Raw genomic sequence first — 56251 nt, forward strand, 5'->3', positions numbered from 1 at the left:
TTCATCGAGCCGAACAGCGCGCCGTCCTGGAAGAGGACGCCGAAGAGCTTCCGGATCTCGTAGAGCTTGTGCTCGGAGCAGGTGACGATGTCGACACCGTTGATCACGCACCGGCCGCGGTCGGGCTTGAGCAGCCCGATCATGGACTTGAGGAACACCGACTTGCCGGTTCCCGACGGTCCGAGCATCGCCGAAACCTCGCCCGGAGGGAGCGTCAACGTGACGTCCCGCCAGATCGTCTGACGTCCGAAGGACTTGGTCAGACCTTCGATGACCACCTCGGCACCCATGACACCTCCTTGTGCGGTACCGGGCCGGCGCCCACGACGGCGCCGGCGGGACTCAACGTTGTGGCGTGAAAACGCACCGCTGCCGCTTGATCCCGTTGATGAACGTGCTCGTCAGGTATTCGGGTTCACCGTCGGCCCGGATGTCGGGCAGGCGCGTCAACAGCTCCGAGAAGATCGCCTTGAGCTGTGTCTTCGCCAGGTGGTTACCGAGGCAGTAGTGCGGGCCGCGCCCGCCGAAGGCGACGTGGTTGCGGTTGTCCCTGGCCAGGTCGAACGCCCCCGGGTTCGGAAACACCCGGTCGTCCCGGTTACCGGAGCTGTAGAACATCACGACCTTGTCCCCGGGCTCGATGACCTGACCTGACAGCTCGAACCGCTCGAGAGCGGTGCGACGGAAGGTCATCACCGGGGTCGCCCAGCGGACGAACTCGTCGACCGCGGCATCGATCCGCTCGTCGAAGTCCGCGGCGAGGTACGCACGCTGGTCCGGGAATCGGGTGAGGGCTCGAAGCGTCTGGGTGGTGGTCTGCTTCGTCGTGTCGTTGCCGGCGACGCACAACAGCACGAAGAACGAGCGGATCTCGTCGTCGGTGAGGGCGACACCATCGACTTCCGCCTGGACCAGTGCCGTCATCAGGTCGTCCGCGGGCTTCGCCCGCCTGGCGTCGATGACGTCCTGGCAGACGCCGTGCAGTGTCACGATCCCGTTGAGCATGGCGGTGGCGGCGTCCATTTCGCCGGTGACGTCCTCGTCGTCCCAGGAGACCATGAGATTCGCCGCGTCGGTGACCGCCTCGCGCTGGTCCTCCGGGATGCCGATCATCTCGGAGATCGTCCACATCGGAAGCCGGGCGGACACCGCGGACACGAACTCGACCTCGCCCAGCGGGGCGATGGCATCGACGATCTTGCGTGCCTGCTCCGCGATCTGGTCCTGGATCAGCGCGATCCTTTTGGGGGTGAAGGTGGAGCTGATCACGCGCCGGACCTTTCCGTGGCGCGGCGAATCCATCGTGAGGATGGACGTCGCCATCTCGAGGATCTCGTCCGGCACGTCCTCGAAGGTCACGCCGCCGGAACCCGATGAGAAGACATCGGCATTCCGGCTGACCGTGACGATGTCTTCGTTGCGGACCACGGCCCAGTAGCCGGTCTCCCCCTCGTTCACCTCGCCCATCAACGGGCTGGTGATCGGCCGCTGCCACGAGACCGGCCGTTCGTCACGCAGCCGGGCGAACACTGCCTCCCGTTCGTCGGCGGACTTCGCCCAGAAGGCCATGTCCGACAGATCGATCGTGTCGTAATCGCGTTTCGTCGCGGTCATCGATGCCCTCCGCAGATCAGGCGACGACGAGGTCGTCACGGTTGTCGGCCTTGAGCATCGCCACGTAAACCGGGTAAAGGTCCTTCGCGATCGGCGCCAGCTTCAACAGCTGTGCCGCGGATCCACCGACCTTGAGTTTCCCCTTGGCCATCGCCAGTGGCAGGCTGACTTTGCCCTGCCAGTAGCGGTTCGCGGTGTCGGACGACATGGACAGCACGGCGTCGGCGTCGATTTTCGCGTCGTCGCCGGTCAGCACTCGCCGCTCGCCGAGCTCGACGGTGACGACCGAGTCGGGGTCCGTGAAGTTCATCCGCAGCGACATGCCGGTCGCAGCGAGCTTCGGCCCGATGCTGTCGTCGGTGAACGCCTTCTCGAAAATGCCACCGATGTACTTGTTGACTTCTTCCACAGAGGTGAATCCGGGCATGACGAGTACTCCTTCAAGACAGATCTGTTGGACGAACCGAAGGGGTGACGGCAGTGGCCTCAGATCTCCGGTGCGGGGATCAGGCCCGAGACGACCGCGCCACCGATTCCACCGTCGGCGCCGATGTTGACGCCGTTGAGCCATCCCGCGTCCCTGGATGCCAGGAAGACCACCGCCGGCGCGATGTCCGCCGGCGTCGCGTGGCGGCCCACCAGATCCCGGACGCCGTCGAGGTTTTCCTTGCCCATCGTGGCTTCGAAGTCGGTCAGGATCGGTGTCTCGACCGGGCCGGGGCTGACCGCGTTGATCCGGAGCTGCCTCTCGGCGAGCGCCAGCCCCATCGTCATCACGTAGACGGTCGCGACTTCCTTCGAGAAGTTGTACGCGTTCCCGGCGATCGGGTTGCGGTCGAGCCACTCCAAGCCCGCGGCGAAGTCATCGGTGGCGAGGAAGTCCCGGATCGAGTCGACCCGCTGTGGCCAGCCGAACCCGGCCATCGACGCGACCACGACGATCGCGCCACCGGGGTTCAGACGGTCGAAGAACTGCTCGGTCAAGTGCCGGAGCCCCAGGAAGTTCACCTTCATCACCAGCCCCGCCGGTGCCGTACCGGGAACTCCGGCGACGTTGCACAGGACGTCCCAGCCGGATCCGAGCTCGCCGACCGCCCGGTCGATACTTGCCGGATCAGCGAGATCGCACTCGATGAACCGGTCGACGGGTTCAGCCGGAGCCTTGAGGTCCAAAGCCGTCACGGAGGCACCACCGGCGAGCAACTGTCGGGCCACCTCTTCGCCGATTCCCGATGCCGCCCCGGTCACCACGCAGCGCAAGCCCCGCACATCCATCACACAATCCGTTCTCTCGGCGGCTTTCGGGCGCGCCGACGACACGGACGTGCACCGGCGCACCTCTGACGGACTCGGTTCACCAACGAAGATCAGCTGTCCACGTTGGACCGTTCGTCCGCTTGACCTGGCGACTCCGTGACCGGTGTCACCAACGCGACGAACTTTAACATAAAATAGATTCTAGGCAAGGTTGCGACGCTGCACCCTTCCTTCGAGACGCCGGGATGCAGCCCGCAAGCCAGCGACGCCGAGGACCACGAACCCGCCGAACACCAGGCAGAACTCACAATCTCCACTGCTCAAACAGCTATCAAGAGTGTCACCCGTATGGGTGACACTCTTGCACGGAAGATCCGTAGGGGACCCGGCGATCGCCGGACATCCGCGACCATCGAGCACTGATCAGGCGCTCCAACATAATCTGGATTATGTTGGCAGGTCGGATGAGCTATCCTGACCGAACGGTCAAGTGGAAGCGGCGGGGGACACCTTGCAGACAGGAGCGGCAGTGCCGACGTTGGTCACGCGTCAGCAGTACTTCGAGGGCGCCATCGAGATCCTTTCTTCGCAGGGCGCCGGCGGATTGCAGGTCACGAAGCTGTGCAAGGTCGTCGGAGCTTCCACGGGATCGTTCTACAACTACTTTCGCAACTGGAAGGATTTTGTCGACCAGTTCCTGAAGAACTGGCGGCAAGAGCTCACCAAGCAGCTCATCGAGGCTGCCGAACTGGTCGACGAGCCGGCCGAACGGTTCCGGAAGCTGACGATGATCGCCATGACGGTTCCCCACGAGGCCGAAGCTGCGATCCGCGCGTGGAGCAAGTTCGATTCCGCCGTCGAAGCTGTCCAGCGCGAAGTCGACGAACTACGGCTCGGCCTCATCCGGCGAGCCGTGCTGAACGCCTCGCCCGGGGACCCGGAGGCCGATCGGCTCGCGACGTTGGGATACGCCATCGTGGTCGGCGTCCAGCAGTTGCAGGCACCGATCGACCTCGAGGACCTCAAGTGGTCTCTCGAACGCTACGTCGAGATTGTGCTGGCTCGGTCCGGAATTTCCTCCGAGGGATGAACGGGAGGGCACGATCAGCTGGTCACGACGACAGGACGCCCGCACCCCACCGGTCCGGATGGGCGGATTCCATGACCTCCGGTGTGAGTGCGCGAGCGAATTCGCCGGGCGTCCACCCGCTGGTGTGCTCGACAGTGGACACCGCCCGTGGGTGCGACCAGACCGACAGCACCGTGCCGTCGAACGACAGCACCTGGCCTCGGATGTCGCGCGCACCCTCGCCGGCGAGATAGACGACGATCGGCGCGACCGACTCCGGCGGCGGGAACTCGAGCTGATGCGCGACTGCGCCGTCGAACACGGCGGTCATGTCTGTGCGAGCTACTGGCGCAAGCACGTTGGACCGCACGCCGAACCTCGCCAGCTCGAGATCTATCACTCGGTTGAGCCCCACGATGCCCGCCTTCGCCGCCGCGTAGTTCCCCTGCCCGAACATGCCGAACAAGCCTGCACCCGAGGAGATGTTGACGATGCGACCGCCGGTCGAGCGCATGACCTTGGCCGCAGCGGACACGCACGACCAGGTTCCCCGCAGGTGGACGGCGACGACTTCGTCGAACGCTTCCGGGGTCATCTTGAGCAGCGAGTGGTCCCGCGTCAGCCCGGCGTTGTTGACGAGCAACCCGATCGAGCCGAACTCCCCTACGCACGTCTCGATCAAGTCCTGGCAGAAGCTGTGATCGGCGACCGAGCCGACCGCGGTCACAGCGGTGCCGCCCGCCTTCCTGATCGCGTCCGCCGTCTCCTGCACCGGGCCGGGCCGAGTCCCGTTCACCACCACCCGGGCGCCGGCTTCCGCGAGCGCCAGGGCGAAGGCCCGGCCCAGCCCCCGCGAGGAACCAGTGACGACTGCCGGCAGCCCGTCGAGGTCGATGTTCATCCTGTTCCCTTCATCCGAACGCCGGCCGGCCTCATTCAGCGAGGCGAACACGGGTACCGCTGTCCGGTGCCGTACCGATCAATCCGGGAGCACCGCCTGCCGGATACAGGCTGCCTGGCCCAGCCCGGCGAGCCGAAGGCTTCGGTTCCGGTCTCGCTCGTCCACAGCGGCCTTGACGTAGCCGATCCCCGCGCGGGGAGTACGCGCAACCTGCTCCGCGTACTCGGAGGCGGCCGCGAGCACTTCCGGCCCAGGATGGTCGCTCAGAGCGAGTCCCCAAGCGACCGCTTCGGCTCCACTGAACTCCCTGCCACTGAGGATCAGGTCGAGTGCGCGTTCGCGGCCTACCAGTCGTGGCAACGCGAACGTCGCCCCCCATGTCCGGAATCAGCCCGTAGCGTACCTCGCGAAGAGCGAGCCGGGCGTCGGTCGCGACGATGCGCAGATCGCACGCAAGCGCGAGCTGGCAACCCGCTCCGAATGCCACTCCGGTGACGGCGGCGATGACCAGGAACGGCGCATCGGCCATCCACCGGAAAGCCTCCTGGGCGACCGCGATGTCCGCCATCATCGGATCGGGGTCCCCGGGAGGATGGGCGGCGAGCCGCCGGATGAAGCCGTCCGGCCGGCGCATCTCGTCCAGATCGATGCCGGAACTGAAGGAGCCGCCTTCCCCGGACACGACGACGCACCGCACCTCCGGATCCGAGGAAAGCTCCCGACCGGCGGCCGCGAGCTCGGCCCACATGAGCGGTGTCTGCGCGTTGTGCCGCGCAGGCCGGCTCAAGCGAAGCTGCCGGACGGGGCCGGCCCCGTCGACGCGGATCTGCGGCATGACGTACCCCTCTCCGAGCTCGCGGCGAACCCTCTTACTTCTTCTTGATCCGGCGATACGCTTCGTTGATCCGCGCGACGATGTCCGGGTGCCAGATCACCTCGCGGTACGCCAGCGTCTCATAAGTCAGCGCGCTGACCGGATCCAGCGCGGGCGACGTACGCGCCATCTCCTTGTTGTTCACCGCCGACTTCACCGTCGTCTCGGCAATCGAGGAGGCGAGTGCGGTCGCGACATCGATGACCTCACCGGCCGGCGCCAACCGGTCGATCAGGCCGATCCGCAGTGCCTCGGCGGCATCGATGCGATCGCCCGAGAAGGTCAGCAGCTTCGCCTGGCTCAACCCCACGATCCGCCACAGCGGCGAAAAATACGGCGTGAGGCCGAACTTGATCTGCGGGTACCCGAAGATGGCGTTCTCGCTGCCGATCCGGATGTCGGTGAACACCGCGACGTCACAGCCACCACCCAGAGCGGGACCGCCGACAGCGGCGATCGTCGGCTTGCGGTAGTCGAGCAGGGTTCCGTAGGCACGCAAGCAAGCTTCGGAATAGATCGCGCGGGTCTCGTCCGTGAAACCGGACTGCAGATCCAGGTCCAGTCCGGCGCAGAAGACGTCCTCACCGCCGGTGAGTACGACCGCGGCGACTTCGTCGTCGTACACCCAGGCATCCAGCTGGTCGCTCAGATCGGTCATCAACTCGACACTGAGTGCGTTGCGTCGCTCGAGTCGCGTGAACGTGATCGTGCCGACGCCGTTCTTGACGGTCGCCGCGATGTTTTCGTACTCGGTCATCCACCCTGTCCTTTTCGAGAAGCTGCGTTTCTACGAATTGATGTCGTCGAGCTCGGCGAGCCGATGCTTCTGGATCTTCCCCGTCACGCTTCGCGGAATTTCCCGCACGACATGCCATTGCGTGGGAATCTTCTGCCGGGCGAGCTTGGCGTGTTCGAGGTGTGCGATGAGGTACTCCGGACCGTTCCAGGTCACATCGGATTTGAGGACCAGCCAGGCCCCGACGGCCTCGCCCAGGCGTGCATCGGGGTAGGCGGTGATGGCGACCGAGTCGATGTCCGGGTGCGAGGCGATCGCGATCTCGATGTCCATCGTCGAGAACTTCTCACCACCGCGGTTGATGATGTCCTTGCTGCGCCCGGTCATCTGCACCCAGCCCGACGTGTCCACCCGGCCCACGTCACCGGGGTAGAACCACCCCTCGTCGTCGAACTGCTGCGTGTTGAGATCGGGGTCGGTGTAGCCGGAAAGCAGCTGCGGTCCTCGGATGCGCAGCTCACCGGAGGTCCCCGGCGGCAGAACTCTTCGCTCGTCGTCGACGGCCTGGATTTCCATCCCGGACAAGACCCGGCCGTCCCAATCCCGGCGCCGGGCCAACGGGTCACCGGCTGCCGCGATGGCGCAGACCCCGGCCGTCTCCGTCATGCCGTAGGCCCGGACCACCGAAATCCCCACGCCGGCCGCGCGGTCGACGAGCGCTCCGGGGATCGCCGCCCCCGCGCACGCATAGGTCGAAAGACGATGGCCGGCCGAGAGACCGCGCTCGTACCGCTCGACAAGATCGGCGACGAACAACGTGGCGCCCATCATCAGGTTCACCCGCTCCTGCTCGATGAGCGTGACCGCCTCGTCGGGCTGCCAGCCGCGCATGATCACCGACCGCCCACCCAGGAACGCCGGGAAGATCACGCCGGCGATGAAGCCTCCGAGGTGCGACAGCGGTGTCGCGGCAAGCGTGACCGTGTGCTCGCCGGCCTCGAGCGCGTCCCGGAAGTTGCGCATGTGGGCGAACAGCGCCTGGCTGGACAGCAGCGCCCCCTTGGGCGCGGAAGTCGTCCCCGAGGTGTAGAGCAGCAGCGCCGGCTCGTCCGCGGGAAGCGGCTCGGGCAGTTCGACGTCCTCGGGCCGGGCTGCCGTGACCTGGTCCCAGCCATCCCGGTTCCCGCCCACGACGTATTTCGCCCGCGGCTCTTGGCCGAGCTCGCCGAGCAGGGCGTCGATCTCTTCGGCCGGGCGGCGGCTGCTGACCTCGGCCGCCACCGCGATCGCCGCGGGCCGGCAGTCGGCCAGGATGCGGCGCAGCTCGTGCTCGCGGTAGATCGGCACAATCGGCACGTCGATCGCGCCGATCCGGAACGCCGCCACCTGCAGGACCAACGCCTCCAGGCAGTTGGACAGCTGGACGAGCACGCGGTCCCCCGGCCGTATCCCACGCCGGATCAGGTCGGCCGCGACGGCCGCGGTCCATCCCTCGAACTCGCGGTAGGTGACTCGACGCCCTTCGAAGCAGAACAGCTCTTTGTCCGGGTACCGGGCCGCCTGCGACGGCAGCAGGTCGCCGATCCGGTCATCGGTCCACAGACCGTTCGCGCGATACCCGGCATACCGGTTTTCCACAGCCGATTCTGCTGCCGTCTTCATCGACGTGCTCCCTTCGATCCGGCCGGTCCTGCCTGTCACCGCGGCCGTGTACTGCGACGAAGCTTACCTAGTTAATATTCACTAGGGAAGTGGCGCGCTGCCGTGATCTCCTGTCCCGGACGAGCGAGAACGCGGCAGCGACCCACGATCAGGGCCGCAGCCGCTCGGCGGCCCTGCTGTTTCCCGACCGCAAGGCGGCCAGTCCCGAGGCAAGGCGCCGGGTGAACAGGCCGCGCTGAATCAGGTCCGCGGTCACGCGCAGCTCGTAGGCGGTGGCACCGATGTGGTCCATGTTGCTCGCGCGCAGCGCGACCTCCTTGAGGACCGTCGTCAGTTCCGCACCGGCCTCGGCGATGTGCCGAGCCAGCCGGAGACCGCTCTCTCGGACCGTCCCGACCGGAACCACCTCGTCGACCAGGCCGACCCGGCAAGCCTCCTGGGCGTCGATCGGGTCACCGGTGAAAAGCATCCGGCGAGCCCGCTGTGCGCCCACCTTGCGCAGCATGCCGTGGTAGAAACCATTCATCGCATACTTGACCTGCGTGGACCCGAATGTCGCGTTCTCCGATGCGACGGTGATGTCGCACATGTTCGCCAAGTCCATCCCGTATCCCGGCGCCACGCCCGCCACCGCCGCCACCGTCGGCTTCCGGTAGTCGTACACCGTGGTCATCAGCTTGCACGCCAGGTCGTTGAACCGGATGAGATCGTCCCCTTCGACCTGTTCGAGGACGTCGAGCGCCCAGCCGGCGCAGAAGTAGTCCTCATTGCCGACGAGCAGGACCGCGGCGACGTCGTCGTCCTCAGTCCACCCCTCCAGCGCCGCGATGATCTCGCGGTGCAACTCCCAACCGAGCGCGTTGCGTTTCTGGGGGTGGTTCAGCTGAATCACCCCGACACCGGCGTCGACGGACGTGACCAGGTATTGGTAGACACCCATGCGGACGTGTCCTTTCTGGTTTGTTACGGCGACTTCAACTCACGTCCGCGTTCAGTACCGCGTGGACGAGTGCGTCGAGCTCCCCGGTGATCCCAGGACGGTTGTGCAGCCCGCCGACGCGAACGACGTCGTTCACGATCCCTCTGGCCGCGTGGACGAGGATCAGACTCGTACTCTCGGCAAGTTCCGGGCGGGATCGCCGAAGCGCGGCAGCCCATTCTGCGATGTCCGCCGTGAGCTCCGTTCTGATGCGACGGGCGTCCTCCGGCGGCAGGTTGACCACTTCGGTGACATAAACGCCGAAGAGTTGACGTTGCCGGACACCGAGATCGATGTAGCTGTGCACCAGGTCCGCCAGCGCGGCTCGCCCGCGGCTCCGGCCCAGTCCCCGGGCAGCCCTGCTGAACGCCTCCACGAGCAAGTCGGACTTCGTCGCGAAATGGTGATAGACGCTGGGACCGGCCAAACCGACCGCCGCCCCGATCTCGTCGAGCTTGACCGCGGCGTATCCCCGGTTGTGAAACAGCGCGATGGCCGTCTCCAGCAGCTCCTCACTGCGCGAACGGGCATAATCGTCCGGCGCGGCAACCGGCTCTGCGGCATCAATGGGCGCCGGTAGCTCCACCGTGGCCGCGGCGAGTGCGGCGGCCGCGAGAACACCCTGGTAGAACGCCGGCGAAACGCGCAACCCACTGACGGCGGGGCTCGCCAGCACCCCGAGCACCGCGACCACGAACAGCCGGACCTGCTTGTCGTCGGCATCAGGACGCTCGAGCGCCATCCTGGACGACAGCCGGGCAACCAGTCTTTCGAACCGGGTGTCCACGGCCACGCGCTCGGTCTCGTCCAGGTGACGGACCTCGCGCTGCAGCAGCGCCCACAGATCGCGCCGTTGAAGCGCGGCGCCGACCAGCCCGGACAGCAGCTCGGCGAACTCCGGTCCTGAGTTCTCCCACGCCGCCTCGACCACGTCGAGGCCTGCACCGACAGCGGCAGCCAGCAGTGCCTTCTTGTTCCGGAAATGCCGATAGAGGGCGGGAGCGGTCAAGCCGACCTCGCTTGCCACGTCGGCCAGCGAGACGTGATGGAACCCGTACCGGTGGAACCACCGCGCGGCGGTCTCCGCCAGCTGGCGGCGGCGTTGCGCGGCGTCCGGACGCAGTGCGGCGCCGGAATGCCCCTTCCGCACAGTCGTCTTGGCCACTCGAGCGCCTTTCTGTCCTCTTAGGTCCCTCGCCATCGCCGACGCTTGCCTAGTGAATATTAACTAGGCTACGGTCGCCGTCAAGCCCGCCTGGAGTGCAGACCGGAAGGAAGCGCCACTGATGACCTACTCCTCGCCGATCCCGGAAGCGTTCATCTACGACGCGATCCGAACGCCCCGCGGCCGGGGCAAGAGCACCGGGTCGCTGCACACGATCAAGCCGGTGTCCCTCGTGGTCGGACTGATCGACGAGTTGCGCGCCCGGCATCCCGGCCTCGACCCGGCCGCGATCGACGACCTCGTCCTCGGCATCGTCTCGCCCCTGGGTGACCAGGGATCGGTGCTGCCGCGGACCGCGGCCATGGCCGCCGGGCTCCCGGACAACGTCGCGGGGGTCCAGGTGAACCGGTTCTGCGGTTCCGGCCTCGAGGCGGTCAACACCGCCGCGCAGAAAGTCCGGTCCGGCTGGGACCGCCTGATCATCGCCGGCGGCGTGGAATCGATGTCACGGCTGCCCCTCGGCTCCGACGGCGGCGCCTGGATGAACGACCCCGAGACCAACTTCGCGACCTCGTTCGTCCCCCAGGGGATCAGCGCCGACCTCATCGCCACGATCGAGGGATTCACCCGCGAAACGGTGGACAGCTACGCCGAGAGGTCCCAGCGGCTCGCCGCGAGTGCCTGGTCCGGAGGCTACTTCGCCAAGTCCATCGTCCCGGTGCACGACCGCAACGGGGTTCCGGTGCTCGATCAGGACGAGCACATGCGCCCGGCGACAACGGCCGAATCGCTGGCCGGGCTCAAGCCGTCGTTCGCCAAGCTCGGCGCCCAGGGCGGGTTCGACGCCGTGGCGCTCCAGCGGTACCACTGGGTGGAGCGAATCGACCACGTCCACCACGCCGGCAACTCTTCGGGCATCGTCGACGGTGCCGCGCTGGTGCTGATCGGCGACGAGCGCTCCGGGACCGAACACGGCCTCACGCCTCGCGGCCGGGTCGTCGCCACCGCCACGTCCGGCGCCGATTCGACGATCATGCTGACCGGCCCGATCCCCGCGACCCGCAAGCTGCTCGCGCACACCGGTCTCACCGTGGCCGACATCGACCTCTTCGAGATCAACGAGGCCTTCGCCGCGGTGCCCCTGAAGTACGCCAAAGACCTCGGGATTCCGCTGGAAAAGGTCAACGTCAACGGTGGCGCCATCGCCATGGGCCACCCGCTGGGCGCGACGGGCGCCATGCTCACCGGCACGGCGCTCGACGAACTCGAGCGCCGTCAGGCACGGCGGGCGGTAGTCACGCTGTGCATCGGCGGCGGCATGGGTGTCGCGACCCTCATCGAACGCCTCTGAAGCACGCCCACCCCGAACCCCGAGGAGACATCCGATGACGAGCTACGAACACCCGATGTTCCATTGGCACAAGGACACCGACCGAGTCGTCACCGTCACCATGGACGATCCGGAACAGTCCGCCAACACGATGAACGAGCGGTTCCGCCGGGAACTTCCGGCGCTGGTGGACCACCTCCACGACGAGCGCGACACCATCGCCGGCGTGATCATCACCTCCGCGAAGAAGACGTTCTTCGCCGGTGGCGACCTCGGCATGATGATGCGAGCCACCGAGGACCAGGCGGACGAGATCACCCGGTGGCTGAACGACGTCAAGGCCGCCCTTCGGCGCTTGGAAACCCTCGGCCGCCCGGTCGTCGCCGCGATCAACGGTGCCGCCCTCGGCGGCGGCTACGAGATCGCGCTGGCTTGTCACCACCGCATCGTCCTCGATACGCCCCCGGCAACCGTCGGCCTCCCCGAGGTGACACTTGGGCTGCTGCCCGGTGGTGGCGGTACCACTCGCACGGTTCGCCTGTTCGGCCTGCAGAAGGCCCTGCAGGAGATCTTGCTGACGGGCCGGAAGTTCCGCCCCGCGGCCGCGCTGGAAAACGGGCTGGTCGATGCAGTCGCCGAAGACACGACCCAGCTGGTCTCCGCCGCGCGGGAGTGGATCGCGGCGAATCCGGAGCCCGTCCAGCCCTGGGACCGGCCCGGCCACCGGATCCCCGGCGGTACTCCGGCGAGCCCCGGCCTGGCCGCGGTGCTGCCGTCCTTGCCCGCCGTGCTGCGCAAGCAGAACAACGGTTCTCCCGCTCCCGCGCCGCACAGTGTTCTCGCGGCGGCCGTCGAGGGCTCACAGGTGGATTTCGACAACGCGCTCACCATCGAGTCGCGTTACTGCGCCGGCCTGATCTGCGGGCAGATTTCGGCGAACATCATCAAGTCGATGTTTTTCGACATGCAGGCGATCAACCGGGGCGCCAGTCGTCCGGACGGCTACCCCCCGCACCGGGCGAAGAAACTGGTCGTTCTCGGAGCAGGCATGATGGGCGCGGGCATCGCCTACGTGGCCGCCAAGTCCGGTATCCAGGTGGTCCTCAAGGACGTGACACTCGAAGCCGCCGAGCGCGGCAAGGGCTACAGCGGAAAGATCCTGGACAAGGCCGTTCACCGCGGCAGCACCAGTCCCGAACAGCGCGAAGAGATCCTGGCCCGGATCACGCCCACCACCGACCCGGCTGACGCCGCGGGCGCCGACATTCTGATCGAGGCGGTGTTCGAGGACCCGGAACTGAAGAAGAAAGTCATCGCCGAGACGGTCGAGTACCTCTCACCGGATGCACTCCTCGGTTCCAACACGTCGACGCTGCCGATCACCAGCCTCGCCGAAGGAGTCGCCCGCCCCGAAGACTTCATCGGCCTGCACTTCTTTTCCCCGGTGGACAAGATGGCTCTGCTCGAGATCGTCGTCGGGGAGAAGACCAGCGACGCCACCCTGGCCAAGGCGATCGACATCGGCCGCCAGATCGCCAAGACGCCCATCGTGGTCAACGACAGCCGCGGCTTCTTCACCAGCCGTGTGATCCTCGAGTTCGTCAACGAGGCGATCGCCATGGTGGGCGAAGGCGTGCCGGCCGCCTCGATCGAGCAGGCCGCCACGCAAGCCGGCTACCCGATCGGCGCTCTCGCGCTCGTCGACGAATTGTCGTTGACGCTCATGCGCAAGATCCGTGAGGAAACCATCGCGGGCTACCGCGCAGCCGGCATCGAGAAGCCGGCACACCCGGCGGCCGCGGTCATCGACCGGATGATCGACTCGTTCGACCGCAAGGGACGCACCGCCGGCGCCGGCTTCTACGACTACGCAGACGGGCGCAAACAGGGCCTTTGGAGCGAGCTGAAGACCTGCTTCGGCGGGACCAACACCGAAGTCCCGTTGGCCGACATGCAGGAGCGGATGCTGTTCGCGGAGGCTTTGGACACGGTCCGGTGCCTCGACGAAAACGTCCTCCGATCCGTCGCCGACGCCAACATCGGGTCGATCCTCGGCATCGGCTTCCCCGCCTGGACCGGCGGGGTCATCCAGTACATCAACCAGTACGACGGCGGCCTGCCCGGATTCGTCGCCCGCGCCCGCGAACTCGCCGGGCGCTACGGCGAGCGGTTCACGCCGCCGGAATCCCTGGTGCGCAAGGCCGAGAACGGAGAGGACTACCAGTGACCACGCAGGAGGATCTGCGCCCGCTGGCCGGGCGCACCATCGTGATGTCGGGCGGCAGCCGCGGAATCGGGCTGGCCATCGCCACCCGGGCGGCTCGTGACGGAGCCAACGTGGTGCTGCTGGCCAAGACCGACACACCCGACCCGCGGCTGCCGGGCACGGTCCACACGGCGGTCGCGGAAATCGAGGCCGCGGGCGGGAAAGGGCTCGCGGTGGTCGGTGACGTGCGCCGCGAGGACGACGTGACGAGGGCCGTGGAGGAGGCCGTTGCCACGTTCGGCGGCATCGACATCGTCGTGAACAACGCGTCGGCCATCACCCTCTCCCCCATCGGCAAGCTGCCGCTCAAGCGCTACGACCTGATGCTCGAGATCAACGCGCGCGGCACGTTCGCCCTCACCAGCGCGGCTTTGCCGCACTTGTACGAATCGGCCAACCCGCACGTGCTGACGCTCTCCCCGCCGCTCAACCCCGATCCGCTCTGGCTGCGCCGCCACGCCCCGTACACCATCAGCAAGTACGCCATGTCCATGCTGACGCTGGGCCTTTCAGGCCAGGAGCACCCGCGACCGCTCGCGGCGAACTGCCTGTGGCCGCGGACCACGATCGCGACCGCCGCCGTGCAGAACATCGTCGGAGGCGACGCGGCGATGGCGGTGTCGCGACGGCCGGAGATCATGGCGGACGCCGCACACGCGATCCTGTCCCGGAAGGCCGAAAGCTGCACCGGGAACTGCTTCATCGACGATGACGTGCTCCGCGCCGAAGGCGTGACCGACTTCGGCGCCTACCGGTACGGCGACGCCGCCGAGTCCGACCTCAAGCCCGACCTGTTCCTGCCCGGCGGTGAACTGTGAGCAGCCATTCGCGAGAGGTGTACGACGCCGACCACGAACTTTTCCGCCAAACCGTCCAGTCGTTCCTCAAGTCCGAGGTCGCGCCGTACGACGACGAGTGGGAGAAGCGCGGCCTCGTCGATCGATCCCTGTTCCGCAAGGCCGGCGAGGCCGGGCTGCTGATGTTCGCCACGCCGGAGGCCTACGGCGGTGCGGGTATCGACGACTGGCGCTTCAGCGCGATCGTGGACGAAGAATTCGGCCGCGCCGGCTACGCGTCCGCCGGCCTCTCCCTCGCACTGCAGAACGACGTCGTCGGCCCGTACATGCTGGACCTGACCGACGACGACCAGAAGGAGCGCTGGCTCCCGGGAATGACCTCGGGTGAGCTCGTCGGCGCCATCGCCATGACCGAACCGGGTACCGGCAGCGACCTGGCCGGAATCGCGACGCGCGCGGTCCGCGATGGCGACCACTACGTGCTCAACGGCTCGAAGACCTTCATCTCCAACGGACAGAACGCCGACCTCGTCGTGGTGGCGGCCCGCACGTCGGACGACAAACACCGCGGTCTCACCCTCCTCGTCGTCGAGCGTGGCATGCCGGGCTTCGAGCGGGGCCGGAACCTGGAGAAGCTGGGCCTGCACGGTCAGGACACCAGTGAGCTGCACTTCACGAACGTGCGCGTGCCGGTGGCCAACCGCCTCGGCGACGAAGGCCGGGGATTCTTCCAGCTCGTGCGCAACCTGCCCCAGGAACGGCTGTCCTTGGCGGTCACCGCGGTGTCGGCCGCGGAGGGCGTGCTCGCCCGGACCATGGAGTACGTGAAGGAACGGCAGGCGTTCGGACAGCCGATCGGCACCTTCCAGCACAGCCGCTTCCTGCTGGCCGAGCTGCACACCGAGGTGGACATCGCCCGGGTGTTCATCGACCACTGCGTGGGGCTGCACGCACGTGGTGAGCTGACCGCCGTCCAGGCCGCCAAGGCGAAGTGGTGGTCGAGCGAGCTACAGGTCCGTGTCGCCGACCGCTGCCTCCAGCTGCACGGCGGGTACGGGTACATGCGCGAATACCCGGTGAGCCGGGCCTACACCGACGCGCGAATCCAGACCATCTACGGCGGAACCACCGAGATCATGAAGGAGATCATCGGCCGGGACCTCGGTCTGTGAGGGGAACACGATGCACCCACCCGTGACTCTCGAGCTGGCCGATGGCGTCGCGCTGGTCGGCCTGTCACGAGCCGCGAAGGGCAACGCGATCGACCTTTCGCTGGCCCGTGCCCTCCGTGACGTCACCGCCGAGGTCGCCGAGACCCCCGATGTCGGTGCCGTGGTCCTCTTCGGCCATGGAGCACAGTTCTGCGTCGGCGGTGATCTGGCGACGTTCGGCCGGGCCGACGCACCGGGCAAGCTCCTCGCCGAGCTCGCCGCCACCGCACATGAAGCCATCCTGGGACTGCGCTCTCTACCGGTCCCGGTGGTTTCGGCGGTACACGGAGCCTGTGCCGGCGGCGGCATCGGTTTCGCGCTCGCGGCCGACATCGTGCTGGCGGAACGAACAGCGCGTTTCGTGGTCGCCTACACCGCCGCGGGTCTGTCACCCGACTGCGGCGTCTCCTGGGCGCTCACCCGCGTGCTCGGGCCCGCCCGGGCCAACGACCTCATCCTCACCAACCGGCAAGTGGACGGCACCGAAGCCGAACGCCTGGGTTTGGTCAGCCGGTCGGTGGAACCCGGGACTGCACGCACCGAGGCAGCCCAGCTCGCCGCTTCACTCGCGCAGGGGCCGCGTACCGCACTCGCCGCCTCCGCTCGATTGGTCCGCGACGCCGGGAACCGGTCACTGCGCGACCACCTCGACGTCGAAGCCCGGTCGATCGCCGCACTGATCGAAACGCCGGACGGGCAAGAAGGCGTCGATGCGTTCCTCGACAAGCGAGCCCCCCGATTCACCGGTCCAGAAAGGAAAAATCAAGATCATGAATGACACGAGCGTCATAGACACGGCCTTCCTGCGAAAGTTCGCCACCGACTGGCTCGCCGCGTGGAACTCGCACGACACCGAGCAGGTTCTGTCGCTTCTCCACCCCGAGATCGAGTGGGACGACACCGTGTTCTGGCCGGAGGTCATCCACGGCCGGGACGCGCTCCGCGAATACGTCGACCGGATCTGGAAGGCGATGCCCGACGTCCACTTCGACGAGATCCAGCTCTTCACCGCGCCCGAGGACGGTCGTGGGGTCGTCCTGTTCCGGCAGGAGGGCAGCGGACCGCCCAAGCTCGACCCCAGCCGGCGGTTCAGCACCTACGGCTGTGACATCTTCCTGGAGTTCACCGACGGACTGCTCTCCCGCTACCTCGGCCAGTACGAGATCACGGACATGATGCGGCAACTCGGCGCCTTGCCACCGCGCAACGGAAAGGTCGGCGGCGCCTACCTGCTCTCCCTTCTGCCGCAACGAACCTGATCCTTCTGACGCGCCCGGTGGCGCGGGGCCTGACACCCGCGCCACCCATGCTCGTAGCGGTCGCTGCCGACCGGGTACAGACGGAAGCCCCAGTTCGGGCTGGTCCCGCGGTAGGCGGCGTGACCATGGCGGCTCAGGTGGGCCAGCAGGATCGCCTGAGCAATTCGGCACAGGGTCCTCAGCGGCGGTGGTCGAAGTCCAGTCAAGAGGTAAGTTCCACCGGGATCAAACCAAAACCGTACGTGAGAACACGACCACCGCCCACGCCACGTCGGTCGGGCCTCACTCCTGCCGGTGGGCCTGTCGCAGGCCTTCGTACCAGCCCAGCACGCGGCGCACGACGAACCGGAAGGCGAGTGACAGGCAGACGCCGAGCAGTCCAACTACGATGATTCCGGTCCACATTTCGGGGATGGCGAACGTGCGCTGGAACTGGACGACGGTGAATCCGAGTCCGTTGCTGGCGGCGAACATCTCGCTGACGACCATCAGGATGATGCCGAGGGACAGGGCTTGCCGCATCCCGGTGACGATCTGCGGGCTCGCCGACCGCAGGATCAGCTTCCGGACCCGGGCCGGGCCCGTGATGCCGTAGCAGCGCGCGGTCTCGGACAGGACGGGGTCGACCGCGCGCACGCCGGCGACGGTGTTGAGCAGGATCGGCCACACGCAGCCGAACACGATGACCAGTACCTTTATCAGGTTGTCGATGCCGGCCAGCGCCACCAGCAGCGGCACAATCGCCGGGGGCGGGATGACGCGGAATATCTCGAGGATCGGTTCGGTCAGTGCGCGCAGCGCCGGGGACGACCCGATGAGCAGCCCCGCGCCGACCCCGAGCGCGACGGCTATCGCGAACCCGCCCGCCAGGCGGGCCAGGCTCGGCAGGACGTCCGTCACCAGTCGTGAACCGCTACCTCCTGCCACCCAGGTGTCGGGAAAGGCACCCGCGATCCGGCTCAGCGGCGGGAAGTAGAGGCTCTGGCTCGACGCGCTCGCGAACCACCAGATCACGAGCAGCACGACCGGCAGCGCGATGATCTGTCCGAAGCGGACAAGACGGCGCATCACGTGACTGCCTCCCCGCGCACCGAGACGTGCCAACGCAGCATCCGCCGTTCGACGGCCCGCGCGCCCACGTTGACCACCAGGCCGAAGAAGCCGGTGACGAGGATCAGCCCGTAGGCCAGCGCGGTGGCTCCGCCGCTCTGCGCGGCGGCGATCTGCTGGCCGAGCCCGGGGCTGCCGATCACCAGCTCGGCGGTGATCGCGAGGATCAGCGCGACACTCGCGGCCAGCCGCACCCCGGTCACGACGTAGGGCTGCGCGGTCGGCCAGAGCACGTACCGGATCCGCGCCCACCGGCCGAGCCCGTAACTGCGCGCGGTCTGCTCGGCGATCGGGTCGACGTCGCCGACGCCGTAGAGGGTCTGGACGAGCACCTGCCAGAACGCGGCGTAGACGATCAGCACCAGCGCCGATCCGAGCGGGGTCCCGAACAGCAGCACCACAAGGGGGACGAGGGCCACCGACGGGATGGGCCGCAGGAACTCGATCGTCGACGCCGTCACCCGGCGCAGCACCGGGACCGAGCCGATGAGCACGCCCACCGTGGCGCCGGCGGCGACGGCGACGGCGACGACGAGACCGAGCGCCCACTGCTCGAGCGTGTCCGCCACCGCCTGCCAGAACCCGGTCGTGCCGAGTTCGCCCGTCAGCGCGGAGAGAATCGCCGACAGCGGCGGGAGCACGTCCGGCGGCAACCGCAGCACCCTCGGCGTCGCCTTCAGCAGGGCCGCGAACCCCAGAACTCCGGCGCGGGGCAGCCGGACAGCGTGGCCGGTCATCCGTCACTCCCCCGTGCCGGGTCGGCAAGACATCCGGAACGTCCGATGTGGCCGGTTCGCGGCCTGTGCTCGACCGAGTAGAGTGTTCTCACCTGTAATCTAAGTGACAAGTGCGAAAGAGGAGTGGTGACTCTGCGGAGCGAACCGTCACAGAAACAGGATCCCCGGGTGCGACGATCCCGGGCAGCCCTGTTCGCCGCCGCGGTGCAGCTGGTCACCGAGCGGCAGACCACCGCGATTTCGGTCTCGGACCTCGCCGACGCCGCGGACATGAGCCGCCGGGTCGTGTACCAGCAGTTCCAGGACAGGGACACGCTGCTGCTCGAGGCTGCCCTCGACCTGCTGCGCCGCGAACACCTGGACGGATCCCGGACCGATGACGGCGACACGCCGGACTCGCGGGCGGCGAGCGTGCTCGGGTTGGCCGCACACTTCGCCCAGCACCAGACGTTCTACCGCACGATGCTGACCGGGACGTGCGCCTATGCGTTCAACAAAGAGCTGTGCGGCCTCTTCGCACCCTTCAACCGGCAGATCGTCCTGCAGCGCCATGGCCCCGACCTGGCTCCCGAGATCGTCGACGACCTCACCGACTTCCTGACCGGCGGCGTCGCCGCCATCGTCCACACCTGGATCGTCGACGGGACCGCCCCGCTCGACCCCGCGGACCTGACCACACGCCTGGCCCGGCTGCTGCCGCTCGTCGCCGGCGCAGCCGGCTGAGCCACCCGGATTCGACTACTCGGAGGACGCTTTGACCACGACTGTGCACAAGGGACTCGCGTACGCGCCGGCCGACCCCAGCGGGAACCAGGGGCACCTGCTCGACCTCTACCTGCCGGAATCCTCCCGGCCGACCCCGCTCGTGATCTGGTCGCACGGGTCGGGGTGGCTGTCCGAGAATGGCCGCGACGGCGTGGACATCGTGGCACAGCACCTGAACCCCGCCGGGTTCGCCGTGGCCGGCGTGGCGATCCGATCGAGTTCGGCGACGCAGTTCCCCGGCCAGCTCCACGACATCAAGTCCGCCATCCGCTGGCTGCGGACAGAGGCCCGAAAGTACAATGTGGACGCTGCACACATCGGGATCATGGGTGAGTCATCCGGCGGCTGGGCAGCCGCGATGGCGGGCGTCACCGGTGACGTGCCCGCCCTCGAAGGAAACGTCGGTGTACACGGCCCGTCCAGTGCCGTGCAGGCCGTGGTGGCGTTCTACCCACCGACCGACTTCCTGCAGATGGACGCGCACATGCCCGACGGTGGCGTGCCGTTCAACCGGGTGTTCGGCCTCACCGAAGGCCACAACGACCCGCAGTCACCCGAATCACGGCTCCTCGGCGCCCCGATCCGGGATTACCCGCACCGGGTCGCCGAAGCCAACCCGATCACCTACGTGCGGCCATCAGCTCCGCCCTTCCTGATCCTGCACGGCCAGCAGGACGAGTTCGTCCCACACCACCAGGGACGACTTCTCTATGACGCGCTGTCCAAGGAAGGCACCCGAGCCTCCTTCGTCTCCTACCCCCACGCAGGGCACGGAACGTGGCGCCCGATGCTCGAGGACGCCGCTATTCGGCAGGACGCCTCGATCATGTCCACTCACGACGGTCAGCCACGCCCCTGCCGGCCGTCCTGGGACACGATCATCGCGTTCCTCAACGAGCATCTGCGAGCACCCTCGGCGGACGACCTCGTACCGGGCCGCGCGAGGTAGCCCGGACGCGGCCAGGCCGTCGCGACTTGCGGTAGGAAACCGATCGGTTTACGGTGGTGGAACCGATCAGTTTCCCGACGTCCTTGGAGTGCGTGATGGCGACGAACCGGCCAGTGGCCCTCGTGACAGGCGGGTCATCCGGCATCGGGAAGGCGGCCGCGCTCGCGCTGGTCGCCCGGGGTTTCGACGTCGTCGCGACGAGCCGTGACACTTCGCGTGTCACCCCGCTCGACGGCGTGACGTTCGTCGACCTCGACGTGGCTCACGACGCGGAGGTCACGGCCGCGGTCGACCAGGTGATCGAGCGGTTCGGGCGGATCGACGTCCTCGTCAACAACGCCGGAATCGGCTCGCTGGGTGCGGCCGAGGAAACGTCCGTCGCACAGGCCCAGGGTGTCTTCGACGTCAACGTCTTCGGGGTCATGCGCATGGTGCGGGCGGTCCTGCCGCACATGCGCGCCCGGGGTCGTGGCCGCATCATCAACGTCTCGTCCGTCCAGGGGTTCATCCCCGCGCCCTACATGGCCGTCTACGGCGCCTCCAAGCACGCGATCGAGGGCTACTCGGAGTCCCTGGACCACGAGGTCCGCGAGTACGGCGTCCGAGTGCTGCTCGTCGAACCCGCCTACACCAGAACCGGATTCGAGGCCGGCAGCGGGCGGGCCGACACGCCCCTGCCGGTCTACGCGGCGCAGCGGGAGCTCTTCGATGGTGTGCTGACGGCGGCGTTCAAGGACGGCGACGACCCCGCCGTCGTCGCGAAGGTGATCGTCGCGGCGGCGACCGACCCGAAGCCGAAGCCGCGTTACACCGCCGGCCCCTTGGCCGGCCGGGTGCGGATCCTGCGTCGTTCCGGCCTCGGCCTTCGACAAGCAGATCCGCAAGCTCAACCGGCTGGGCGGCTGACGCCCGTCCCCCGAACCCGATCCATCTCGACCGGATAGAGGACTTACCGATGCCAGAGCGTACTCCCATCCTGATCACCGGCGCCGCCGGCGAAATCGGCGGCGTGAGCCGAACGATGGCCGACATGCTGCTCGACCAAGGGCAGCCCGTGCGCGCGTTCGTCCGGCAGGACGACGAACGCGCACAATCGCTCCGCCAGGCCGGAGCCGAAGTCGTCGTCGGTGACCTGCTCAACATCGCTGACGTGACAGCCGCGCTGAAGGGCGTCCGGCGCCTCTACTTCAGCATGGGCCTGTCGCCGTACTACACCGACGCCGTCGGCCTGATGGCCGCGGCCGCGCGGGCGCAGGGAGACATCGAGGTCTTCGTCAACATCTCCGAGTACGAGCAGTCGTTCATGACGGTCGACAAGATGACCGCACCGGAGGAAGAACGGCGTTCCTGGCTCGGCGGGCTCGTCACGGACTGGTCGCCGCAGCAGCGGGCCCACTGGGTCGCCGAACAGATGCTGGACTGGTCCGGCGTCCCGACCGTCCACGTGCGGGCGGCCTTCTTCGTCGAAAACCCCATCCTGACCTGGCTGGCGCTGGAACCGCTCGGCGACGGCGAGCTGCGCCTGCCCTTCGGCGACCAGCGGTTCGCGCCCGTGGCGAGTCATGACGTGGCGGAGCTGTGCACGAAGATCCTGCTCGACCCGGCGCCGCACATCTCGAAGGCCTACAACCTCACGGGCCCGGAACTGAAGGACATGCACGGGTTCGCCGAGGACTACGCGGCCGCGCTGGGCCGCCCGGTCACCTACGTTCCCGACGATGTCGAAGTCTGGAACAAGACCTATGTGGACAACAGCGTCCTGGCCGGGTACCCCCACATCGCCGAGCACCTGAAGGCCCTGACCCGGCTGATCGCGGGTGGGCGCTACGGCGGCGTCCCCGACCAGCTGGAAACCCTGCTCGGGCGCCCGTCGAAGACCATCCGCTGGGCACTGGAGCACCACCCGCGCATCCAGAAGCTGGCGGCCGGACGATGACCGACCAGACTCGTGTTGTCACGCACCAGGTGCGCCGGCTCGAAGTCGCGGCCGACCTGCCCTTCGAGGAGCTACGTGCCCGCTACGAGCAGGCGGTCCCCGCGTTCGATCCCGGCCACTACTTCGGTGGCCTCGCCCCGGACCGCATCGACTGGGCCACGATCAGCCGGATCACCGAGAAGCAGGCCCCGCACGGATTCCTGCTGTACTGGCGCAACGAGGCCGACCAGATGATGCGGGTGGCCGGGCACGACCGCCGCTGCACGACCTACCTCATGGGCAACCACGTCGTCGCCGAGCGCATGTACCGCCACGACCCCGGCATCCTGCTCTACGCACCGCTGCGCGTCACCCTCTACGAGGATCACGACGGCGGGGTGTGGTTCGCCGTCGACCAGCCCAGCACCCGCTTCTCGAGCTTCGGCGATCCGGAGATCGCCGCGGTCGGCGTGGAACTGGACGGCAAGCTCGCCGACCTGTTCTCCACGCTCGGTATCGCCGTTCCCGATGAGCTGACGCACTGAGCCGGGACCCGTGGCCACGCTACCTCGGCTGACCGGCCCGGTCAGCCTAGGTAGAGGTCCTTGCGGGCGGTGACGAACTCCCCGACGGTCAGAGGGCGCCTCCCGGTGATGCGCTCGACGTCGGCGCTGGCTCGGTCGTAACGGTTTTCGCGGTGCAGCCGGGCCATGGTCGCGATGTGCTGCTCGGTGTGCGCCGGCAGACCGGCGTTCGCGAGAACCTCGTTGCGCCACCACTGCAGGGGAGCATCCACATAGGTCACTGTGCGGCCGAGTGCCTCCGAGAACTCCTGCGCCACTCCCGCCAAGTCGAGCGTCCGCGGTCCGGTCAGTTCGTACACCTTCCCGGCGTGCTCGCCGGGTTCGCGCAGGATGTTCGCGACCACCCGGGCGACGTCGTCGGCGGCGACCGGCGAGGTGCGGCCGGTCCCGAACGGCAGGGCCAGCGTGCCGTTCTCGCGGATCGACCGCGCCGCGAGAGTGGTGAACAACGGGTTGTCAAGGAACATCGTCGGGCGCACGTGCACCACGGGCAGGCCTGACCAGTCGAGCACCTGCTCGGTCAGCCAGTGCAGCCGTTGCTGGTGGGATTCCGCGGTGCTGGTGGCGGTCATCTGCGACACGGTCATCTGCGACATGTCCACCAGGACGTCGAGGTCCGCGTGCGCCTTGGCGACCGTGGCCATGATGGTCGCCGCCAGCAGCTGGTCCGGGGACACGCTGAGCCCGAAGTACACCCGGCGGACGCCGTGGAGGGCGGCCGCCACGGTGTCGGGCCGGGTCAGGTCGCCGGTGACGACCTCGGCACCGAGTGCCCGTACCGCGGCCGCGCGGTCGTCGTCGCGGCGGACCAGGACGCGGACCGGCACGTCGTGCGCGCGCAGCAGCTCGGTGACACGGCGGCCGATGCCGCCGGCGCCGGTGACGAGAACGAGGTCGTGCTCAGCCATCTCTGGACCTTCGGGTTGGGACGCCTCGACCGGGACCCGGCCGAACAGCGCACGCGGCGGCGACGCCCGGGGCGCCGGATGCCCCGGCAGCTCAGCGGTGGTCAGTCCCCCGCGTTCAGCAGCGCGGCCAGGATGTCGGGCCGCTCCAGGGCGATGAAGTGGCCCGCCCCCGGCACCAGCGTGTATCCGGCGTCGGGCAGCAGGTCCTTGTCGGCCTGCCGGTCCGCGGGCCGGGACCAGTCCTTCTCGCCGTAGACGAGGTGGATCGGGGCCTTGATTTCGGGGTAGCGCGAACGGGCCGCGATGAGGCTGGGCAGGTTCCGGTAGACGCCCCGGGCCACGGTGGCGTAGCCCGGACGCTTGCCCACCTGGAGGAGTTCGTCCAGGTAGTCCTCGCGCAGGGCGCTCTTGTCGCCGAGCCCGCCCCGCAGGATCCTGCGCATCACGGCCTTCGGTTCCACCCCGGCGATCACCGGGCCCACGCCCGGCGCCAGGACCCCGGTGACGACGGCACGGGCGAGGAGGCCGGACCGGGCGATCCCGCCGGCGAAGTCGTAGGCGTTCACCGCGAAGACGCGCCGGACCCGGTCCGGCAGGTCGGCCGCGGTGGTCAGGGCGAGCACCGCGCCCATGGACTCACCCAGCAGCGTCACGTCGTCGAGGTCCAGTTCGGTGAGCAGCCGTTCGACGCCCGCACGCATCGCCGGCTCGTCGTAGGACGCGCCGGGCACGATCTCGGAGTACCCCATCCCCGGAAGGTCGAGGGCGTACACGGTGTACCGGTCCGCGACCAGGGGGACGAGGTGGCGGAAGTGCTCGGCCTGCGTGCGCACGGTGTGCAGCAGGACCAGTGGTGCGCCGGTGCCCGCCTTGAGGTAGCGCAGCCTCCCCTCGCGGTGTCCGTTCCGTGGGGCGATGGTGTGGCTGGTGGTCCCGGGAACGTGGATCGTGGGGCGTAACGTCTGGTCGGGCATTTTGCCTGCTCCTGGGGGTAACCCTGTGGAAACCGTTCGGTTTCCACGAGTGTAAACCGAACGGTTTCCCGTCGCAAGCGAACCTTCGCCCGGCCGGGTTCAGCGCAGACCGGCGACGTCCAGCAGGGTGGCCACGGTGGGCGCGATGAGCCCTTTCAGGTTGTCGGCTCCGATGCCCGCCCGGGCGCTGGCGCCGTCGAAGACCAGGATGAGCTGCCGGGCCAGCAGGTCGGGGTCGCCCGCTCCGCTTCGTTCGGCTTCGGCGCGGAAGAAGGTCGTCAGGTTCCGCTTGATCCTGCGGGCCACCCTGCTCGCGGGGTGGCGCTGGTCCTTGAGTTCGATCTGCACGGCGAGGTAGCGGCAGCCCTGGAACCCTGGTGCGCCGGCCTGCAGTTCCAGTTGCTCGAAGACGTGCAGGATCCGCTCGCGGGGCGAACGCCCGTCGTTCGCCGGGGGCAGCAGGCCGGCCACGAAGGCGCCCGCGCCCTCCTTCAAGCTGGCCGCCAGCAGTTCGTCCTTGCTCGCGAACAGCTGGTACAGGGACTTCTTCGACACCCCCGCCGCCTTGCACAGCGCGTCGACTCCGATACCGACTCCATCCCGGTAGGTGAGCATGGCCGCCGCCTCCAGCAGGCGCTCCCGGGAGTTTGGTTTCGCTTCGGTGGTCATACTGCGAGGTTAACCCGGATTCGACGAGATGAAAACCGATCAGTTTCCATTGGTACCGAGATGATGCGCCAGGTCATTCTCGGCATCGACGCGATCAGCTGCTCAGTCCCGCTGTCCCGGCTCACCGCGGACCAACAAACCCGCATCGTGACCGTCATGCGCGAGATCCAGCTGAAGATCGAGACCCTGCTGGCACCAGGCGCCCCCGACTGGCGGTGACGGTCGCCCCTGGTCCGGTCTGCGGGGTCAGAACATCGTGTTGTCGTTGGCGGAGGTCTCCGGCACGTCCCGGTGTTCGACGATCTTCCCGTCCGCGCGCACCCGGAAGATGTCCACAACGGACTGACCGCGGTCGCCGGGGCCGGTGCGGTAGTGCGAGTGGATCGCCACCAGGTCCCCCTCGGCGATCACCCGCTTGCGCTCCACGGTCAGGTTCGGGAACTGCCGGAACAGCCTGGCGAACAGCTCCGCCAGGCCGGCCGTGCCGTTGGGGATGGCGGGATTGTGCTGGTGGTACTCCGGTGCCAGAGCGGCGACCGCGCCGGTGTCCTTGCGGCCGAGGAGCCGGTCGAAGTACCCGGTCACGACCGCCTCGCTGACGGGGGTCCACCAGCGCGGGCCGGGCTGGTTCGTCCGGGGCGAGCTGCTCGTGGAGAACACGTCGTTGCCGTTGGCCGACGTGTCCGGCACGGTTTGGACGGTGTCCCAGTCGACTCGCCTGGCAGCTTCACCTTGCCGCGCTGCATGGTGCTGATCCGGTGGATGCGCTGCGTGAGCCGGCAGACGACCTGCTCCCGGTCGAGGACGAGCGCGATCCTGCCGGCTATCCGGCCAGGCCGCCGGCCCGCTGGCCGTCGGGGGCGAGGGTCGAGTGAACCTCGCAGCCCGGTGGCTGGCGCGGCTCGAACTGGAACCTGTGGGCGGCGACGAGCGGCCAGGAGCACAGCGGTGGTCGTGGGCCTGGGTGATGCACGGAGGCGTTCGCCACGTGGGTGGGCGAGACGTCGGGCTGACGCTCGCGCAGGATGGCGACGATCGGACCGGTCGCCGACTCGTCGACACCCACGGTCCCGCGTTGGCGGAGCGATGGCCGAAGCAACACCGCCTGCTGGCGGCGAGGCGTTGGGCGACTGACCGTGCAGTTCAAGTCGGGCGACACCGCGCATGCGGTGGAGCAACTCGACTGGATGCGGGCGCAGTTCTTCGCCAACCGCCCAGACCACCGCCAAGCGGCGCGTAGACCTTCGTGCCGTGCCCCTTTCTCAGTGGTGGTGCGGGCGGGGCAGCAAGGCGAAGGCGCTCTCCGCGATCGAGGTCAGGCGGGCGGGACTGTGGCCGTACGCGCCGACGACGTCGGTCCCGCGAATGACGATCAGCAGAAGGTAGGCAAGGTCGTCGGCATCCGCGTCGGGGTCGATGTCGCCGTTGCGCTGCGCCGCTCGTAAACATTCGGCCACCGCCGTCGCGAGTACGGAGAAGCAGTCCCTGGCCATGCGTCGCACCTCGGGGTCGGAGGTGCCGATCTCCATGGCCATTTTGGCGGCGAAGCAGGCTGCCGCGGCCCGGTCGGGGGCGGGGGGTACGTCGTCGGCGAGTGGCACCCCGTTGACGGCGCGGAGCAGGTACCTGTGCAGTCGTTCCAGGGCGCCCTCGTCCGGTCCGGCGAGCGCCTGCGGCGCGAACTGTGCCAGCCGGGCGTAGTACCCGGTCATCGCGTGCATCAGCACGCCGTGCTTGCCGTCAAACGCGGCGTAGAGGCTGCCGCGGCCGATGCCGGTGGCGGCGCTGAGGTCGTCGACGCTCGTGCCGTTGTAGCCCGTGGTGCGGAACTGCCGCTCGGCGGCGTGGAGGACGTGGTCGCGGTCGAAGCTTCGTGGTCTTGCCATACCTAGAAGGTAGCTCCAACCCACCGTAGTTGACAACTCAGTACAGAACTGTCTAGATTTCTGACAGTTCAGTACACAACCCTCTTGGCGACCCGCACCGGGCACGACGAAGTTATGCCCACAACCGAAGGAACCACCATGCAGACAGCTTCCCCCGTGGCCCTCGTGACAGGGGCCTCCTCCGGGATCGGGCGGGCGGCAGCGCGCGCCCTCGTGGACGCCGGCTTCGCGGTCGTCGGCACGAGCCGCACCGCGGCGAACGCCGAGCCGCTCGCCGGGGTGACGTTCCTCGACCTCGACGTAGCGAGCGACGAGTCGGTCCACTCCCTGGTCGAGGAGGTGATGGAGCGGTTCGGCCGGATCGACGTCCTGGTCAACAACGCGGGCGTGGGCGCGGTCGGCGCCGGCGAGGAGAGCTCGATCACCCAAGCCAAGGAGGTCTTCGACATCAACGTCTTCGGCCTGATCCGGATGACCAACGCAGTGCTGCCCCACATGCGCGCCCAGGGCAGCGGCCGCGTGGTCAACGTCTCCTCGGTACTCGGTCTGATCCCAGCCCCCTTCATGGCCATCTACGCCGCCGCCAAGCATGCGGTCGAGGGCTACTCCGAGTCCGTCGACCACGAGCTTCGCGAGCACGGCGTCCGGATGCTGCTGGTCGAGCCGGCCTACACCAGCACGAGTTTCGAGGCGAGCAGCCTGCCACCCGACTCGCCCCTGCCGGTCTACGCCGCACAGCGGGAGGTCGCCCGGGACGTGCTGGCCACGGCCGTGCGCAACGCCGACGACCCGGACGTTGTCGCGAAGGCGATCGTCGCGGCCGCCACCGATGCCAAGCCCAAGCTCCGGTACACCGCCGGCTCGATGGCCGGACGCGTCAGCCTCCTGCGCCGGATCGTGCCCACGCGCGCCTTCGACAAACAAATCCGCAAGCTCAACCGGCTGGCCGGCTGACGCACGTGGAGTTCGAACACGTCACCTTCGACCTGCCCCACGGCACCTTTCACGCGCTACAGGGCGGCGATCCCGATGGTCAACCGACGCTCGTCTTGCACGGCTTCCCGGACCATCCGCCGACCGCGAAGCCCTTCCTCGCCGAGCTCGGCCGCCGCGGACGTCACGTCCTCGCACCCTGGCTACGCGGTTACGCGCCGTCCCCCACCGCGGGGCCGTTCGACTTCGCAGCCCTCACCAACGACGTGCTCGCGCTGATCGACCGCTGGTCTCCCGGGCGAGCCGTGGAGCTGATCGGCCACGACTGGGGCGCCTTCATCACCTACGATGCCAGCGTCACCGCGCCGGACCGGATCGAACGCGCGGTCACGCTCGCCATCCCCCACCCCATCACGTTCCTGAGCCGGCCGCGCCCCGCTCAGCTACGCCGGAGCTGGTACATGGGGCTCTTCCAACTCCCCGGAAGCGGGTTCATCGCCACCGCCCGCGATCTCGCTCTCATCGACCGCCTCTGGCGTCAGTGGTCGCCCGGGCTCTCGCTGGATCCAGCACTCCAGGCGGAGCTGCACGATCACCTGCGGGCGAGCATGCCCGCACCCATCAAGTACTACCGGGCGATGCTGCGACCCGGCATGCTCACGGCGGCGCGCCGCCTGTCCCAGCCGATCACGGTGCCCCTGCTGCAGCTCCACGGTGCCGACGACGCCTGCATCCTCCCCCAGCAGGTCGACGACCGGCATCGGTTCGCCGCCCCGCGCGCCCGGGAGGTCATCCCCGGCGTCGGTCACTTCCTGCACATCGAGGCCCCCGAGGCGATCGCGGAACGGATCGCCGCATGGGCCCAGTAGCGGGTCATCTGCCGGCGAGGTAGGCGTGGACTGCGGAGATGACCACGGATCCCTCGCCGACGGCCGATGCCACTCGCTTGACGGAGTCCGCGCGCACGTCACCGACGGCGAAGAGCCCGGGTATCGAGGTGGCGAAGCTGTCGTGGGTGAGCACGAAGCCCTTGGCGTCGAGGTCGACGCCGATGTCGTGCAGCCAGGTCGTGCAGGGGTCCGCGCCGATCATCAGGAACAGTGCGGCCGCGTCGAGTCGTACGTCCTGGTCGTGGGCGTGGTCGTGCCAGGTGACCTCGCTGAGCCGGCTGCCGCCGTGGACGGCGGACAGTTCGCAGCGACGGTGCACGGTGATCCGCTCGTGGTGGGTCAGGCGCTGCGCCAGGTAGTTCGACATGGTGTCGCACAGTTCATCGCGGCGGATCAGGACGTGGACGTGGACGGCGTTCCGCGCGAGAAACAGGGCCGCCTGGCCGGCGGAGTTGGCGCCCCCGACCACGACGGCGTTCCGCCCGGAGACCAGGTTGGCCTCCAGTCGGCTTGCGACGTAGTAGACGCCGCGGCCCTCCAGGTCGGCCAGGCCAGGCAGGTCCAGGCGCCGGTAGCGCACGCCGCTGGCGATGATCACCGCTGAGGCGAGGATGTCGTACTCGTCGTCGAGCCGCACCCGAAACCCGCCGGGCACCTGCGACAGCCCAGTGACTGAGCGGGGTGAGAGAAGCCTGGTCCCGAACTTGACCGCCTGCAGCATCGCCGCCCGTGCCAGTTCAACCCCGGACACGCCGCGGTAGAAGCCGAGGTAGTTCTCGATCCGCGACGAGCTGCCGGCCTGGCCGCCAATGGCGACGTCCTCGACGACGACCACGTCCAGTCCCTCCGACGCCCCGTACACAGCAGCGGCCAGCCCCGCCGGTCCGGCGCCCACCACCAGCAAGTCACACCGGGAATCGTCGGCGATGCCCCACAGGTCGATCCCCAGCGCCGTTGCCAGGTCGCGCGTGGTCGGCGCTGTCATGACGCGGCGCTGTGCCGTGACCACGGCCGTACCGGTCTCGGGCAAGGCACAGGTCTGCGCCAGCTCCGACCACGCCGACGGGTTCGAGCGCAGCACCGTCCGGTACGGAATCTGGTTGCGTTCAGCGAAGTCCTGGAGGCGGTGCAGGTCGCGGTCGTCGTCTCCGGCCAGTACCAGACCGCCCTCGCCCGTCCTGCTCAGGAAGCGCCGCCGGGCGTCCAAAGCGGACAGCAGGACATCGCTCAGCTCCCCCGAGATCTCCACCAGCCGGCGCAGTTCCGCCACCCGAACCCGCAGGATCGCGGTGTCTTCCATGGCCATGCCCTGGAAGACGGCGCGTTGCCCCATCAACATGCCCAGCTCGCCGACGAAGTCACCGGCCTCGATCACGAAGACGACCCGGTCCTCCCGGCGGTCCACGAGGAGCACGCCACCGGTCAGCACGAGGTGCAAGTCGGTGGGATCACCGGCGTCCCACAGCAACTCGCCGGGCGCGGGGTGCAGTTCCTCACCGGATGACCGCAACAGGTCCAGGGCGTGCTGGCTCAACACTGGCCAGGCCACCTCATCGACCTCGCCCAGCCGACGGGACGAGTAATGGGTCAGCTCGTCCGGCACGGGGATGGTGCTCATGCTTCTCCCTTGTCTGGCAGGCGAATCGCTCCGGTCACGATTCCCCTCCGCTCGTTTTCGCCGGCGTCCTCCCCGACTTCCCCAGGCTCAACTCTCGTCACGGCCATCGCGGCCGTGCCCAACCATCACCGCGAGAGCCCTTCCTGGACCCTGACCAGCCTAATCGTTGTTTTTGCGCTGGTACTACGGGCGGCCCATACACAGAAGGTAGCGCCGGCCTGCCGAAGTTGACAACTCAGTACAGAATCATCTAGGTTTATGACAGTTCAGTACACAACCATCCTGAGCTCGCCGGACCGGCTTGGTCCGGGCTTGCAGGACCGCGATGCCGCGAAGGCGGCTTGGAGGTTGAACTCATGACACAGGAAACCCGGCGACCACCCTTTGGCGAGGACTCCGCGAGCGATGCACTGCCCGAGGGGACCGTCGACGCCGTGGTGATCGGCGGGGGCGCCGCCGGGCTGAACGGTGCACTGATCCTCGCCCGCTCCCGCCGCTCGGTCGTCGTGATCGACAGCGGCTCCCCGCGCAACGCGCCCGCGGAGGCCGTGCACGGCTTCATCGTCTTCGACGGCACCCCGCCGTCGGAGATCCTTCGACGGGGCCGGGGGCAGGTGCGCAAGTACGGCGGACGCGTCGTCCACGGCGAGGTCGTCGCGGCCGAGCCCGCCGACCCGGTGGACGGGGACCTGCGGTTCACCGTCACCCTGGCCGACGGCCGCAGCATCACCGCGCGCCGCCTCCTGGTGGCCACCGGCCTCACCGATGTGCTGCCGGAGGTGCCCGGGCTCGCCGAGCACTGGGGGGACAGCGTGGTGCACTGCCCGTTCTGCCACGGCTGGGAGGTGCGTGATGAACCCATCGGTGTCCTCGCCACCGGCCCGGCCTCCGTCGGCCCCGCGTTGCTGTTCCGTCAGCTGACCGAGGACCTGACCTACTTCACCGATGGCACCGACCTGGACGAGGACACCCGCGCCCGCTTCGCCGCCCGCGGCATCCGCGTCATCGACACCCCGGTCACCGAGATCGTCAACGATGAGGACGGTGCCCTCGCCGGCGTGCGCCTGGCCGACGGCCAGGTCGTGGCCCGCCGCGTCCTCGCGGTCGTCCCGCGGACGCAGGCCCGCACCCAGGGCCTGGAAGGCCTGGGCCTGCCGGTGCAGGACCTGCCGAAGCCGAACGTGGGCCGTGGTTTCGTCTCCGGCCCGGCCGGCACCACCGAGGTGCCGGGTGTGTGGGTGGCCGGCAACGTCACCGATGCGGTCGCCCAGGTCGGGGCCTCAGCGGCGGCCGGCGCACTAGCCGCCACCGAAATCAACAAGATGCTGGCCATCGCGGACACCGACGCGGCCCTCCGGAAGGTCGCCGAGGTCAGCACCGGCTAGCGAGGAAACCGATCAGTTTTCCTGTACAGCCGACCCGCCCCGACCCGATGAAGGACAAGACAATGACGGAGCGCAATCCCATTCTGATCACCGGCGCCGGCGGCCAAGTCGGTGGCGTGAGCAGGGTGATGGTCGACATGCTGCTCGAACAGGGCCACCCGGTGCGCGCGTTCGTGCGACGGGACGACGAACGCGCGCAGTCGCTGCGCGAGGCCGGGGCCGAGGTCTTCGTCGGTGACCTGCTCAACATCGCCGACGTGACCGCCGCGCTGAAGGGTGTCCGGCGCATCTACTTCAGCATGAGCCTCTCGCCGTACTACACCGACGCCGTCAGCCTGATGGCCGCGGCGGCACGGGCCCAGGGTGACATCGAGGTCTTCGTCAACATGTCCGAGTTCGAGCAGTCGTACATGACACTCGAGAAAATGACCGCACCGGACGAGGAACGGCGTTCCTGGCTCGGCGGACTGGTCACGGACTGGTCACCGCAGCAGCGCGCGCACTGGGTCGCCGAGCAGGTGCTGGACTGGTCCGGCATCCCGACCGTCAACGTGCGTGCGACCCTGTTCGTCGAGAACCCCATCCTGACCTGGATGCCACTGGGTTCGCTGAGCAACGGTGAACTGCGCCTGCCCTTCGGCGACCAGCGGCTCGCGCCCATCGCCGCTCACGACCTGGCAGAGGTGTGCGTGAAGATGCTGGTCGACCCTGCACCGCACATCTCGAAGTCCTACGCGCTCACCGGCCCGGAACTGAAGGACATGTACGGGTTCGCCGAGGACTACGCAGCCGCGCTGGGACGCCCAGTCACCTACATCCCCGAGGAAATGGGGGCCTGGAACGAGGCCTTCACAGACGAGACCTACCTGCAGGAGGCCCTGGGCGACCCGGCTGCGGCCCGGCACGTGGCGGCGCACGTGAGGACCCTGACCAGGCTGATCGCCGGCGGGCGGTACGACGTCGTCACCGGCCAACTGGAGACCTTGCTCGGGCGCCCACCGCGGACCATGCGGTGGGCGCTGCAGAACAACACTCGCCTGCGCGAACTGGCGGTTGCCCCGAGCCACTGAGCGCTCCAGTAGGCGGATCTCATCGGTCACGACTTCGGCGCCGCGGCGGCGTACGCGGCAGCAAGCCTCGACGCGATCGCCGAGGTAAGCCCAAAAGGGGCCGCAGGATGATCTGCGAAGCCCTGAGATCTCAGCCTGTCACTCGCTCGCCTCACCTTCGTCGGCGAGAAAACCGATCTGTTTGCCGTCTGGAAACCAGTCAATTTCCAGACGGTGTCAGCCATGCCCAGCAAGCAAGGGGAAAAATGAGTTCCACCATCGACCGCGGGGCGCCCGCCTCCGGAAAGACAGACCAGGGCCTTCGCGGCTCCCATGCCGTGCGCTGGTGGGTGCTGGTCGTGCTGGGCATGGCGCAGCTCATGGTCATGCTCGATGCCACCGTCGTGAACATCGCGCTGCCCGAGGCGCAGAAAGACCTCGGCTTCAGCGACGGCAGCCGGCAGTGGGTCATCACGGGTTACGCCCTGGCGTTCGGCAGCCTGCTGCTGCTCGGCGGCCGGCTCGGTGACCTGCTGGGCCGACGTACCCTCTTCGTGATCGGCTTGGCGGGTTTCGGGGCCGCGTCCATTCTCGGCGGCTCGGCCGCCAGCTTCGAGATCCTCGTCGCGGCACGCGTGGCCCAAGGCCTCTTCGCCGCAGTGCTCGCGCCCGCGGCACTCTCCCTGCTCAGCGTGACCTTCACCGAACCGTCGGAACGGGCGAAGGCCTTCGGTATCTTCAGTGCGCTGGGTGGTGCGGGCGGCGCGATCGGGCTGCTGCTCGGCGGCATGCTCACCGAATGGGCTTCGTGGCGCTGGGTGATGTACGTGAACGTCGCCTTCGCGGCCCCCGCCCTGATCGGCGCGTTGCTGCTGCTGGCCAAGCCCGTGCTCACCAAGAAGCCCAAACTCGACATCCCGGGCATCGTCGTGGTGAGCGCCGCGCTGTTCGCCGTCGTCTACGGGTTCGCGCACGTGGAGTCCACCAGCTGGACCGACCCGGTCGCCCTCGGCTCCATGATCGTCGGCGCGGTGCTGCTCGTGGTGTTCGTCTGGCTGGAGTCCAAGGTCGCGCATCCGCTGCTGCCGCTGCGAGTCGTGCTGGACCGGACCCGCGGTGGTTCGTTCGTAGCGGTGTTCGTCCTGGGCATGGGGATGTTCTCGATCTTCCTGTTCCTGACCTACTACTTCGCGGCCAGCCTCGGCTACTCGCCGATCAAGACCGGTCTGGCGTTCCTGCCGATGGTCGCGGCCGTCGTCGTTTCCTCGACCACGATGTCCTTGCTGGTGCTGCCCAAGGCCGGCCCGAAGATCGTCGTCAGCGCCGGCTTCCTGGTCGCCGCAGCCGGGATGGCTCTGCTGACCCAGCTCGAGCTGGACAGCACCTACGCCGCCCACATCATGCCCGGCCTGATCCTGCTGGGCCTCGGCATCGGCGCGGTGATGACCACCGCGATCCAGGGGGCGACCTCGGGCATCCACCACGAGGACTCGGGTGTCGCCTCGGCGCTGATCAACACCGGTCAGCAAATCGGCGGCTCCATCAGCACGGCGCTACTGACCACCGTTGCCTCATCGGCCACGACCGACTACCTGACTTCGCACCAGCCCAGCGCGCCCGCCGCGGCACAGGCCGGGGTCGAGGGCTACACGGCCACCCTGGCATGGGGCTCCGGGTTCTTCGTGGTCGGTGCGGTGATCGCGGCGTTCCTGATTCCGAATCGGGCTCTGGAGCCGTCCGAGGGCGAGCCCGTGATGGCCCACTAGGGTCGGCAGTGGTCTCGGTGAGGCGCTCACAGAATCCCGTGTCGATGCCGGAAATAGGAACCTACGGGGCATGGCCGCAATCGGGCCATGTGTCCTATACCCGCCTCTCTGTCGCCGTAGCGGGAAAGGTGCCTTCCACCTGGGGGTGGTGAGGTGTGGATCGAGGTGTGCGGCGGGATTCCGGATCAGCGATGGCAGCAGCGTCACGCTGAGATGCTGCGAGCCGTCCGGATAGCCAAGGCTGACGCGCCCGGATCACCCGGCACCCGAACTCCCGACAATGGAGAGTCGAAAGCCGTGATGCCCGAAACGCTGATCAAGGAGCGGTGGTCACCAGGCCCGGCATGACGAACACCCCCAGTCGCTCGCATGATTTGGGGGTGATGTCACCGGGGCTGATGGCATCGACCGACCGCTGGGCGAGGTCTCCCCCCGCACTGTCCGCCCCGGACGAACCTCTCCTGCCTGCCTGGGAAGATCTCCCCCCGAGATCGCCACGCGCATCGCCACCGCGGTCGCCGTCCAGGCGGTCAAGGACGGTGTCGCCCCGAACCGGTCCGACACCGAGCTCGCCGATCTGGTCCGGAAGGCCCGGTGGACACCCGAGTATCGCTAGCCTCGGGGCCTCTCGGCCCAGGCACGGTAGTCGGCGACGCGGCTACCGCACGAGGCAGGGACGTTTGCTGTCGAACTCCCAGCCGGGCACCAGGTAGCGCATCCCGATCGCGTCATCCCGGGCGCCCAGCGCCTTTTGCCGGTACAGCTCGTGGGCGGCGAGGAGCCGGTCCCGATCGAGCTGGACGCCGAGGCCGGGAGCGCTGGGGATCGCGATTTCGCCGTCGGCGATGCGGGGTGGGGCCACGGTGAGCCGTTCCAGGCCTTCCTGCCAGATCCAGTGCGTGTCCAGGGCGTTGTACTCACCCGGGGCGGCGGCGCCGCAGTGGGTGACCATGGCCAGGGAGATGTCGAAGTGGTTGTTGGAGTGACACCCCCAGGTCAGGCCCATCGCGTGGCACAGCTGAGCCACGCGCACCGACCCTTGCATGGTCCAGAAGTGCGGGTCGGCCAGAGGGATGGAGATCGAGTTCAGGGCCAGGGCGTGGGTCAGCTGCCGCCAGTCGGTGGCGATCATGTTGGTCGCGGTGGGCAGACCGGTCGCGCGGCGGAACTCGGCGAGGACTTCGCGTCCGGAGTAGCCGTCCTCGGCGCCGCACGGGTCTTCGGCGTAGGCGAGGGTGCCGACCAGGGGCCGGCAGAGCTCGATCGCTTCGCGCAGGGACCAGGCACCGTTCGGGTCGAGCGTGATCCGGGCGTCGGGGAAGCGTTCTTTGAGGGCGAGGATCGCGTCGACCTCTTCCGCGCCGGCCAGGACGCCGCCTTTGAGCTTGAAGTCGCGGAAACCGTACAGGTCGTAGGTGGCCTCGGCCTGGCGGACGATCGCCTCGGGTGTCAGGGCTTCCTCGTGGCGGATCCGGTACCAGTCGGTGGCCGAATCCGGTTCGCGGGTGTAGTCGAGGTCGGTGCGGTCGGGGTCGCCGACGTAGAACAGGTAGCCGAGGACTCGGACGGAGTCGCGCTGCTGTCCGTCGCCGAGCAGCGCCGCGACCGGCACCTCGAGGTGTTGCCCCAGCAGGTCGAGCATCGCCGCCTCGACTGCGGTCACCGCGTGGACGGTGGTGCGCAGGTCGAAGGTCTGGGCGCCGCGGCCCGTGGTGTCGCGGTCGGCGAACCGGTCGCCGATCTCGCGGAGGACGCGCTTGTAGTCGCCCACTTTCGCGCCGAGGACGAGCGATTCGGCGTCACGCAGGGTTTGGGTGATCTTTTCCCCACCTGGCACCTCGCCCAGGCCCGTGCGTCCCTCGGAGTCCTCGAGGACGACGATGTTGCGGGTGAAGTAGGGGCCGTGGGCGCCGGAGAGGTTCAGCTCCATGCAGTCCCGGCCGGCGACCGGGTAGACGGAGAACGCGGTGACGATCGGCTGCTTGACGCTCATGGATGTCTTTCTGTGACGGGGTAATCAGATGTTGAGGGCACCCAAGATGCCCTCGACGGCGAGGACGCCGCCGAGGCCGAGGATCGCAAGGACCGTGGTGTAGCTGGTCCGGACCTTGATCGCTTCGACGACCGAGAGGTTGAAGTACTCCTTGAACAGCCAGAAGCCCGGGTCGTTGACGTGGGAGAAGGCGATCGAACCGCAGGAGACGGCCAGCACCATCATCTCGGGGTGGATCCCGCTGCCCGCCACCAGCGGCAGCACGACGCCGGAGGCGGTGACGACGGCGACGGTGGCGGAGCCGAGCGCGACGCGCAGGATGACCGCGATGAGCCACGCCAGGATGAGGGGCGAAATCGGCCAGCTGTGCGTGAGGTCCTTGATGTAGACGGAGATCCCGCCTTCGACGAGGACGTTCTTGAAGGCGCCGCCGGCTCCGATGACCAGCAGGATCATCGCCATCGCCTTGGCCGCCGAGGCGCAGGAGCTGCCGACTTCTTCCAGGCTCCGGCCGATTCGCGGGCCGAACACCCAGATCGCCAGCAGCAGGGTGAGCAGCAACGCGATCGGGGCCGAGCCGATGAAGGCGATCAAGTGCATGAAGTGGCTGTCACTGGAAACGGCCAGTTCGGCCACCGCGGCGCCGGCGATCAGCACCACGGGGAACAGCGCGACGCCCAGGGACCAGCCGAGCCCGGGCATTTCTTCGTCGGTGAACTCGCGCTCGCCGACCAAGCCGACGGGGACGGCGGGATCCATTCGCTTGACGAACGGCAGCCGAGGCCACACCAACGCGATGAGCGCACCGGCCGGGATGGCGATGAACAGCCCGTAGAACAGTGTCAGTCCGACCGAGGCGTGGAAGGTCGCGGCGACGGCGGTCGGGCCGGGGTGGGGCGGCAGGAAGCTGTGCATGGTGGACAGAGCGATCGACATCGGCAGCCCCACCCAGAGCAGTTTGGCTCCGGTGACGCGGACCAGGGTGAACGCGATGGGCACGATGATGACGAAGGCGACCTCGTAGAACATGGTCACGCCGATGAGCATGGACGTGACGACCATGGCCACCTGGACCCACCGCGGACCGAACGCGGCGAGAAGCTTGCCGGCGATCCGCTGCGCGGCTCCGGAGTCGCCCATCACCCGGCCGACCATCGCCCCGAGACCGATGGTGAGCATCGTGTCCCCGATCTGGCCGCCGATGCCGTCGGACAGCACATCGGGGATGTCGGCCAGGGGAATGCCCCGGACGATCGCGACGGCGACGGCGACGAGGAGCAAGGCGGCGAAGCCGTTCAGCTTCAGCTTCGTCATCAACAGGAGCAGGATCACAACGCTGATACCGACCACGACGAGTGGCATGTCAGTTCCCCTTTGAACTGTGGGTCGAGCGGGCGGGTGAGCTCAGGCGAGCCGGCGCGCGGCTCCGACGAGGGCGAGTCCGGTGTCGAGGACCTTCGCGAGGTCGGCGAGGTCGTCCGGCCCGGGGTCGGTCAAGGGCGCACGGACGGGGCCCACGGGCAGCCCGCGCAGCCGGGCGGCCGCCTTGACCAGTGAGACGGCGTAACCCGGTACGCGGTCGCGCAGTTCCACCAGCGGCACGTAGAACTCCCGCAGCAGCTGGTCGACGGCATCGTCGTCCGCCGCGGTGAGGGCGGTGAAGAAGGCGCGCGCGATCTCCGGCGCGAAAGCGTGCACAGCCGAGGAATAGGCCGGAACGCCCACCGTGGCGTAGGCGCGAGCCTGGATTTCGGCGGTGGCCGCGCCGTTGAAGAAGAGGAAGCCGCTCGGCGCCGCGAGGGTGAGCCGCTGCAGCAGGTCAAGGTCGCTGCGCCCGTCCTTGAGGCCGATGACGGTCGGGATCCCGGCGATCCGGCGCAGGCCGGCGGCGGTGAACGAGACCTGGTCGCGCTGGTAGGCGATCAGCGGCAGCCGGGTCCCGTCGGCGATCCGGCGCAGCTGCTCCACCAGGCCGTCCTGCGGGGCGGTGACCAGGTAGTGCGGAAGCACCAGCAGGGCATCCGCCCCTGCCTCCTCCGCGATCCGGGCGAACCGCCGCGCCTGGGCCCAGCCGTAGCCGATGCCCGCGACCACCGGCACCCGGCCGCCCGCCACCTCGACCGCGGTCGTGACGACCGAGCGGTACTCGTCCTCGTCCAGCGCGCCGAACTCCCCTGTCCCGCAGGCCGGGAACACCGCCCCCGGCCCCGCGGCGAGCTGCGTGCCCAGGTACGTGCGGTACGAGTCCGGATCGAGGTCCCCGTTGTCCCCGAAGCTGGTGAGCGGGAAGGAAAGAACTCCGCCTGCCATGCCGTCGCGCAGCCGCTCGGCGACGGCTTCGGGGCTGTGTGCGGTGATCAGATCCATGAACAACGTCCCTATATGCAGATGCTGTCTATGTATGCAGATGGAGGGTAGACAGGTGAACGCCGGGGGTCAATGGGCGCGCCGAGTGCGGACTTACGATGGGCGCATGTCGGAGGGTGACGAAGGCCAGGCCACGGGAGTCCGCGGCGTGAAGTCCGCGGCGCGGACCGTCGCGCTGCTGGAGCTGCTGGCAGCGCGGGGCGATCGGCCTGCCCGCCTCGACGAGCTCGCCGCGGAGCTGGGCGTGCCGCGCAGCAGCATGTACCAGCTGCTGCAGACCCTCGTGGCCTGCCGCTGGGTGCGCACGGACGTCACCGGCTCCTTGTACGGGATCGGAATCCGCGCCCTGCTCACGGGCACGAGCTACCTCGACACCGATCGGCGCGTGCGCGTGATCCGCCCCTACTTGGACGAGGCCTCGGACGCGCTCGGCGAGACGATCCACCTGGCGCGGTTCGACAGCCCGAACGTCGTCTACCTCGCCACCCGCGAATCCCACGAATACGTGCGCACGATAAGCCGCGTGGGCCGCCGGATCCCGGCGCACGCCGGCGCGCTCGGCAAGGCGCTGCTCGCCGAACGTCCCGACGCCGAACTCGCAAGCCTGGCCGAGCCGCTCACCGCGCTGACCGAAAACACGCACACCGACCGCGCGTCGCTGCTGGCCGACCTGGCGCAGGTCCGCGAGCGCGGGTACTCGATCGAACACGAGGAAACCGTGCCGGGGATCGCAGGCTTCGGATTCGCCCTGCGCTACGACACCCCCGCCATCGACGCGATCAGCTGCTCAGTCCCGCTGTCCCGGCTCACCGCGGACCACGAAACCCGCATCGTGACCGTCATGCGCGAGATCCAGCTGAAGATCGAGACGCTACTGGCACCAGGCGCCCCCGACTGGCGGTGACGGCCACACCTGGTTGGATCGGCCAGGTCGGCACGCGCTCGCGATACGCCGGACATGCCCACCACATGAGCGAGGCCCACGTCCACGGGATCAGGATGGCCGCGGCCCGGGACTGGCGCGAAGAAGTCCTGACGGTGCTGCGCCGCGCCAACACCTCGGCAGCCATCGAGTAGTCCATAAAGGACACTCTGAAAGCAGCGCCTGGCCCCGGGCGTTGGCGATGAGCTGCGCCCGGCTCCGGGCGCCGAGCTTGTGCATCACCGTGCGCAGGTAAGTCTTCACGGCGTTCACCGACAGGTTCAGCTCGGCGCCGATCTCGAGGTTCAACCGGCCGTGGTCGTCTCCTGCCGGATTGTCCGCCAGAGATCGAGGGTCAGTTCCTGGAATGCCGCGTACGTGGCGGGCGCATCCCCAAGGAGGGGTTTCAGCATCGCCATCGAACCGGCGAGATCGACCTCCGGGTCGAGGAGCCACTGCGTCTGGAGCCCGTCGAACGCGGCCATGATGAGGTTCGCGAGCGCTTCCGCCTGCCGGTCGTCGGTCAGGTCGGGCCGGCCGGCACGGAGCGCCTTGGCCAAGGCCACGCGCCCCTGCGCGAACCGCTTGATGAAGAACGCCCGCGATACGACGTTCGTTTCCTCGACCGCGACCGAGAGCATGGCGGTGTATGTCGCGATGACCCCCGCCGTGGACACGTTGTGGCGCGCGCCCTCGATCATCTCCTCCGCGAGGCCGGCCTGCTGGTGCGACGCCAGCCATTCGGCACTGGACAGATCGTTGAGGGCGACGACTTCGAGCATGAGCTCCTCGATCGTCGGGAAGTAGTGCAGCAGGGTCCCGTGGGAGATGCCGACATCCTCTGCCACTGCGCGGAGCGAAATCTTCGACGCGCCGCGTTCGGTGAGCATCCTGCGCGTGCGGTCGAGGATTTCCTCTCGCCGACGGACTCCCTTCGCGTACGGGCCGCGCCGCATGGTCTCACTCACGCCCCGAGTGTAGGGCAGCCGCACGCCGCCGAAGCGACCCGCGCAGGGGACACCAGCCGAAAATCGCCACGTGGCGATTTTCGTGTTACCGTCGCACTCGCGCCGGATCCATGTCGGCGAGGCCTGCAACCCCGACACCCGGCTCTCGTTAGCCGGGCCCTCTGGCGCGGGCGAATCGGGCGTTCGAACGACGACAAGGAAGTCATCGCCATGTCCACTCCACTCGGCAACACCGCCGCCGGCGCGCCTTCTCCCGACCCACTCGACCGCACGCCGGATCGAGGGCCGACCTTGGCCGCGTTGCACCTTCGCGGCTTGCTCGCCACCATCGCCACCACGAACATCGCGCTGACGCTGCTGTGGGGCGCCGTACAGTCGATCTTCCTGGCCGTCCAGGTGCAGGCCATCGACCCGGCCGGGGCCGCCGGCAACCTGGCTATCGTCGTCGGCATCGGGTCCATCGGAGCGATGGCCGGCGCCCCGATCGCCGGCGTACTCTCCGACCGGACGCGGACGAGATGGGGCGGTCGCGGCCCATGGATGCTGGCGGGAGCCGGCGGCACGGTCGTCCTCGCGGTCCTGCTCGCGTTCGCGCACTCGATTCCGCTCTTGACCGTCTACTGGTTCCTCATGCAGGTCAGCACCAACTTCGTGCTGACCCCGCTGAGCGCCCACATCCCCGACCGCGTGCCCCTGCCCCGCCGCGGCCTCTTCTCCTCGACGCTCGGTCTGTGTCAGCTCGCGGGCACGGTCGCCGGGCAGGCCGTCGGCGCCGCCTTCGCGAGCATCATCGGCATCGGCTACGCCGTTGTCGCCGTGGTCTTCCTGCTCGCCACGATCGTCTTCGTCCTGGTGAACCGGCGCAGCAACGTCCACGAGCCGAAACCTGCCGCGATGAACGTTCGCACCTTCCTGCGGACCTTCTGGGTCAATCCCGTCAAGCACCCCAACTTCGCGTGGACGTTCTTGGGGCGCTTCCTGCTGTTCGTCGGCTACTTCCCGTTGCAGGCGTACACCTTCTACATCCTTCAGGACTACATCGGCCTCGAAAAGAACGCCGTCGAGAGCGTCGCCCAGGTCGGTCTCGCGGCCCTGCTCGGCACCGTCGTCGGCACCCCGCTGGCCGGCCTCCTCGCCGACAAGATCCGTCGGATCAAGCCACTGGTGGCCGCCGCATCGGGCTTGCTGATCGTCGCCTTCGCCGCCCCGATGATCTCGCCGACCCTGCCCGGCATGCTCGTCTATTCGTTCCTCGGCGGTGTGGGCCTCGGTTCGTACCTGTCGGTGGACTACATCCTCATCACCCAGGTCCTGCCCTCCGCCGACGATGTCGGCAAGGACCTCGGAGTCATCAACATCACGACGACGCTCCCCCAGACCATCGGGGTCGCCGTCGCCAGCGTGATCGTGACGCTCTTCTCCACCTACGCCGCGCTCTTCCCGGTGGCCATGGGCTTCGTGCTCGTCGGGGCACTGATGCTGTTCTTCATCCGCGGCGTTCGTTGAGCCACCGCTTTCACTCACCGGCTCCGATCCATCAGAGCAGAAGGGACGCTTCATGACCACCGAAACCGAGATCACGCCGATCAGCGGCGACGATCTCTCGCGGATCGACGATCTGATCGCGACGCTGACACTCGAGGAAAAGGTCGCGCTGCTCACCGGTCGGGACTTCTGGCACACGCGTGCGATGGAGAAGATCGGGCTGGGTACTCTCGTCCTCTCCGACGGTCCCGCCGGCGTGCGCGGAGCGCTGTGGGACGAGCGTGACCCCTCCCTCGGGCTGCCCAGCGGAACCTCCCTCGCCGCTTCCTGGGACCGCGGCAACGCCCGCCGCTACGGAGCGGTCCTGGCGGACGAGGCACGCCGCAAAGGCGTGCACGTCGTGCTCGGACCGACGGTGAACCTGCACCGCTCGCCGCTCGGCGGCCGCCACTTCGAGATGTTCAGCGAAGACCCGCTGCTCACAGCCGAGATCGCCGCTGCCTACGTGGCGGGAATGCAGGCCGGCGGCGTAGCGGCAACGCCGAAACACTTCGTGGGCAACGACTACGAGACCGATCGCTTCACAGCCGACACGCGGGTGTCCGAACGTGCGCTGCGGGAGCTCTATCTGGCCGCGTTCGAGAAAGCCGTCACAGAAGCCCGCGTCTGGGCGATCATGTCGTCGTACAACAAGGTCAACGGCGTCACCATGACCGAGAACGAGCTCCTCGAGACGCCGCTGAGCTCGGAGTGGGGCTTCGACGGCGTGGTGGTGGGTGACTGGCTCGCCGTCCGCACCATCGAAGCCGCCAACGCGTCACAAGACCTGTCCATGCCCGGCCCGAAAGACGCCTGGGGTGACGCGCTCGTCGCCGCGGTGCGCGCGGGCACGGTCCCGGAAGCAGCCATCGATCGCAAGGTGAGCCGGATCCTGCGCCTCGCCGCCCGAGTGGGGCAGCTCGCCGGATTCACGCCGGCGCCGAGCACTCCCTCGGGCGAAGACCCGATCGCCTTCGCGCACGAAACCGCGGTCGAGGGCATGGTCCTGGCCGAGAACACGGGCGTGCTCCCGGTGGACCGAGCCGCCGTGGCACGGATCGCGGTCATCGGGCACAACGCGGCGCACGCACGCACTCAGGGCGGCGGAAGCGCGACGGTCGTCCCCGAGCACACCATCAGCCCCCTCGACGGCATCACGGCGGCCTTTCCCGATGCTGACGTCGTCCACGCCACCGGCGCGGTCGTCCAGCAGGGCGTCGTCCCGATTCCCGTCGAGCGCCTCACCAACCCCGAAACCGGCGAACCCGGCCTCCGGGTGCGATTGCTCGCGAACGGCGCCGAGCTCCGGCGCGAGGATCGGTTCGCTACGGCGCTGTTCTGGTTCGGTGATGGCGAAGACGTCCTGTCCGCCGCCGATCGCCTCGAGGTCCGCACCGTCTTCACCCCCGACGTCACGGGTACGACAACACTCGGGATCGGCACCGCCGGTGTGTCACGCCTGTGGGTGGACGGGGAACTCGCCCTCGACCAGAACATCCAGGCCGTGGGCGACATGCTGGGCGCGTCCGTCATCACCCCGCCGAGCGCGACCGTTCCCGTGCCGACCCGCGCCGGTCAGCCCGTCGATCTCCGCATCGAGCACGACATCGATCAGGCCGCCGACATCGCGGGAATGGTCGCGTACCAGTTCGGCATCGAACCGGCGGCGGACGGAGCCGACGAGCTCATCGCCGAGGCCGTCGAAGCAGCCCGCGGCGCAGATGTCGCTGTTGTCGTCGTGGGCACGAACGACCGGGTCGAGTCCGAGGGCATCGACCGGACGTCATTGACGCTGCCCGGCCGACAGGACGAACTCGTGCACGCCGTCGCTGCCGTCAACCCGAACACCATCGTCGTGGTCAACTCCGGCGCACCCGTCGAGATGCCCTGGCGAAAGGACGTCGCGGCCGTGCTCATCACCTGGTTCGGCGGTCAGGAATACGGCCGTGCGCTGGCCGATGTCCTACTCGGCAACTGTGAACCGGGCGGGCGCCTGCCCACCACCTGGCCCGTTTCCCAGGCGGACGTTCCGGTCCTCGACGTCACCCCGCACGACGGCGTCGTCGCGTACGACGAGGGCATTCACCTCGGATACCGCGCCTGGCTGAAGCACGGCCGGACACCGGCGTACCCGTTCGGCTTCGGGCTGGGCTACACGAACTGGGCCATCGACACCGTCGAGGCCGTACCGGACGCGAACCAGGAGGGCTTCGACGTCACCGCCCGGGTGACGAACACGGGCGACCGTCCCGGCAAGCACGTCGTTCAGATCTATGCGTCACGGGAACGATCCACTGTCGACCGTCCGCAGCGGTGGCTCGCCGGGTTCGCGACCGTCCGCCTGGACGGCGGGGTGAGCGCGAGCGTCACGATCCACGTTCCGCGTCGGGCCTTCGCGCACTGGGACGGCAGCTGGCGGTACGAGCCGGGTCCGTTCACGCTCCACGTCGGCAGTTCCCTTGTGGACGAAGCAGGCTGCGTCACCGTGACGATCGCGGCGTGAACCGCATGAACCAGAGGCTGTTCGACGGCCAGGTCGCCATCGTCACGGCGGCGGCATGGGGCGGGAGCACGCTCGATCACCTTCTCGACCAGGGAGCGGACCGACTCGTCGCCGGCCACCGCGAAGCCGGCGTTCACGAGGGCGAGCGCTGCCGCCCGCCCGATCCCGGAGGAGGCGCCCGTCACGAGGGCCACGGGGGAGGCTGGCGCGTACTTCCTGAACAGCCCGGACGACTGGCCTGACCCGCTGCCCGAGGTGGTCCGCGGCGCGGTCCGCCGGGCGCCGCTGGTCAACGGCGACCCGTTCCTGCCCGGTGACGCCGGCGGCGGCCAGGACTGAGCCGGCCCGGGTCGGGGCACCGGGTCGAGGGTGAGGTCGACCTCGGGCAGGTGCGCGTCGTACTACTCCGGGGTGATGGTGATCTTGTCGGTGGCGTAGACGCCGAACCGGTTGATCCACATCGTCTGGTACGGCGACAGCACGGCCAGATCCTCCGGTTTGATCTCCCTGCCCTTGGCGGCGAGCTGGCGCAGCACGTTCATCATGTCCAAAGTGGTGTCGAAGGTGACGGCGTCGGTCAACAGGGTGGAGAACTTGATGTGCTTCTCCTGCTCGACTGGGTCGTTGTCGCGGAGTCGGCCCTCGAGGAACTCCACTCACGCTGCAGCGGCGGCGATGTCCAGACTTTTCATCCGCGCCCTGTTGGTCCTCGTCTTGGCGAGCAGCCGGCCGGCGATCGGCAGCCGGGCGAGGCGGATCATCATGGACCGAAGCAGCAACTCGGCGCGGTTGCCCGGGGTGAAGAAACTGCGCTGGCTCACACCGCTGCCCTGGTGGTGGTCGATGAACGGGCGCAGGTGGTCCTCCCAGTCCTGCAGTGCTCGTGGCACGTCGTGCGGGTGGCGTTCCAGCATGGTGCCGAGCAGATCCGCCCCGGCCAGGCCGGTGGATGCCCCCATGGCGGAGTAGACGGTCAGGCACCACGCGGCGTCGCCGACGAGCACGACTCGGCCGCGGTGCCAGTGGTCGAGGTGCACCTGCTCGGCGGAGTCGAACAGGTGGTCCGGGGCCTTCTCGAACTGGTCGAGCAGCCAGCCGAGCGTGGAGCCGGTGGGCTCAGGGCCGTAGGCGGCGCGCAGCGAGTCGATGGCCGGCCGGGTGAACTCGGCGTCCACGTCGTCGGTGCGGTAGGAGAACAGCACCGACGGCGTACGGTCGGCGAACGGGAACACCCACACCGATCGGCCTGCCTCGGTCAGGCTCAGCCCGTCCTGTGGGCGGTAGCCGGGTACCGGCTCGGGCAGTCTGTACACGGCGATCATGTAGTTCAGCCGACGGATCGGGCTCTGCGCGGGCTCGAACGCAAGCCGGCGCACCGTCGAGCGCAGTCCGTCTGCCCCGACCACCAGGTCGAACCGTTCGACGGTCGTCGTCTCCGTCGTCAGGTCGCGGATCTCGACGTCCACCCCGTCGAGGTCCTGGTCCAGCGCGATCGGCACGGTCGAGTACCGGATCTCGACCTCGTCGGGCAGCGCGGTGAAGGCCGCGTCTTCGATGTCGCCCCGCACCACCATTCGAGACCCGCCGAACACATCGGCGTAGCCCACACCCCGGCGGCGCCGGCCCGTGCGGTCGACGTCGTAGCTCACGCTTTCCGGAGCGAAGCGATTCGGCACCGCATCGGCGAAGCCCAGCCGTTCGGCGGCGGCGAGCCCGGTCCCGAACAGGGCGATGAAGTATCCGCCGCGGCGACGCTCGGGTGCCTTCTCCAGCACCACCACGTCCCAGCCCGCGCGATGCAGTCGCAGCGCGGAGGCGATCCCGCTGATCCCGAGGCCGACCACCAGGGCCCGCTGTCGCGATGTCGTGTTCTTGTCCACGGGATTGCGCCCCGTCATTGTCGTGTCCTTCATGTGGTTGGGGTGGGTCGGCTGTGGAAACTGAGCGGTTTCCAGATGGGAAAAACAGGTCGGCTTCCTCGCCGAATCGGTGTCGCGGCAACCAGCATCTTGTTGATGTCGGCGGCGGCCAGTGCGCCGGCCGCTGCGGAGCCCCGGCTTGGGCGGCCGGATCGGTGGCGTTGCCGGCCACTCACACACCTGCGGAGCCGGCCGTTCGGCCTTCAGGTGCGTGCGGACGTCTGCAGGAACAGTTCGAGCAGTGCCAGCAGCGTCTCGGGAGCGTCCTCGGTCGGGAAGTGGCCGGCGCCCGGGATCTCGACCACGGGTGCGTCGGGGTAGCTGAGCTTGAACGCCGGGATCACGTTCTTGGGCAGCAGTGCGGTGTCGCGCATCCCGACCGCCAGCATCGCGGGCAGGCCTCGCAGCGCGGCGACGGCTTCCATGGGCGGCGGGCCGGGCGGCGGACCCTGCGGGCCCTCCAGGACCTGCCGGGGGAACGCGATGACACCGCGGGACTGCGCTGGGGTCGGGAAGGGGCTGGAGTACGCGCGGATCCAGGTCGGCGTGGCGATCTCCGGTCGGGCAACATGTTGGAGGTCGATCATCAGGTGGGCGATGGTGTGACTCGCGTGTCCGAGGATCTGCTCGAACGAACCGTCCGCGAGCGCCGACCGGGCCCACTGGAACCACCGGCTCTCGGCGCCGTTGGCCTTCATCAGATCGTCGATGCCCTCGGCGAGAGGCAGCACGGTGTTCACCGCGAAGATCCGGGAGATCCGGCTGGGATTACGCACCGCGAACCCGGTGCCGATGGGGCCGCCCCAGTCGCGGACCACCAGGGTGATGTCGGTGAGGTCGAGGGTGTCGACGAGCAACGATTCGAGATTCAGGATGTGTTCGCTCGCGTCGTACGTGCGATCCTGGGGCGTCTCGCTCTTGCCGAAGCCCATGTGGTCGGGAACGACCACCCGATGGTGACGTGACAGCGGCCCGATCAGGTGGCGCCACTCGTAGCCCCACGTGGGCTCACCGTGCAGCATGACGATCGTCTGACCGGGCCGCTCGGGGCCCTCGTCGACATAATGCTGACGGAAGCCGGCAGCCTCGGTGAAACGGGCGGGATACGGCCACGTGCCGTCGAACGTCTCGTCAGCAGCAATCACGGGATTCGTGTGTTCCGGTGCGGTGTTGTCCGTGCTGACCGCGGTCATGAGTTCCTCCGAAGAATTGTTTCTGAAGCAGCCTTCATCGGCTGGCTCGTTCTTGCGCCGAGCTGCGTGCTACGCCCTGAACGTCATGAGTTCGACCACCAAGCCGCCTTCGCGGTCCCGCAAGCCCGGACCAAGCCTGTCCGACCAGCTCAGGGTGGTTGTGTACTGAACTGTCACAAACCTAGACGGTTCTGTACCGAGTTGTCAACTACGGCAGATTGGAGCTACGTTCTAGGTATGACAAGACCCTGCCCGCCTCCGCTGCGACCGGTCTGATCGTCCTCGCCGCGCATACTGCGCCCGGTAGCCAACTGGCGACCGGCCACCGGGTCCATTCCATGATCGGCTCTGGCGCACTTTCAGCGGTGGGTTATTCGAGAAGGATGCGGTGGCGAAGGAGAGCAAAGTCTCGGGTACAACCGACAGTGCACCCAGTGCTCCAAACGACCTTGGAGTGACCGGCGAAGCTGGTCACTCCGCTTTACGCGGGCGACCACCGCCGGCACCTTGGCCAGGCCGAGCCGCTTCCCACTGCTCGATCTCGCTTCGGCGATCGGGTGACCAGCCGGGCGTCCGGCCGATGATCACGTCCGGTTCCGGGAACGGGTGCGAGTCCGCGTAACGCGAGCGCCAGTTCGCCACGGCGCGGTGGCTGACGTTGAACCAGGTGCCGATCTCCACCATGTCGGCGTAGCGGTAGGTCATGCCGGCTGGCGCGGCCGGGCCATCCGTGATCTGCGGCTCAACGTGCTCCACGTCGGGAAGTTAGCAGGAATGAGCAGGTCATGGCGGTAGCCGGCGTCGCGGCGCGTCGGCCACGGATCCGGTCAGAGCTTCTTGAGGAAGTCGAGCAGCTTCACGCCGTTGTTCAGCCTGTTCACCTCTTCGAGGAACCGGGCCCGGGCACGACATGCCTCGTCTGCCCAATGAGGGCGGGCGAGGATGTCTCCGGCGTAGAGGAAGACATTCGGGCCGAGGCCCCAGATCAGGCCATTGACGGCGGCTGCCGCGATCGCGAGTTCGTCGACGTCGGCGCCGAACCACGACATGTCGGCCGGGTCGAGGCCGCGGTTGCGGACGACGCACGCGGCTGCGCGGAAGAGCCCGCCGGTGCCGACGGCGACGTCGCAGAACGACTGTCCGGGCTTGACGTCGTCGAGTGCGACCGCGGTCAGCGCACACGCGATGTCGCCGGGGGTGTACATCTGCGCGTTGACCTTCGTGGCCGTCCGAGACCGCAACGCGCCGAGCAGCGGACCGAGGACGTCGCAGTCGAAACGGCGCTCGGTGGCGGTCAACTCGAGCTGACCTGCGCGCAAGGCGGCGTCGGCTGCGTCCTTGATCCGCTGCCGCAGTGCCTGGTCGTTGTCGGCGAAAAGCCACCCCAGTAGTGGGTACACCGACTGTGCCAGGTCCGGGCGACGGCTGGAGGTCGCAGCCCAGACCGTGCGGGCGATGTCGACGAAATCTTCCGGCGAGGCCGAGAGCATCCCCGTGGCCACGTCGTCTGCGCGACCGACGAGCAAGCCGGCGGCCGCGATGGTCGCCACGATTCCCAGCGGAACCTCTGGCCGGTCAGAGCCACCACCCCGGTGCCAGGCGGAAGCGACCTCGACAGCAAGGGTCAGGGCATGAGCCTCGGCGCTGATCGGGTTACCTGCTGACGCCTTGCCGGAACGGTGCCTGTGGTCGTTCATCTTGCCCCCTCAATCATCGTTGACTTAGTACTCGAAGTTTGCTTACCGTAAACCAAGAGAACTGAGTACACAATGTTTGAGAGGAGCTGCGGACCGATGGCCGTCCCGAAGCCACCCAGCTGGTCGCCCCCACCACCACGGCAACTGCCTGCCCTGCGCGAGCACCTGGCCAACTACCTGCTGACGCCACCCGCCCACCTGCTCACGGCAGAGGCGCTGCGCCGCCAACGCGGGACGCTACGTCCCGTGGTGAGACCGGACCTCGGCGCGCGGCTCCTGCTCGACGACGAGCACCAGCGACTCAGCCAGGCACAGCTGTTTTACGTGACCGCCGACATCACCCGCCTGGTCCGCCAAGCCGCACCGAGCCTGAAAGACCACTGGGATATCCAGCCGCAGGACATCCCGGCTCCGACGGGATTCATGCTGTTCGCCGAGCCGCTGGCCGAGTACGTCCGCGAGGACGGCAAGCGGATCGACATCGTCGCCGTGTCGTGGGGCGGGACCGAGCTGCTCACCTCGGACACCGGCGGGCTCTGGGTGACGTTCTGGAGCGTCACCGACTTCGCGGCGATCAAGCGGCTGGCCCGGTCGATGGGAGCGACCGCCGCCGAGGCCGAGCTGACGGCCCATCAGCAAAACGCCGAGCTCACCTGGGACAACGAGATCTACATGCCTTGGGGTGCGAGGTCAGCCTCGTTGGCGCCCGACCCGGATGGCCGGGCGATCCAGCCCGATCAGATCGCCGCCGCCGAGACGACGATCGGCTGGCTGCAGACCGTCCACGCCGGATGGATCTTCTGCACGCCGAACACGTTGACAGAAACCACCGAAGAGCACCTCCCCCGGACACAGCGCGTCCGCGCCGAACGGGCAGGCTACAGCGCTGCACCAGTCAGGGTGGTCTCGGTGAGCCGCAAGACCTCTTCGCGATCAAGCCAGCGCGGTGGTCCGTCGGGACGAACGGTGAGTGTGCGGTTCCCGGTCGCCCCGTTCATCCGTCGCCAGGCCTACGGCCCGGGGCGAGCGCTGCGCCGGTTGACACCGGTCGCAGGACACTGGCGCGGGCCGGCCGACGCGCCGGTCCGCATCACCAAGAAGGTGAATCTGGTCGACACGCCACCGACCCGCCGCAGCGTGTAAGCCGTCAGCTCGCCGGATGCACGGGCAGCCAGCTGCCGTCGATGCGCAGGTCCGAGCGAGACGCTTCGACGAACGCGGTGATCGCCTGTTCCAACCGCCGACGTCCGGCCTCGTCGTCAGGCCGGAGCCGCTCGTCGACCTTGCCGCCGAACCCCGGCCGGCTGGACGCCTGGATCGCACGAACCGTGTCGACGAGGGCTCCCGCGGCGGTCAACAGCCCCTCCAGCGACGCGTTGATCTCCCCGCCGCAGAAGAACGCGGCCTGCATGGCGCAGTCCTCCAGGGTGTCGAGCAGTTGCGACGGATCAGCGGCGTTACGTCCCCGCCACACGGGCAACCGGCAGAGCCGATGAGCCGTGGCGTAGACCGCGGGGAACAGCTGGCCCTTGCGTTGCAGGACGACGTAGTGGTCAGCGCCGTCGTCGCAGACCGGGTCCATGGTCAAGGGAGGTCGTAGCCGAGGTTGTTCGCGACGTCGTCGACGAAGTCCTCCCCCGCGACGCCCGGGTCGTTGTCCTGGACGTCCCAGGCGGCGTCGTCGATCGCGTCGCCGCCTTCGGTGAGCGCGGTTGCGACGATGTCGACCAGTTCGCGGGCGTGTGGGATGTCGAGGTCGAATCGCTGGGCCGCGGACGTCGCGGCCTGGTCGAGTTCGTCGTCGGAGTATTCGTACACGGGTTTCCTCCGGTGGCCGGTGTCGAGTTCGGACACGCGAGTCACGTCATCGCCGCCACCGGTTGATTCACAGCGAGTACGAGCCGGACTTCGGCACCCCGCCAGGCTTTGCGGTCAGTGGCCTTGGCTGGGCGGTAGTGCCACCTGGGGTGGTTCGAACACGCCAGTGAGCGACGGCAGTCACACGTCTCCGTCCGCCACCAGCCGGCGTGCAGGATTCGCAGACGCAGGTCCTGGGATCCCGTGATTGGGCGGGCATCGAGTGCAGCTCGGACACGGCTGACGACTTCGGCGATCGTCGAGCCGTGCACGAGGAAATGGCCGTGGGCTTCCATGTGGTCGGCAACCCACTCGACGGCTGCGATCTTCGGAGGCTCGTCTTCGTGCTTCATCTTCCATCACCACCGGATCGCTCTGGTTTGCCAGAGACACGCGCAGCCGTGACGGGCAGAATTCAGTCGCTGTCGAGCGCGTCGACCTCGATCCGCTGCTCGAGCGTCAGCGTGGTCATCCAGGTGTCGAAGTCCTGCAGTACGGCGAACTGGCTACCGCGGGCGGGCTGGATACGGGCGTGCTGGCCGGTGACCAGCTCGAGGTGCAGCCCGCCATCGGCGGCTTGAGCTGACGCGACGTGCAGGGCACGCCGGCGGACGATCGAGAGGTCAAACGACGGGAGGCCGTCCTGGAAGCCGGCGGGAGCCATGAGCGGACGAATCCAGATCACTGCGGGCTCGTCGCGGTCTCGACGAGCGTGCCGGGCGAGCGCGGCGCGGAACACCTCATGCCCGCCTTCGGTCACGACGAGCTCGGCACCGGGCAGATCCTCGGTGACGTCTTCACCACGGCCGGCGAGCAACTCGTTCAGCGTGGTCCAGAGCTGGTCGGGGCTCAGCTGACTCATGCGGTGACAACCTCCTCGATCGGCTTCCCGGCGATGGCCGTGATGTCCTTGGCCTGCAGCATCGTCCGGACTTCATCGCGCTGGGAGGTGTTGCTGCACAGGATGCGGCTCGGGCCCTCCGGTCCGAGGAGGTCGATGCCGTCGGCGAACATCACCTCGTTGCTCGGATTCGCGAACTTGGCGATCTTGAACGGGTCACGGGTCGATTTCGCGTACTGACCGGCCTTGAACGGGTTGACCACCCCGTAGGTGTCGGCGTTGGCGCCGTAGTAGTCGGCGCGGGCGAGCAACCGCTCCGGCTGATCCCAGACCAGCTTCAGTCCGGAACCCAGTGACGATGCCGGCAAGACGCGCAGGAACACCGAGCTTGCGCCGCCGGTGAGCTTGTCTGCCGCCTCGCTGGAGCCCACGTTCGCATGGGTGCCCATCGTCGTGCGGCGCTCGGTGGACGCCAAGACGCCCGTAGCCAGCATCGCTTTCAAGCCGGTGAACGAAGTCGAGTGGACCAAAGAGCGGCCGTTGAGTGCGCTGTTGAGCTTGCCTGCGGAGTTGCCGACGTCGAACCTGGTCCAGGTGAGCCAGCCGGCCGAGCGCCGGGGTGCCGGGTTGTAGCCGGGGCTGGTGGCGAGCGCGTCGCCGTCGGCGAAACCGGTGGCTTTCGCGACGGCATCACGGAGGACCTGCACTTTCGCCGGCAGCGCTCGGGTGTGGGCTTCGAGCTGGATGTTCTTGGCGAAATCGGCCAGCTGCGGGCCGGTCATGCCGACCGCTTCGTGGGCGCGTTCGTGGAAGATCTCCTGGCGGACCATCTCCTCGAGATGCTGACCGGTGGCGTGCGCGGCGACGACCTCGGCCCGCTTGTCCAGGCTCTGGGCGCTGACGTTGGCGGTCAGGTAGGTGTACTCGCCTTCGTCGCGGGTCATCGTCCGGTTGGCCAGGTTGAGCCGCCCGAGCCGCGCGACGAGCTCCGGGCCATGGCCCTCGCCCGCGGGGGCGATGACTTCGAGACGTCCACGTAGCGAGTACTCGGTCGTCGCCGGGTCGTTGACGCTGTAGGGGCGGTAGATGGCCTGGTAGCCGTCGCCGAGGTCGATGGCGTACTCCTTGCCGAGGACGTTGGTCGCGCGGGCTCCATCCCAACTGGCCTGCCCGGTGCCGGTGTCCAGCTCCGGCTTGATCCGGGTCGCGCCGCGGAGCACCGCAACCGCCGCGCCGTCAGCCCCATCGGGTGGGGATGCGGGGACCATGACGGTGACCAGCTCGGTGCCTTGGTGCAAGAACGGGTGACGTGGGCGACCGGCGTGCCGGTGGCGACGGCGTCCTTCACGGCCTGGAGCTGGGCAAGGTAGTGGTCGAGCATGGCTTTCTCGACCGGCGTGGCCGCGTCGCCGACACCTTGGAGGGCAGCTTCCGCGGCGTCGATCTTCTTCGCAGTCGTCGCCGGCGGCCCCTGATCGGCGGTGAGAGTGCCGTTGGCGATGTGGTGGTTGACGCTCTTCGCCGCGGTGATGATCTTCTCGGCCAGGTTGTGCTGCTTGTCGACGGGCAGCCGGCCGGTGACCTGCTGCTCGACCTGTGTCGGCACCATCCCGGGGCTGATGGTGAGCGCGTCGAGCAGCTTCGCTTCGGCGTCTTCGTCTACGCGGGCATGCAGCACGGTGCGGGGGCCGGCCGCGCTGTGGTAGCTGACCAGCGTGGCAGTCGAGGCGATCAGATCGGCTCCCCCGACGAGCACGGGTTCGCCGTAGGCGTGTCCGACGTCCGGGGTCAGCGGAATCGGCGTGACCGGCTGTTGTCCAGGTTCGACGAGGGCCGGTTCCTCGACGATCGTCGGGAGCTGGTCTTCGACTTCGGGCGGATCGACCGATTCGCTCCCACCGGCCGGGGTGATCGCGTACGCGGTGTGGGTGGTTTTGGCGTTGGTGCCCATCAGGTCTTGCCGAGGTGCGCCAGAGCGGTGGCGGAGGGCATCTTGAGGTCCTCGGTGAAGAACTTCACGAAGTCCTGCCGCAGGGTCTTCTTCCGCTCAACGGCGTAGTCCAGAAAGGACTCGGCGATCTGGCTGGTGGTGACGGCGGATTCGGCGATGCCGTGGGTCTTCGCCGCCCGTGCGCGCATCGGCGCGGCCCAGGTCAGGTTCTGCGTGGCGCCCGCGTGGGCGACGGTGTGGAGCATGGCGCGCCACTCGGCGTCCGGCACGGACTCGATCCGGCGGATCACCGAGTGCGCCGCGGCCGGGTTGACCTGCACGCCTTGGCCGAGCTTGCCGGCGAGGTGAGCGTCGTAGACCTGGTGGAAGACGGCCGTGGTGCTGGGTCGATAGCCGAGCTTGAGCGTATCCCGACCGAAGTTCTTGAACGACTGGCCCTGGTCGACGGGTACGAGCCCGCCGGCATTGGTTCGCAGGACATTGCCGTGGTGGGCATCGTGGTTGCCCAACGCCCAGCTGGTGACGTGGAGCCGGACGATCTCGTCGACGTCGGCCTGCGACCAGCTCGCCGCGGTACTCGAGATCGGTTTCGTCCCGGTGAGCAGAGGCTGCACGCTGACCGGCTTGCCGTCGACCTTGGTGGCGTAGACGGGGACGACCGGGAGGCCGGCGCGGGCGGCGAGCCGGGAGGCCGCGGCCTCGGTCTGGGTGATAGCACCCGCGTGCGGGGTTCCTTCCTGCTTGGCCATCCACGTCGTGCCGTCTGGTCCGGTGTGCAGGGTCTTCGGGTGAGTACCGCCGAGGTTCGCCGGTGCGCCCGGTCCGAAGTCCCATGCGGCAACGACGGCCGGATCGAGGGCCTTGGGGATGGCCTTGTGCGCGGCTTGGGCTTGCTGCAGGGCGGCGACGAGCTGGGCGTGCTGCATCCCGAACCGGCTACGAGGCTTCGACACGACCGGGGACGGTTTCGGCACCGGTGAAGTCGCCGACTTCGTCGGAGCCTTGAGCGTGTCCTTGACGGCACTGACCGTTGCAGTGGAGGCGTTCAGATGACCCTGCAGCAACTTCCCGAGAGCCGACTTGGTCGCCACAGCTGCCTCGGCCGACGTGACGATGCCGGCACCGGCGACGAACTTCCGCAGGTCGCCGACCTTCTGATCGTCGGCCCAGGCGAGCACTTTCGCTTGGCCGGCGTGCAGCACGGCCTGGTTCAGCGGCGCCGGGTCGACGGTGTTCCAGGCCGCGGCAGCGGCGTGGA

General features: G+C 68.3%; 57 protein-coding genes and 1 pseudogene (1 of these 58 cut by a window edge). 23 read left to right on the top strand and 35 right to left on the bottom strand.

Features of this window, described 5'->3' with window-relative positions:
* The 4 genes from AB0J40_RS28640 to AB0J40_RS28655 all read right to left on the bottom strand — a co-directional run.
* Window positions 1–290, bottom strand: a 290-nt coding sequence (locus AB0J40_RS28640) for an ATP-binding cassette domain-containing protein (protein WP_364458537.1), incomplete at its 3' end; no start/stop codon positions are given.
* A gap of 52 nt (window positions 291–342) precedes the next feature.
* Window positions 343–1614 (bottom strand): cytochrome P450, encoded by a 1272-nt coding sequence (locus AB0J40_RS28645; RefSeq protein WP_364458540.1) that lies wholly within the window; start codon window positions 1612–1614, stop codon window positions 343–345.
* Window positions 1615–1630: 16 nt separating this feature from the next.
* Window positions 1631–2041 carry an SCP2 sterol-binding domain-containing protein gene (locus AB0J40_RS28650; RefSeq protein ID WP_364458543.1) on the bottom strand — a complete coding sequence of 137 codons (411 nt, stop codon included), beginning with the start codon at window positions 2039–2041 and terminating at the stop codon, window positions 1631–1633.
* Between the two features lie 59 nt (window positions 2042–2100).
* Window positions 2101–2889 carry a coniferyl-alcohol dehydrogenase gene (locus tag AB0J40_RS28655; RefSeq protein WP_364458546.1) on the bottom strand — a complete coding sequence of 263 codons (789 nt, stop codon included), beginning with the start codon at window positions 2887–2889 and terminating at the stop codon, window positions 2101–2103.
* Between the two features lie 511 nt (window positions 2890–3400).
* Between AB0J40_RS28655 and AB0J40_RS28660 the strand changes: the two genes are divergently transcribed.
* Window positions 3401–3961, top strand: coding sequence for a TetR/AcrR family transcriptional regulator (locus tag AB0J40_RS28660; RefSeq protein WP_364458549.1), 561 nt, complete (start codon window positions 3401–3403; stop codon window positions 3959–3961).
* 22 nt (window positions 3962–3983) lie between these two features.
* On the opposite strand, the gene AB0J40_RS28665 is transcribed toward AB0J40_RS28660, so the two are convergent.
* From AB0J40_RS28665 to AB0J40_RS28695, 7 genes and pseudogenes are all read right to left on the bottom strand, one after another.
* The gene (locus AB0J40_RS28665; protein WP_364458551.1) at window positions 3984–4841 is read right to left on the bottom strand and encodes an SDR family NAD(P)-dependent oxidoreductase; all 858 of its coding nucleotides are present in this window, start codon (window positions 4839–4841) and stop codon (window positions 3984–3986) included.
* A 78-nt stretch (window positions 4842–4919) separates the two neighbouring features.
* Window positions 4920–5201 carry a hypothetical protein gene (locus AB0J40_RS28670; RefSeq protein ID WP_364458554.1) on the bottom strand — a complete coding sequence of 94 codons (282 nt, stop codon included), beginning with the start codon at window positions 5199–5201 and terminating at the stop codon, window positions 4920–4922.
* 7 nt (window positions 5202–5208) lie between these two features.
* Window positions 5209–5676, bottom strand: a pseudogene (locus tag AB0J40_RS28675) (enoyl-CoA hydratase/isomerase family protein); the annotation flags it as partial.
* Between the two features lie 34 nt (window positions 5677–5710).
* Window positions 5711–6472 (bottom strand): enoyl-CoA hydratase/isomerase family protein, encoded by a 762-nt coding sequence (locus AB0J40_RS28680; protein ID WP_364458557.1) that lies wholly within the window; start codon window positions 6470–6472, stop codon window positions 5711–5713.
* 30 nt (window positions 6473–6502) lie between these two features.
* Window positions 6503–8113: an AMP-binding protein gene (locus tag AB0J40_RS28685; RefSeq protein ID WP_364458560.1), complete on the bottom strand. Its 1611-nt coding sequence runs from the start codon at window positions 8111–8113 to the stop codon at window positions 6503–6505.
* 148 nt (window positions 8114–8261) lie between these two features.
* Window positions 8262–9053, bottom strand: a complete 792-nt coding sequence (locus tag AB0J40_RS28690) for an enoyl-CoA hydratase/isomerase family protein (protein ID WP_364458563.1) — start codon at window positions 9051–9053, stop codon at window positions 8262–8264.
* Window positions 9054–9087: 34 nt separating this feature from the next.
* Window positions 9088–10257, bottom strand: coding sequence for a helix-turn-helix domain-containing protein (locus AB0J40_RS28695; RefSeq protein WP_364458566.1), 1170 nt, complete (start codon window positions 10255–10257; stop codon window positions 9088–9090).
* Between the two features lie 121 nt (window positions 10258–10378).
* Here AB0J40_RS28695 and AB0J40_RS28700 point away from each other — a divergent pair, with 121 nt between their 5' ends.
* The 6 genes from AB0J40_RS28700 to AB0J40_RS28725 are packed head-to-tail and all read left to right on the top strand — an operon-like array spanning window position 10379 to window position 17120.
* Entirely contained in the window at window positions 10379–11608 is a 1230-nt protein-coding gene (locus tag AB0J40_RS28700) for an acetyl-CoA C-acetyltransferase (protein WP_364458569.1), read from the top strand.
* Between the two features lie 34 nt (window positions 11609–11642).
* Window positions 11643–13814, top strand: a complete 2172-nt coding sequence (locus tag AB0J40_RS28705) for a 3-hydroxyacyl-CoA dehydrogenase NAD-binding domain-containing protein (protein ID WP_364458572.1) — start codon at window positions 11643–11645, stop codon at window positions 13812–13814.
* Window positions 13811–14671 carry an NAD(P)-dependent oxidoreductase gene (locus AB0J40_RS28710; protein WP_364458575.1) on the top strand — a complete coding sequence of 287 codons (861 nt, stop codon included), beginning with the start codon at window positions 13811–13813 and terminating at the stop codon, window positions 14669–14671. The genes AB0J40_RS28705 and AB0J40_RS28710 overlap by 4 nt, the downstream gene beginning before the upstream one ends.
* Entirely contained in the window at window positions 14668–15822 is a 1155-nt protein-coding gene (locus AB0J40_RS28715) for an acyl-CoA dehydrogenase family protein (RefSeq protein ID WP_364458578.1), read from the top strand. Before AB0J40_RS28710 ends, AB0J40_RS28715 begins: the two co-directional genes overlap by 4 nt.
* A 22-nt stretch (window positions 15823–15844) precedes the next feature.
* Entirely contained in the window at window positions 15845–16639 is a 795-nt protein-coding gene (locus AB0J40_RS28720) for an enoyl-CoA hydratase-related protein (protein WP_364458581.1), read from the top strand.
* The gene (locus tag AB0J40_RS28725) at window positions 16632–17120 is read left to right on the top strand and encodes a nuclear transport factor 2 family protein (RefSeq protein ID WP_364458584.1); all 489 of its coding nucleotides are present in this window, start codon (window positions 16632–16634) and stop codon (window positions 17118–17120) included. The genes AB0J40_RS28720 and AB0J40_RS28725 overlap by 8 nt, the downstream gene beginning before the upstream one ends.
* 282 nt (window positions 17121–17402) lie before the next feature.
* On the opposite strand, the gene AB0J40_RS28730 is transcribed toward AB0J40_RS28725, so the two are convergent.
* Together AB0J40_RS28730 and AB0J40_RS28735 are read right to left on the bottom strand one after the other, a co-directional pair.
* Window positions 17403–18188, bottom strand: coding sequence for an ABC transporter permease (locus AB0J40_RS28730; protein ID WP_364458587.1), 786 nt, complete (start codon window positions 18186–18188; stop codon window positions 17403–17405).
* Complete coding sequence (locus tag AB0J40_RS28735; protein ID WP_364458590.1) at window positions 18188–18967, bottom strand: ABC transporter permease subunit; 780 nt, start codon at window positions 18965–18967, stop codon at window positions 18188–18190. The genes AB0J40_RS28730 and AB0J40_RS28735 overlap by 1 nt, the downstream gene beginning before the upstream one ends.
* Before the next feature lie 168 nt (window positions 18968–19135).
* Here AB0J40_RS28735 and AB0J40_RS28740 point away from each other — a divergent pair, with 168 nt between their 5' ends.
* The 5 genes from AB0J40_RS28740 (at window position 19136) to AB0J40_RS28760 (ending at window position 23141) form a co-directional block, all read left to right on the top strand.
* Entirely contained in the window at window positions 19136–19690 is a 555-nt protein-coding gene (locus tag AB0J40_RS28740; protein ID WP_364458593.1) for a TetR-like C-terminal domain-containing protein, read from the top strand.
* A 43-nt stretch (window positions 19691–19733) separates the two neighbouring features.
* Window positions 19734–20681, top strand: a complete 948-nt coding sequence (locus AB0J40_RS28745; RefSeq protein ID WP_364459223.1) for an alpha/beta hydrolase — start codon at window positions 19734–19736, stop codon at window positions 20679–20681.
* A gap of 113 nt (window positions 20682–20794) precedes the next feature.
* Window positions 20795–21625, top strand: coding sequence for an oxidoreductase (locus AB0J40_RS28750; RefSeq protein WP_364458596.1), 831 nt, complete (start codon window positions 20795–20797; stop codon window positions 21623–21625).
* 11 nt (window positions 21626–21636) lie between these two features.
* Window positions 21637–22617, top strand: a complete 981-nt coding sequence (locus AB0J40_RS28755; RefSeq protein WP_364458598.1) for an NAD(P)H-binding protein — start codon at window positions 21637–21639, stop codon at window positions 22615–22617.
* Window positions 22614–23141: a DUF302 domain-containing protein gene (locus tag AB0J40_RS28760; RefSeq protein WP_364458600.1), complete on the top strand. Its 528-nt coding sequence runs from the start codon at window positions 22614–22616 to the stop codon at window positions 23139–23141. Before AB0J40_RS28755 ends, AB0J40_RS28760 begins: the two co-directional genes overlap by 4 nt.
* Before the next feature lie 41 nt (window positions 23142–23182).
* Here the strand turns inward: AB0J40_RS28760 and AB0J40_RS28765 are convergent, their stop codons facing one another.
* The 3 genes from AB0J40_RS28765 to AB0J40_RS28775 form a co-directional block, all read right to left on the bottom strand.
* Entirely contained in the window at window positions 23183–24088 is a 906-nt protein-coding gene (locus AB0J40_RS28765; RefSeq protein ID WP_364458603.1) for an NAD(P)H-binding protein, read from the bottom strand.
* 101 nt (window positions 24089–24189) lie between these two features.
* On the bottom strand, window positions 24190–25062 hold the full coding sequence (locus AB0J40_RS28770) for an alpha/beta hydrolase (protein ID WP_364458606.1): 873 nt from the start codon (window positions 25060–25062) through the stop codon (window positions 24190–24192).
* A 99-nt stretch (window positions 25063–25161) separates the two neighbouring features.
* The gene (locus tag AB0J40_RS28775) at window positions 25162–25731 is read right to left on the bottom strand and encodes a TetR/AcrR family transcriptional regulator (RefSeq protein WP_364458609.1); all 570 of its coding nucleotides are present in this window, start codon (window positions 25729–25731) and stop codon (window positions 25162–25164) included.
* Between the two features lie 63 nt (window positions 25732–25794).
* On the opposite strand from AB0J40_RS28775, the gene AB0J40_RS28780 reads away from it, so the two are divergent.
* Window positions 25795–25950, top strand: coding sequence for a hypothetical protein (locus AB0J40_RS28780; protein ID WP_364458612.1), 156 nt, complete (start codon window positions 25795–25797; stop codon window positions 25948–25950).
* 27 nt (window positions 25951–25977) lie between these two features.
* On the opposite strand, the gene AB0J40_RS28785 is transcribed toward AB0J40_RS28780, so the two are convergent.
* Together AB0J40_RS28785 and AB0J40_RS28790 are read right to left on the bottom strand one after the other, a co-directional pair.
* A complete protein-coding gene (locus AB0J40_RS28785) occupies window positions 25978–26421 on the bottom strand; it encodes a nuclear transport factor 2 family protein (RefSeq protein WP_364458615.1) in 444 nt (147 codons plus the stop codon).
* A 572-nt stretch (window positions 26422–26993) separates the two neighbouring features.
* Complete coding sequence (locus tag AB0J40_RS28790; protein ID WP_364458618.1) at window positions 26994–27617, bottom strand: TetR/AcrR family transcriptional regulator; 624 nt, start codon at window positions 27615–27617, stop codon at window positions 26994–26996.
* A gap of 138 nt (window positions 27618–27755) precedes the next feature.
* On the opposite strand from AB0J40_RS28790, the gene AB0J40_RS28795 reads away from it, so the two are divergent.
* Together AB0J40_RS28795 and AB0J40_RS28800 are read left to right on the top strand one after the other, a co-directional pair.
* On the top strand, window positions 27756–28571 hold the full coding sequence (locus AB0J40_RS28795; protein WP_364458621.1) for an oxidoreductase: 816 nt from the start codon (window positions 27756–27758) through the stop codon (window positions 28569–28571).
* A gap of 5 nt (window positions 28572–28576) precedes the next feature.
* The gene (locus tag AB0J40_RS28800; protein WP_364458624.1) at window positions 28577–29419 is read left to right on the top strand and encodes an alpha/beta fold hydrolase; all 843 of its coding nucleotides are present in this window, start codon (window positions 28577–28579) and stop codon (window positions 29417–29419) included.
* A 4-nt stretch (window positions 29420–29423) separates the two neighbouring features.
* On the opposite strand, the gene AB0J40_RS28805 is transcribed toward AB0J40_RS28800, so the two are convergent.
* On the bottom strand, window positions 29424–31058 hold the full coding sequence (locus AB0J40_RS28805) for an FAD-dependent oxidoreductase (RefSeq protein ID WP_364458627.1): 1635 nt from the start codon (window positions 31056–31058) through the stop codon (window positions 29424–29426).
* 356 nt (window positions 31059–31414) lie between these two features.
* Here AB0J40_RS28805 and AB0J40_RS28810 point away from each other — a divergent pair, with 356 nt between their 5' ends.
* The 3 genes from AB0J40_RS28810 (at window position 31415) to AB0J40_RS28820 (ending at window position 35258) form a co-directional block, all read left to right on the top strand.
* On the top strand, window positions 31415–32443 hold the full coding sequence (locus AB0J40_RS28810) for an NAD(P)/FAD-dependent oxidoreductase (RefSeq protein ID WP_364458630.1): 1029 nt from the start codon (window positions 31415–31417) through the stop codon (window positions 32441–32443).
* 62 nt (window positions 32444–32505) lie between these two features.
* Window positions 32506–33513 carry an NAD(P)H-binding protein gene (locus tag AB0J40_RS28815; protein ID WP_364458633.1) on the top strand — a complete coding sequence of 336 codons (1008 nt, stop codon included), beginning with the start codon at window positions 32506–32508 and terminating at the stop codon, window positions 33511–33513.
* 245 nt (window positions 33514–33758) lie between these two features.
* The gene (locus tag AB0J40_RS28820; protein WP_364458636.1) at window positions 33759–35258 is read left to right on the top strand and encodes an MFS transporter; all 1500 of its coding nucleotides are present in this window, start codon (window positions 33759–33761) and stop codon (window positions 35256–35258) included.
* Window positions 35259–35916: 658 nt separating this feature from the next.
* On the opposite strand, the gene AB0J40_RS28825 is transcribed toward AB0J40_RS28820, so the two are convergent.
* From AB0J40_RS28825 to AB0J40_RS28835, 3 genes are read right to left on the bottom strand one after another with little or no spacing between them, the layout of a single operon-like run.
* A complete protein-coding gene (locus AB0J40_RS28825; protein WP_364458639.1) occupies window positions 35917–37251 on the bottom strand; it encodes an enolase C-terminal domain-like protein in 1335 nt (444 codons plus the stop codon).
* 24 nt (window positions 37252–37275) lie between these two features.
* Window positions 37276–38613: a gluconate:H+ symporter gene (locus AB0J40_RS28830; protein WP_364458642.1), complete on the bottom strand. Its 1338-nt coding sequence runs from the start codon at window positions 38611–38613 to the stop codon at window positions 37276–37278.
* 42 nt (window positions 38614–38655) lie between these two features.
* On the bottom strand, window positions 38656–39618 hold the full coding sequence (locus tag AB0J40_RS28835; protein ID WP_364458645.1) for a 5-dehydro-4-deoxyglucarate dehydratase: 963 nt from the start codon (window positions 39616–39618) through the stop codon (window positions 38656–38658).
* A 106-nt stretch (window positions 39619–39724) separates the two neighbouring features.
* Between AB0J40_RS28835 and AB0J40_RS28840 the strand changes: the two genes are divergently transcribed.
* On the top strand, window positions 39725–40522 hold the full coding sequence (locus tag AB0J40_RS28840; RefSeq protein ID WP_364458648.1) for an IclR family transcriptional regulator: 798 nt from the start codon (window positions 39725–39727) through the stop codon (window positions 40520–40522).
* Between the two features lie 323 nt (window positions 40523–40845).
* On the opposite strand, the gene AB0J40_RS28845 is transcribed toward AB0J40_RS28840, so the two are convergent.
* Window positions 40846–41508 (bottom strand): TetR/AcrR family transcriptional regulator, encoded by a 663-nt coding sequence (locus AB0J40_RS28845; RefSeq protein WP_364458651.1) that lies wholly within the window; start codon window positions 41506–41508, stop codon window positions 40846–40848.
* Window positions 41509–41718: 210 nt separating this feature from the next.
* On the opposite strand from AB0J40_RS28845, the gene AB0J40_RS28850 reads away from it, so the two are divergent.
* Genes AB0J40_RS28850 through AB0J40_RS28860 form a run of 3 tightly spaced genes read left to right on the top strand, consistent with a single transcriptional unit; the run spans window position 41719 to window position 45777 of the window.
* Window positions 41719–43014, top strand: a complete 1296-nt coding sequence (locus AB0J40_RS28850) for an MFS transporter (protein ID WP_364458654.1) — start codon at window positions 41719–41721, stop codon at window positions 43012–43014.
* A 52-nt stretch (window positions 43015–43066) separates the two neighbouring features.
* On the top strand, window positions 43067–45535 hold the full coding sequence (locus AB0J40_RS28855; RefSeq protein WP_364458657.1) for a glycoside hydrolase family 3 C-terminal domain-containing protein: 2469 nt from the start codon (window positions 43067–43069) through the stop codon (window positions 45533–45535).
* On the top strand, window positions 45532–45777 hold the full coding sequence (locus AB0J40_RS28860) for a hypothetical protein (RefSeq protein WP_364458659.1): 246 nt from the start codon (window positions 45532–45534) through the stop codon (window positions 45775–45777). The genes AB0J40_RS28855 and AB0J40_RS28860 overlap by 4 nt, the downstream gene beginning before the upstream one ends.
* Before the next feature lie 159 nt (window positions 45778–45936).
* On the opposite strand, the gene AB0J40_RS28865 is transcribed toward AB0J40_RS28860, so the two are convergent.
* The 5 genes from AB0J40_RS28865 to AB0J40_RS28885 form a co-directional block, all read right to left on the bottom strand.
* Entirely contained in the window at window positions 45937–46191 is a 255-nt protein-coding gene (locus AB0J40_RS28865) for a Tn3 family transposase (protein WP_364458661.1), read from the bottom strand.
* Complete coding sequence (locus AB0J40_RS28870; protein WP_364458663.1) at window positions 46192–47634, bottom strand: FAD-dependent monooxygenase; 1443 nt, start codon at window positions 47632–47634, stop codon at window positions 46192–46194.
* A 23-nt stretch (window positions 47635–47657) separates the two neighbouring features.
* Window positions 47658–48647: an alpha/beta fold hydrolase gene (locus AB0J40_RS28875; RefSeq protein WP_364458666.1), complete on the bottom strand. Its 990-nt coding sequence runs from the start codon at window positions 48645–48647 to the stop codon at window positions 47658–47660.
* A gap of 471 nt (window positions 48648–49118) precedes the next feature.
* Window positions 49119–49403, bottom strand: coding sequence for a hypothetical protein (locus AB0J40_RS28880; RefSeq protein ID WP_364458669.1), 285 nt, complete (start codon window positions 49401–49403; stop codon window positions 49119–49121).
* A 71-nt stretch (window positions 49404–49474) separates the two neighbouring features.
* A complete protein-coding gene (locus AB0J40_RS28885) occupies window positions 49475–50344 on the bottom strand; it encodes an N-6 DNA methylase (RefSeq protein ID WP_364458672.1) in 870 nt (289 codons plus the stop codon).
* A 96-nt stretch (window positions 50345–50440) separates the two neighbouring features.
* Here AB0J40_RS28885 and AB0J40_RS28890 point away from each other — a divergent pair, with 96 nt between their 5' ends.
* Window positions 50441–51487, top strand: a complete 1047-nt coding sequence (locus tag AB0J40_RS28890; protein WP_364458674.1) for a hypothetical protein — start codon at window positions 50441–50443, stop codon at window positions 51485–51487.
* A 4-nt stretch (window positions 51488–51491) separates the two neighbouring features.
* On the opposite strand, the gene AB0J40_RS28895 is transcribed toward AB0J40_RS28890, so the two are convergent.
* The 7 genes from AB0J40_RS28895 to AB0J40_RS28925 form a co-directional block, all read right to left on the bottom strand.
* The gene (locus AB0J40_RS28895) at window positions 51492–51926 is read right to left on the bottom strand and encodes a hypothetical protein (protein WP_364459226.1); all 435 of its coding nucleotides are present in this window, start codon (window positions 51924–51926) and stop codon (window positions 51492–51494) included.
* 2 nt (window positions 51927–51928) lie between these two features.
* Entirely contained in the window at window positions 51929–52198 is a 270-nt protein-coding gene (locus tag AB0J40_RS28900; RefSeq protein ID WP_364458677.1) for a hypothetical protein, read from the bottom strand.
* 5 nt (window positions 52199–52203) lie between these two features.
* Window positions 52204–52554 carry a hypothetical protein gene (locus AB0J40_RS28905; protein ID WP_364458680.1) on the bottom strand — a complete coding sequence of 117 codons (351 nt, stop codon included), beginning with the start codon at window positions 52552–52554 and terminating at the stop codon, window positions 52204–52206.
* Window positions 52555–52616: 62 nt separating this feature from the next.
* A complete protein-coding gene (locus AB0J40_RS28910; protein ID WP_364458683.1) occupies window positions 52617–53063 on the bottom strand; it encodes a hypothetical protein in 447 nt (148 codons plus the stop codon).
* Window positions 53060–53986: a hypothetical protein gene (locus AB0J40_RS28915; protein ID WP_364458686.1), complete on the bottom strand. Its 927-nt coding sequence runs from the start codon at window positions 53984–53986 to the stop codon at window positions 53060–53062. Before AB0J40_RS28915 ends, AB0J40_RS28910 begins: the two co-directional genes overlap by 4 nt.
* Window positions 53983–54993, bottom strand: a complete 1011-nt coding sequence (locus tag AB0J40_RS28920; protein WP_364458688.1) for a hypothetical protein — start codon at window positions 54991–54993, stop codon at window positions 53983–53985. Before AB0J40_RS28920 ends, AB0J40_RS28915 begins: the two co-directional genes overlap by 4 nt.
* A protein-coding gene (locus tag AB0J40_RS28925; protein ID WP_364458691.1) for a hypothetical protein crosses the window boundary here: on the bottom strand, window positions 54993–56251 show its 3' portion. It continues 1111 nt past the right edge of the window; the window shows 1259 of its 2370 coding nt (coding positions 1112–2370); its start codon lies off the right edge, out of view; it ends in the stop codon at window positions 54993–54995. Before AB0J40_RS28925 ends, AB0J40_RS28920 begins: the two co-directional genes overlap by 1 nt.

Origin of the sequence: Amycolatopsis sp. NPDC049691 (assembly GCF_040675005.1) — a bacterium.
Lineage (GTDB): Bacteria > Actinomycetota > Actinomycetes > Mycobacteriales > Pseudonocardiaceae > Amycolatopsis.

Bases quoted from the DNA above. Each gene is read 5' to 3' on its own strand.
- AB0J40_RS28775 (WP_364458609.1), bottom strand. From the start codon at position 25,731: ATGACCACCGAAGCGAAACCAAACTCCCGGGAGCGCCTGCTGGAGGCG.
- AB0J40_RS28690 (WP_364458563.1), bottom strand. From the start codon at position 9,053: ATGGGTGTCTACCAATACCTGGTCACGTCCGTCGACGCCGGTGTCGGG.
- AB0J40_RS28780 (WP_364458612.1), top strand. From the start codon at position 25,795: ATGCGCCAGGTCATTCTCGGCATCGACGCGATCAGCTGCTCAGTCCCG.
- AB0J40_RS28805 (WP_364458627.1), bottom strand. From the start codon at position 31,058: ATGAGCACCATCCCCGTGCCGGACGAGCTGACCCATTACTCGTCCCGT.
- AB0J40_RS28815 (WP_364458633.1), top strand. From the start codon at position 32,506: ATGACGGAGCGCAATCCCATTCTGATCACCGGCGCCGGCGGCCAAGTC.
- AB0J40_RS28830 (WP_364458642.1), bottom strand. From the start codon at position 38,613: ATGCCACTCGTCGTGGTCGGTATCAGCGTTGTGATCCTGCTCCTGTTG.
- AB0J40_RS28705 (WP_364458572.1), top strand. From the start codon at position 11,643: ATGACGAGCTACGAACACCCGATGTTCCATTGGCACAAGGACACCGAC.
- AB0J40_RS28875 (WP_364458666.1), bottom strand. From the start codon at position 48,647: ATGACCGCGGTCAGCACGGACAACACCGCACCGGAACACACGAATCCC.
- AB0J40_RS28680 (WP_364458557.1), bottom strand. From the start codon at position 6,472: ATGACCGAGTACGAAAACATCGCGGCGACCGTCAAGAACGGCGTCGGC.
- AB0J40_RS28840 (WP_364458648.1), top strand. From the start codon at position 39,725: ATGTCGGAGGGTGACGAAGGCCAGGCCACGGGAGTCCGCGGCGTGAAG.
- AB0J40_RS28790 (WP_364458618.1), bottom strand. From the start codon at position 27,617: ATGGCAAGACCACGAAGCTTCGACCGCGACCACGTCCTCCACGCCGCC.
- AB0J40_RS28655 (WP_364458546.1), bottom strand. From the start codon at position 2,889: ATGGATGTGCGGGGCTTGCGCTGCGTGGTGACCGGGGCGGCATCGGGA.
- AB0J40_RS28820 (WP_364458636.1), top strand. From the start codon at position 33,759: ATGAGTTCCACCATCGACCGCGGGGCGCCCGCCTCCGGAAAGACAGAC.
- AB0J40_RS28760 (WP_364458600.1), top strand. From the start codon at position 22,614: ATGACCGACCAGACTCGTGTTGTCACGCACCAGGTGCGCCGGCTCGAA.
- AB0J40_RS28725 (WP_364458584.1), top strand. From the start codon at position 16,632: ATGAATGACACGAGCGTCATAGACACGGCCTTCCTGCGAAAGTTCGCC.
- AB0J40_RS28885 (WP_364458672.1), bottom strand. From the start codon at position 50,344: ATGAACGACCACAGGCACCGTTCCGGCAAGGCGTCAGCAGGTAACCCG.
- AB0J40_RS28765 (WP_364458603.1), bottom strand. From the start codon at position 24,088: ATGGCTGAGCACGACCTCGTTCTCGTCACCGGCGCCGGCGGCATCGGC.
- AB0J40_RS28650 (WP_364458543.1), bottom strand. From the start codon at position 2,041: ATGCCCGGATTCACCTCTGTGGAAGAAGTCAACAAGTACATCGGTGGC.
- AB0J40_RS28730 (WP_364458587.1), bottom strand. From the start codon at position 18,188: ATGCGCCGTCTTGTCCGCTTCGGACAGATCATCGCGCTGCCGGTCGTG.
- AB0J40_RS28910 (WP_364458683.1), bottom strand. From the start codon at position 53,063: ATGAGTCAGCTGAGCCCCGACCAGCTCTGGACCACGCTGAACGAGTTG.
- AB0J40_RS28665 (WP_364458551.1), bottom strand. From the start codon at position 4,841: ATGAACATCGACCTCGACGGGCTGCCGGCAGTCGTCACTGGTTCCTCG.
- AB0J40_RS28700 (WP_364458569.1), top strand. From the start codon at position 10,379: ATGACCTACTCCTCGCCGATCCCGGAAGCGTTCATCTACGACGCGATC.
- AB0J40_RS28735 (WP_364458590.1), bottom strand. From the start codon at position 18,967: ATGACCGGCCACGCTGTCCGGCTGCCCCGCGCCGGAGTTCTGGGGTTC.
- AB0J40_RS28685 (WP_364458560.1), bottom strand. From the start codon at position 8,113: ATGAAGACGGCAGCAGAATCGGCTGTGGAAAACCGGTATGCCGGGTAT.
- AB0J40_RS28905 (WP_364458680.1), bottom strand. From the start codon at position 52,554: ATGAAGCACGAAGACGAGCCTCCGAAGATCGCAGCCGTCGAGTGGGTT.
- AB0J40_RS28855 (WP_364458657.1), top strand. From the start codon at position 43,067: ATGACCACCGAAACCGAGATCACGCCGATCAGCGGCGACGATCTCTCG.
- AB0J40_RS28810 (WP_364458630.1), top strand. From the start codon at position 31,415: ATGACACAGGAAACCCGGCGACCACCCTTTGGCGAGGACTCCGCGAGC.
- AB0J40_RS28835 (WP_364458645.1), bottom strand. From the start codon at position 39,618: ATGGATCTGATCACCGCACACAGCCCCGAAGCCGTCGCCGAGCGGCTG.
- AB0J40_RS28795 (WP_364458621.1), top strand. From the start codon at position 27,756: ATGCAGACAGCTTCCCCCGTGGCCCTCGTGACAGGGGCCTCCTCCGGG.
- AB0J40_RS28920 (WP_364458688.1), bottom strand. From the start codon at position 54,993: ATGGGCACCAACGCCAAAACCACCCACACCGCGTACGCGATCACCCCG.
- AB0J40_RS28890 (WP_364458674.1), top strand. From the start codon at position 50,441: ATGGCCGTCCCGAAGCCACCCAGCTGGTCGCCCCCACCACCACGGCAA.
- AB0J40_RS28645 (WP_364458540.1), bottom strand. From the start codon at position 1,614: ATGACCGCGACGAAACGCGATTACGACACGATCGATCTGTCGGACATG.
- AB0J40_RS28895 (WP_364459226.1), bottom strand. From the start codon at position 51,926: ATGGACCCGGTCTGCGACGACGGCGCTGACCACTACGTCGTCCTGCAA.
- AB0J40_RS28755 (WP_364458598.1), top strand. From the start codon at position 21,637: ATGCCAGAGCGTACTCCCATCCTGATCACCGGCGCCGCCGGCGAAATC.
- AB0J40_RS28915 (WP_364458686.1), bottom strand. From the start codon at position 53,986: ATGACCCGCGACGAAGGCGAGTACACCTACCTGACCGCCAACGTCAGC.
- AB0J40_RS28770 (WP_364458606.1), bottom strand. From the start codon at position 25,062: ATGCCCGACCAGACGTTACGCCCCACGATCCACGTTCCCGGGACCACC.
- AB0J40_RS28825 (WP_364458639.1), bottom strand. From the start codon at position 37,251: ATGAGCGTCAAGCAGCCGATCGTCACCGCGTTCTCCGTCTACCCGGTC.
- AB0J40_RS28850 (WP_364458654.1), top strand. From the start codon at position 41,719: ATGTCCACTCCACTCGGCAACACCGCCGCCGGCGCGCCTTCTCCCGAC.